Annotated in this window: 51 protein-coding genes (1 of these 51 running past the window's edge); 19 read left to right on the forward strand and 32 right to left on the reverse strand. The window is 37.0% G+C overall.

The genetic code is table 11. From position 1 onward, the window contains the following. Positions 1 to 503: 503 nt before the first annotated feature. Positions 504 to 1,637, forward strand: a complete 1,134-nt coding sequence (locus tag J3U73_RS09240; protein WP_267410256.1) for a serine hydrolase domain-containing protein — start codon at positions 504 to 506, stop codon at positions 1,635 to 1,637. A gap of 86 nt (positions 1,638 to 1,723) precedes the next feature. Here the strand turns inward: J3U73_RS09240 and J3U73_RS09245 are convergent, their stop codons facing one another. Together J3U73_RS09245 and J3U73_RS09250 are read right to left on the reverse strand one after the other, a co-directional pair. Continuing rightward, on the reverse strand, positions 1,724 to 4,573 hold the full coding sequence (locus J3U73_RS09245) for a DUF3427 domain-containing protein (protein ID WP_267410257.1): 2,850 nt from the start codon (positions 4,571 to 4,573) through the stop codon (positions 1,724 to 1,726). 88 nt (positions 4,574 to 4,661) lie between these two features. Continuing rightward, entirely contained in the window at positions 4,662 to 5,489 is an 828-nt protein-coding gene (locus J3U73_RS09250) for an exodeoxyribonuclease III (protein ID WP_220220503.1), read from the reverse strand. Positions 5,490 to 5,864: 375 nt separating this feature from the next. Between J3U73_RS09250 and J3U73_RS09255 the strand changes: the two genes are divergently transcribed. Further along, positions 5,865 to 6,875, forward strand: a complete 1,011-nt coding sequence (locus J3U73_RS09255; protein WP_220268926.1) for a D-2-hydroxyacid dehydrogenase — start codon at positions 5,865 to 5,867, stop codon at positions 6,873 to 6,875. Between the two features lie 145 nt (positions 6,876 to 7,020). Here the strand turns inward: J3U73_RS09255 and treC are convergent, their stop codons facing one another. The 5 genes from treC to J3U73_RS09280 all read right to left on the reverse strand — a co-directional run bounded on the left by treC (position 7,021) and on the right by J3U73_RS09280 (position 12,375). Next, the gene (treC, locus tag J3U73_RS09260) at positions 7,021 to 8,688 is read right to left on the reverse strand and encodes an alpha,alpha-phosphotrehalase (protein WP_267410259.1); all 1,668 of its coding nucleotides are present in this window, start codon (positions 8,686 to 8,688) and stop codon (positions 7,021 to 7,023) included. Between the two features lie 14 nt (positions 8,689 to 8,702). After that, on the reverse strand, positions 8,703 to 9,431 hold the full coding sequence (gene treR, locus J3U73_RS09265) for a trehalose operon repressor (RefSeq protein ID WP_267410260.1): 729 nt from the start codon (positions 9,429 to 9,431) through the stop codon (positions 8,703 to 8,705). 515 nt (positions 9,432 to 9,946) lie between these two features. Next, positions 9,947 to 10,711, reverse strand: a complete 765-nt coding sequence (gene proC / locus J3U73_RS09270; protein ID WP_267410261.1) for a pyrroline-5-carboxylate reductase — start codon at positions 10,709 to 10,711, stop codon at positions 9,947 to 9,949. A gap of 26 nt (positions 10,712 to 10,737) precedes the next feature. Further along, positions 10,738 to 11,601: an aldo/keto reductase gene (locus tag J3U73_RS09275; protein ID WP_416381435.1), complete on the reverse strand. Its 864-nt coding sequence runs from the start codon at positions 11,599 to 11,601 to the stop codon at positions 10,738 to 10,740. A 72-nt stretch (positions 11,602 to 11,673) separates the two neighbouring features. Beyond that, positions 11,674 to 12,375, reverse strand: a complete 702-nt coding sequence (locus tag J3U73_RS09280; RefSeq protein WP_267410262.1) for a YjjG family noncanonical pyrimidine nucleotidase — start codon at positions 12,373 to 12,375, stop codon at positions 11,674 to 11,676. A gap of 630 nt (positions 12,376 to 13,005) precedes the next feature. Here J3U73_RS09280 and nrdJ point away from each other — a divergent pair. Genes nrdJ through J3U73_RS09300 form a run of 4 tightly spaced genes read left to right on the forward strand, consistent with a single transcriptional unit; the run spans position 13,006 to position 16,741 of the window. After that, a complete protein-coding gene (gene nrdJ, locus J3U73_RS09285; protein ID WP_267410263.1) occupies positions 13,006 to 15,240 on the forward strand; it encodes a ribonucleoside-triphosphate reductase, adenosylcobalamin-dependent in 2,235 nt (744 codons plus the stop codon). A gap of 53 nt (positions 15,241 to 15,293) precedes the next feature. After that, positions 15,294 to 15,683 (forward strand): DUF4430 domain-containing protein, encoded by a 390-nt coding sequence (locus J3U73_RS09290; RefSeq protein ID WP_267410264.1) that lies wholly within the window; start codon positions 15,294 to 15,296, stop codon positions 15,681 to 15,683. 6 nt (positions 15,684 to 15,689) lie between these two features. After that, entirely contained in the window at positions 15,690 to 16,205 is a 516-nt protein-coding gene (locus J3U73_RS09295; protein WP_267410265.1) for an ECF transporter S component, read from the forward strand. Further along, positions 16,202 to 16,741, forward strand: a complete 540-nt coding sequence (locus tag J3U73_RS09300; protein ID WP_267410266.1) for a cob(I)yrinic acid a,c-diamide adenosyltransferase — start codon at positions 16,202 to 16,204, stop codon at positions 16,739 to 16,741. Before J3U73_RS09295 ends, J3U73_RS09300 begins: the two co-directional genes overlap by 4 nt. A gap of 84 nt (positions 16,742 to 16,825) precedes the next feature. Here the strand turns inward: J3U73_RS09300 and J3U73_RS09305 are convergent, their stop codons facing one another. Both J3U73_RS09305 and J3U73_RS09310 read right to left on the reverse strand, forming a co-directional pair. Continuing rightward, the gene (locus tag J3U73_RS09305; RefSeq protein ID WP_267410267.1) at positions 16,826 to 17,689 is read right to left on the reverse strand and encodes an NAD(P)-dependent oxidoreductase; all 864 of its coding nucleotides are present in this window, start codon (positions 17,687 to 17,689) and stop codon (positions 16,826 to 16,828) included. A 106-nt stretch (positions 17,690 to 17,795) separates the two neighbouring features. After that, positions 17,796 to 18,647: a helix-turn-helix domain-containing protein gene (locus tag J3U73_RS09310; RefSeq protein ID WP_267410268.1), complete on the reverse strand. Its 852-nt coding sequence runs from the start codon at positions 18,645 to 18,647 to the stop codon at positions 17,796 to 17,798. Between the two features lie 253 nt (positions 18,648 to 18,900). Here J3U73_RS09310 and J3U73_RS09315 point away from each other — a divergent pair, with 253 nt between their 5' ends. Further along, positions 18,901 to 20,646 carry a 1-deoxy-D-xylulose-5-phosphate synthase gene (locus tag J3U73_RS09315; RefSeq protein WP_267410269.1) on the forward strand — a complete coding sequence of 582 codons (1,746 nt, stop codon included), beginning with the start codon at positions 18,901 to 18,903 and terminating at the stop codon, positions 20,644 to 20,646. A gap of 27 nt (positions 20,647 to 20,673) precedes the next feature. After that, the gene (locus J3U73_RS09320; RefSeq protein WP_267410270.1) at positions 20,674 to 21,546 is read left to right on the forward strand and encodes an alpha/beta hydrolase; all 873 of its coding nucleotides are present in this window, start codon (positions 20,674 to 20,676) and stop codon (positions 21,544 to 21,546) included. Between the two features lie 11 nt (positions 21,547 to 21,557). On the opposite strand, the gene J3U73_RS09325 is transcribed toward J3U73_RS09320, so the two are convergent. The 3 genes from J3U73_RS09325 to J3U73_RS09335 form a co-directional block, all read right to left on the reverse strand. Continuing rightward, positions 21,558 to 21,911 carry a MerR family transcriptional regulator gene (locus tag J3U73_RS09325; protein WP_267385024.1) on the reverse strand — a complete coding sequence of 118 codons (354 nt, stop codon included), beginning with the start codon at positions 21,909 to 21,911 and terminating at the stop codon, positions 21,558 to 21,560. Positions 21,912 to 22,091: 180 nt separating this feature from the next. Further along, positions 22,092 to 22,466, reverse strand: a complete 375-nt coding sequence (locus J3U73_RS09330; protein ID WP_220235016.1) for a hypothetical protein — start codon at positions 22,464 to 22,466, stop codon at positions 22,092 to 22,094. Positions 22,467 to 23,149: 683 nt separating this feature from the next. Continuing rightward, positions 23,150 to 23,533: a DUF2255 family protein gene (locus tag J3U73_RS09335; RefSeq protein WP_220232569.1), complete on the reverse strand. Its 384-nt coding sequence runs from the start codon at positions 23,531 to 23,533 to the stop codon at positions 23,150 to 23,152. A gap of 169 nt (positions 23,534 to 23,702) precedes the next feature. Here J3U73_RS09335 and J3U73_RS09340 point away from each other — a divergent pair, with 169 nt between their 5' ends. From J3U73_RS09340 to J3U73_RS09350, 3 genes are all read left to right on the forward strand, one after another. Next, positions 23,703 to 24,578 carry a LysR family transcriptional regulator gene (locus J3U73_RS09340; RefSeq protein ID WP_267410271.1) on the forward strand — a complete coding sequence of 292 codons (876 nt, stop codon included), beginning with the start codon at positions 23,703 to 23,705 and terminating at the stop codon, positions 24,576 to 24,578. Between the two features lie 99 nt (positions 24,579 to 24,677). Beyond that, positions 24,678 to 25,373, forward strand: a complete 696-nt coding sequence (locus J3U73_RS09345) for a carboxymuconolactone decarboxylase family protein (protein ID WP_267410273.1) — start codon at positions 24,678 to 24,680, stop codon at positions 25,371 to 25,373. A 16-nt stretch (positions 25,374 to 25,389) separates the two neighbouring features. Next, positions 25,390 to 26,397, forward strand: a complete 1,008-nt coding sequence (locus J3U73_RS09350; RefSeq protein WP_267410274.1) for an aldo/keto reductase — start codon at positions 25,390 to 25,392, stop codon at positions 26,395 to 26,397. Between the two features lie 50 nt (positions 26,398 to 26,447). Here the strand turns inward: J3U73_RS09350 and J3U73_RS09355 are convergent, their stop codons facing one another. From J3U73_RS09355 to J3U73_RS09390, 8 genes are all read right to left on the reverse strand, one after another. Then, entirely contained in the window at positions 26,448 to 27,224 is a 777-nt protein-coding gene (locus tag J3U73_RS09355; protein WP_267410275.1) for an ABC transporter permease, read from the reverse strand. A gap of 2 nt (positions 27,225 to 27,226) precedes the next feature. Continuing rightward, positions 27,227 to 27,997: an ABC transporter permease gene (locus J3U73_RS09360; protein WP_267410276.1), complete on the reverse strand. Its 771-nt coding sequence runs from the start codon at positions 27,995 to 27,997 to the stop codon at positions 27,227 to 27,229. Next, entirely contained in the window at positions 27,987 to 28,937 is a 951-nt protein-coding gene (locus J3U73_RS09365; RefSeq protein WP_267410278.1) for an ABC transporter ATP-binding protein, read from the reverse strand. The genes J3U73_RS09360 and J3U73_RS09365 overlap by 11 nt, the downstream gene beginning before the upstream one ends. 209 nt (positions 28,938 to 29,146) lie before the next feature. Then, positions 29,147 to 29,824, reverse strand: a complete 678-nt coding sequence (locus tag J3U73_RS09370) for an SDR family oxidoreductase (RefSeq protein ID WP_267410279.1) — start codon at positions 29,822 to 29,824, stop codon at positions 29,147 to 29,149. Between the two features lie 346 nt (positions 29,825 to 30,170). Beyond that, positions 30,171 to 31,622, reverse strand: coding sequence for a glycoside hydrolase family 1 protein (locus J3U73_RS09375; RefSeq protein WP_220268893.1), 1,452 nt, complete (start codon positions 31,620 to 31,622; stop codon positions 30,171 to 30,173). Between the two features lie 17 nt (positions 31,623 to 31,639). Continuing rightward, positions 31,640 to 31,969 (reverse strand): PTS lactose/cellobiose transporter subunit IIA, encoded by a 330-nt coding sequence (locus tag J3U73_RS09380; RefSeq protein WP_220268891.1) that lies wholly within the window; start codon positions 31,967 to 31,969, stop codon positions 31,640 to 31,642. A gap of 8 nt (positions 31,970 to 31,977) precedes the next feature. Then, positions 31,978 to 33,216 (reverse strand): PTS sugar transporter subunit IIC, encoded by a 1,239-nt coding sequence (locus J3U73_RS09385; RefSeq protein WP_220268890.1) that lies wholly within the window; start codon positions 33,214 to 33,216, stop codon positions 31,978 to 31,980. 11 nt (positions 33,217 to 33,227) lie between these two features. Further along, positions 33,228 to 33,548, reverse strand: coding sequence for a PTS sugar transporter subunit IIB (locus J3U73_RS09390; RefSeq protein ID WP_267394005.1), 321 nt, complete (start codon positions 33,546 to 33,548; stop codon positions 33,228 to 33,230). Between the two features lie 198 nt (positions 33,549 to 33,746). Here J3U73_RS09390 and J3U73_RS09395 point away from each other — a divergent pair, with 198 nt between their 5' ends. Beyond that, positions 33,747 to 35,642 (forward strand): BglG family transcription antiterminator, encoded by a 1,896-nt coding sequence (locus J3U73_RS09395; RefSeq protein WP_267410280.1) that lies wholly within the window; start codon positions 33,747 to 33,749, stop codon positions 35,640 to 35,642. A 286-nt stretch (positions 35,643 to 35,928) separates the two neighbouring features. Beyond that, a complete protein-coding gene (locus J3U73_RS10920) occupies positions 35,929 to 36,015 on the forward strand; it encodes a putative holin-like toxin (protein WP_220269653.1) in 87 nt (28 codons plus the stop codon). A gap of 278 nt (positions 36,016 to 36,293) precedes the next feature. On the opposite strand, the gene J3U73_RS09400 is transcribed toward J3U73_RS10920, so the two are convergent. Continuing rightward, entirely contained in the window at positions 36,294 to 38,270 is a 1,977-nt protein-coding gene (locus tag J3U73_RS09400; RefSeq protein ID WP_267410281.1) for a glucose PTS transporter subunit IIA, read from the reverse strand. Between the two features lie 314 nt (positions 38,271 to 38,584). Further along, positions 38,585 to 39,493: a LysR family transcriptional regulator gene (locus tag J3U73_RS09405; RefSeq protein WP_267410282.1), complete on the reverse strand. Its 909-nt coding sequence runs from the start codon at positions 39,491 to 39,493 to the stop codon at positions 38,585 to 38,587. Between the two features lie 117 nt (positions 39,494 to 39,610). Between J3U73_RS09405 and J3U73_RS09410 the strand changes: the two genes are divergently transcribed. From J3U73_RS09410 to J3U73_RS09420, 3 genes are all read left to right on the forward strand, one after another. Beyond that, entirely contained in the window at positions 39,611 to 40,153 is a 543-nt protein-coding gene (locus J3U73_RS09410; protein ID WP_220268878.1) for a PAS domain-containing protein, read from the forward strand. A 552-nt stretch (positions 40,154 to 40,705) separates the two neighbouring features. After that, the gene (locus J3U73_RS09415) at positions 40,706 to 42,121 is read left to right on the forward strand and encodes a DASS family sodium-coupled anion symporter (RefSeq protein ID WP_267394012.1); all 1,416 of its coding nucleotides are present in this window, start codon (positions 40,706 to 40,708) and stop codon (positions 42,119 to 42,121) included. Positions 42,122 to 42,169: 48 nt separating this feature from the next. After that, the gene (locus tag J3U73_RS09420) at positions 42,170 to 44,002 is read left to right on the forward strand and encodes an FAD-dependent oxidoreductase (RefSeq protein WP_267394014.1); all 1,833 of its coding nucleotides are present in this window, start codon (positions 42,170 to 42,172) and stop codon (positions 44,000 to 44,002) included. Between the two features lie 140 nt (positions 44,003 to 44,142). Here J3U73_RS09420 and J3U73_RS09425 read toward each other — a convergent pair whose 3' ends face one another. Together J3U73_RS09425 and J3U73_RS09430 are read right to left on the reverse strand one after the other, a co-directional pair. Continuing rightward, entirely contained in the window at positions 44,143 to 45,051 is a 909-nt protein-coding gene (locus tag J3U73_RS09425) for a LysR family transcriptional regulator (RefSeq protein ID WP_267394017.1), read from the reverse strand. Positions 45,052 to 45,199: 148 nt separating this feature from the next. Beyond that, positions 45,200 to 46,099: a LysR family transcriptional regulator gene (locus J3U73_RS09430; protein WP_220268871.1), complete on the reverse strand. Its 900-nt coding sequence runs from the start codon at positions 46,097 to 46,099 to the stop codon at positions 45,200 to 45,202. A gap of 124 nt (positions 46,100 to 46,223) precedes the next feature. Between J3U73_RS09430 and J3U73_RS09435 the strand changes: the two genes are divergently transcribed. The 3 genes from J3U73_RS09435 to J3U73_RS09445 all read left to right on the forward strand — a co-directional run bounded on the left by J3U73_RS09435 (position 46,224) and on the right by J3U73_RS09445 (position 50,704). Continuing rightward, the gene (locus J3U73_RS09435; protein WP_220268869.1) at positions 46,224 to 46,982 is read left to right on the forward strand and encodes an SDR family oxidoreductase; all 759 of its coding nucleotides are present in this window, start codon (positions 46,224 to 46,226) and stop codon (positions 46,980 to 46,982) included. A 33-nt stretch (positions 46,983 to 47,015) separates the two neighbouring features. Continuing rightward, a complete protein-coding gene (locus J3U73_RS09440) occupies positions 47,016 to 48,827 on the forward strand; it encodes an FAD-dependent oxidoreductase (RefSeq protein WP_267410283.1) in 1,812 nt (603 codons plus the stop codon). 65 nt (positions 48,828 to 48,892) lie between these two features. After that, on the forward strand, positions 48,893 to 50,704 hold the full coding sequence (locus J3U73_RS09445) for an FAD-binding protein (protein WP_267410284.1): 1,812 nt from the start codon (positions 48,893 to 48,895) through the stop codon (positions 50,702 to 50,704). Between the two features lie 60 nt (positions 50,705 to 50,764). Here the strand turns inward: J3U73_RS09445 and J3U73_RS09450 are convergent, their stop codons facing one another. The 8 genes from J3U73_RS09450 to J3U73_RS09485 all read right to left on the reverse strand — a co-directional run. After that, positions 50,765 to 51,067 carry a MazG-like family protein gene (locus J3U73_RS09450; RefSeq protein WP_267410285.1) on the reverse strand — a complete coding sequence of 101 codons (303 nt, stop codon included), beginning with the start codon at positions 51,065 to 51,067 and terminating at the stop codon, positions 50,765 to 50,767. 94 nt (positions 51,068 to 51,161) lie between these two features. After that, the gene (locus J3U73_RS09455) at positions 51,162 to 51,341 is read right to left on the reverse strand and encodes a DUF2087 domain-containing protein (RefSeq protein ID WP_220268861.1); all 180 of its coding nucleotides are present in this window, start codon (positions 51,339 to 51,341) and stop codon (positions 51,162 to 51,164) included. 5 nt (positions 51,342 to 51,346) lie between these two features. After that, positions 51,347 to 52,936 carry an ATP-binding cassette domain-containing protein gene (locus J3U73_RS09460; RefSeq protein ID WP_267410286.1) on the reverse strand — a complete coding sequence of 530 codons (1,590 nt, stop codon included), beginning with the start codon at positions 52,934 to 52,936 and terminating at the stop codon, positions 51,347 to 51,349. A 306-nt stretch (positions 52,937 to 53,242) separates the two neighbouring features. Further along, positions 53,243 to 53,440, reverse strand: a complete 198-nt coding sequence (locus J3U73_RS09465; protein ID WP_220220469.1) for a hypothetical protein — start codon at positions 53,438 to 53,440, stop codon at positions 53,243 to 53,245. Positions 53,441 to 53,540: 100 nt separating this feature from the next. Continuing rightward, on the reverse strand, positions 53,541 to 54,155 hold the full coding sequence (locus J3U73_RS09470) for a Type 1 glutamine amidotransferase-like domain-containing protein (RefSeq protein WP_267410287.1): 615 nt from the start codon (positions 54,153 to 54,155) through the stop codon (positions 53,541 to 53,543). A 248-nt stretch (positions 54,156 to 54,403) separates the two neighbouring features. Continuing rightward, complete coding sequence (locus J3U73_RS09475) at positions 54,404 to 55,114, reverse strand: MurR/RpiR family transcriptional regulator (RefSeq protein WP_220220468.1); 711 nt, start codon at positions 55,112 to 55,114, stop codon at positions 54,404 to 54,406. A gap of 25 nt (positions 55,115 to 55,139) precedes the next feature. After that, positions 55,140 to 56,435, reverse strand: a complete 1,296-nt coding sequence (gene celB / locus J3U73_RS09480) for a PTS cellobiose transporter subunit IIC (RefSeq protein WP_267410289.1) — start codon at positions 56,433 to 56,435, stop codon at positions 55,140 to 55,142. 379 nt (positions 56,436 to 56,814) lie between these two features. Continuing rightward, on the reverse strand, positions 56,815 to 57,671 hold the 3' portion of the coding sequence (locus J3U73_RS09485) for an SLAP domain-containing protein (protein WP_267394029.1). It continues 382 nt past the right edge of the window; the window shows 857 of its 1,239 coding nt (coding positions 383-1,239); its start codon lies off the right edge, out of view; its stop codon occupies positions 56,815 to 56,817.

The following is a 57,671-nucleotide window of genomic DNA, read 5'->3' on the forward strand; positions in this document are numbered from 1 at the left end:
CTCGTAAACGCCGCTGTTTTATTTTGCCAGATCTTTGTCCTCTTGTCAAGAACTTTTTTCTGACCCCGCTGTTGCTTTTTTTACAGCAGCGTTTATTATCTTACTAAACTAGCTCTTCTTTGTCAACTAGTTTTTTCGGATTTTTTTCGCCCTCTTCCGCTTGGCTCTTGCCTTGCGCCCGACGACAGTTATTAATATTAGCAACTCTTTTTTACTTTTGCAAGTCTTTTTTGTAATTTATTTTTGATTCTAGTAATAAAGCCTTAATATTAGCGTTTTTTTAAGTATGTTTTGGCTAGCTTATTCAACTAATTAGTACTGGGTGTTACTTTAATTGCTGCTGCTTACTTAGTTAACCTCTGCTATTTTTAAAATTTACAGCGTTTCAATTGTTACTTCACGTTTACAAAGATTGTTAAAGAATCTTAACCTTTTAGCATTTCTTTGTTAATGATAACGATTTATAATACTTCTAATATCTTCAAAAGGGAGAAAATAATATTTTGAAACATAAATTTTTCACTCTTGCTACCGCTTTGATGCTTGGAGCCTCAGCTCCATTAGCAACTGGGGCAATCACAGTGCAGGCAGCAACTACAACCACGCAAAACAGTCAAACAGAAATGTATAATTTTGTTAGAAACACTTTCAAAGAGCACCACGTAAGAGGCGTCGTTACCGTCGTCAAAAACGGCGTTCCGCAAACAATTAGTTACGGTTACGCATGGTATGGCAAACGAATAGGCAATGGTAATCCCAAGGTCACTTATCCATCAGCTTCTTTACAAAAAGTAATAACCGCTGCAATCATTGTCCAGCTAATTAACGAAACCAAAAATACTGACAAGGCATTTAACCAAAACACTAAAATTTCACGTTGGTACCCTAACTTGAAAAATGCCAATAATATTTCTGTTGGCAACTTAATGACTCATACATCCGGTATCACAGCTGCTAAAACTGAAATAAACCGGGGAATTGTTTATTCAGAAGCAGACGCTCTTGATTGGGTCGTCAAAAATATCAATAATTCGCCTTCTGATAATGTTGGAACTTATCATTACAACAACAGCAATTTTATTTTGTTAACTGGAATTATTCGCCAAATTACCGGACTATCTTATGAACAAAACATCCAAACCAGAATAATTCAAAAATTAGGTCTTAAGAATACTTACCTTTACCAGAACATCCCTAAAGGAATAACAGATCCTATTTCTTATTATTCAAATGGCGGAAAAAATTATCAAAATGCCAATTACATCAAAGCAAGCCTCGCCTCACAAATACCAGGAGCTGGCAACTTATTTACTACACCAGATGAATACTACCGCATTCAAGTTGGGTTAAGCGACGGTTCAATTTTGGATAAAAGTGATTTTCACTATTTGACACACTTAAACAGCAAAATCACTGAGTATTGCGGAGGAATGTATCTCAAGCAAAACGAATCGCTAAAAAGCGCATACGGAAGTTTCTACGGTATGCACTTTGGCACGTGGGTACAATTGACTACCGATAATCAAAATGGCATCGTCATGTTTTTAAATCAAACTAATGATAATGAAAATGCCGAAAAAGATGTTGGTTACGAAATCCTTCAACATATTAAGCCAAATACATTTGTCTCACGTTAAATAATCTCTTTTTTGTTAAAAATTAAAACTCCTATTTGGTATCAACAAATACCAGATAGGAGTTTTTTAGTTGAATTGATAAATTTTTAGTCTGCAAATAATAATTCGTACATTTTAGCTTGTAGTGGTTTATTAAGCAGCAGGTTCATCCCCACAGTTGCTTTTTTCTTTGGTCCCAGCTGCTCTTCTTTAACCGTCTCTTTTTGAATATTAGCTTGGCCCAAATAGAAAAACTGCTTACCGATTGCATCGCTTTTTTTAACAAAAATGTGTAATTTCATGTCGGGCGTATTTAACAATCGCTTCACTTCATCAGAATCCAAGTGCCTTGGCGAGCGCGTATACCACCGCAAAGAACGCCCATCTTCAAGCGTATTATGGTACAAAGCACTTCGCTTTTTGGCAGAATCTTTCTTATAAGTAATGAAAATTGGGGTTTCATTTTTATCAACCCGGTAGCCATACATTGGGGCCGAAACATCCTTAGGCCAGTTCAATAGGCGGCAAGCATCTTTACGATCATATTGCTGATAAAGCGTAAATTGCTCTTGGTTATCATAGTCTTGGTTGAGCGCCAAGCCTGTTTTAACTGCATCCAAAAACAGCCGGTAAAAATCTTGACTATCATGTAGCGCTTGTTTCAATTCAGGTGTGAGCAGATAAGTAAACAAATCTGGGCGTTCGATTAAAGCGTGATTGCCATACTGCTCTTTTTTGGTCGTTTTACCCTGCTTAATGTCAAAAAAGCTTAATGTCAAAATATCTTCAACGGAGTTGAGCACTGCAGGATTAATATATGCATTATATGTAGCTAACGCTTCTTCAAATTCTGACTGAGTTACCTTGTCTTTTTCTAATAATAATTGTAATAAAACTAATTCATGCGGTCTCTTGCCATTAAGTAATTCTTTCGTAACAAAAAATAAAATAGCACTTTGTTCTTTATTCAAAGCAACCGATTCACCCATTTTTACTAGAAATTGGCCGTAGTGCTTTAAGGCATGATTATTAGCAAAAACCATTGGCGAGGTTGAACCATAATGATAAAAATCAAGCAAAAGCGGTGGTCGCCCAATTTTTTCCTTTAAATCCAAATATGACTGACGCAATTCTTTCATACTATCAAGTTTAATGCGATCTAGCGAAGCTAAGATCTTTGCCGAAGCCACGTGACTGAAGTTAATAGTTGAAACATCAATAAATCCTGGCAGTTTGCTTTCCTCACGTGCCTTGTCTAGATCTCGACTATTATCTTGATTTAAAGAAATTGGAATTAAATAATTGTTTTTATAATTACCAATAAAGTCAATGACAGTTACGTAGTCCTTGCCCGGATATTTACGCAATCCTCGGCCTAACTGTTGGATAAAAACAATACTAGACTGGGTATTGCGCAACATAATTATTTGATTCAGTGCCGGAATATCAATTCCCTCGTTAAAAAGATCAACAGTAACGATATATTCAATGTTTCCTTGCTCGAGCTGCTTAACTACCTGCATTCGCCGCTTTTCACTATCTTCATTAGTCAGGGCAATTGCCGGATGGTTTTTAGCCGTAAAAATCTGCGCTAATTCGCGGGCCTCTTCCTGCCTACTGCAAAAAATCAGGCCTTTAGCCTGCTTACCGCAATAACCATAATAATCAAGCTGCTTTAGTACGTAATCAACTCGCTTAGGCGCAAGGAGCCTACGCAAATTAGTCGTTTCATCAATGCTTTCCCCATCTACTTCATAGTCTTCTACCCCAACATAATGAAATGGTGCAAGCATCTTATTTTCTAATGCACCACGGAGCCGAATTTCATAAGCTAAATTATAATCAAATAACTGGTAAACATCTTGGTCATCCATTCGTTCTGGCGTAGCCGTCATTCCCAACCAAAACTGCGGCGTAAATTTAGCAAAGATCCGCTGATAGCTGGGAGCCGCTGCTCTGTGGGCCTCATCAATTAGAATATAATCAAATTCCGTTGCACTTAAATTAGCGAGCATTTCAGGCTGGCTTAAAGTTTGGACAGTGGCAAAAACATACTTTCGTTCAAGTTGGTGCTTGTGCCCTGTCAGTAGACCATAATCTTTGCGATCACCGCCAATTACCTGGTAAAAACTTTCTAATGCCTTCTTGGCAATTTGTTCGCGGTGTACCACATACAAAAACTTCTTAGGATGAAAATCCTTGACTGCAAAAGCTCCCAAATATGTCTTACCGGTACCGGTCGCCGAAACAATCAATCCTCGCTTTTGTCCCGAAGCAATTAAGCCCGTTAGCTCCTTTAGAGCCTCTTTTTGCATCTGATTCGGGGTTATCTTCTGTGCTTTTGCTGGGGTAAAGCGAGTCTGAATAGCATTTGGCTTAGGGCTAACCCAGTTAGCTTCGTATTCACATAACCAAGTAGTAGTTAATGGCTGGCTAGTTTCATCAAGTTGCACTAGTTGCTGCTTAATTTGCTCAGTTAAAGCCGCATTTTCTTTCGAACTGACTTTTAGCGCCCACTCATAATTACTAAGAAGAGCTGCTCGCGTGAAATTGGCGCTACCTATGACAAGAGTTTCCCAATTCTCATGATCAAAAAGATAGCCTTTTGCGTGAAAGCCCGTATTAGGGGCAATTTTAACCGTCAGATTAGTAATTTTCATTAATTCATGAAAAACGCGGGGATTATTAAAAGCTAAATAATCACCTGTAATTAAGGTCCCAGAAACATTTTTTCGTGCCAAATCCGCCAAAACGACTTTTAAGGGGACGAGCATATCCTGTGTGATAAATGCAACTGTCCATGTGAATGAGCGGCAACTGAGCAGTTCCTGCCGCAAGGTTAACCAAATGTTGTCGTTTTGATTATTCTGCAACAATTTAGGACTGAGAAGCTCATGGCCAGGGTATGATTGATCATAGAGACCATTAAGTATGGCATCTTGCAGTGGTTCATTCATTGATTTTTATGCCTCTAAATTTCTTATTTTTCTATCTATAATATAAAGAAAGAGAAATCCAGTCATTAGGATTTCTCTCAAATTTTATTTACAAGTCAATATCTAACAATATTGGACAGTGGTCTGCACGTACACCAGTATCCATCATTTCTGAGCGAGTCACCTTATCGGCAATTCGATTGCTTGTAATCCAATAATCGATTCTCCAGCCTGAGTTATTCGCCTTAGCCGTTCTAACTCTTTGCGCCCACCAAGAATAAACGCCTTCAACGTCACCATTGATTTTTCTAAAAGAATCAGTAAAACCGGCATTAAGAAGCTGGGTAAAATCTTCACGCTCTTCATCAGTAAAACCAGCAGAGTGATGATTTGTTTCGGGGTGCTTCAGGTCAATTTCTTCATGGGCACAGTTATAATCGCCACAAGCTAGCACCGGTTTTTGCTTATCCAGCTGCTTTAAATAAGCGATGTATTTTTCATCCCAAACTTGTCGTTCACTTAGACGTTTCAAACCGTTTCCTGAATTAGGCGTGTAAACTTGTGTAACAAAATAAGCGGGAAATTCTAGCGTAATGATTCTGCCTTCCTGGTCCATTGGTTCTGGTGCACCAATTTCAGGAAAAGTAACCGTCGGCTCTAAGTCCTTTTTATATAAGTACATCGTACCAGCATAGCCTTTACGAGCGGGCTCTTCTGATGAACGCCATACAATTTCATATTCCGGAAACTCGTTTGTTAACACTTCTAAATGCTTTTTTGTTGGTCCTGTTGACCGAAGTTTAGTTTCTTGAATTGCAATAATATCCGCGTTTTGCTCATGGATTTTTTCTAAAACTTTCCGTGTTTCTACAGCCCTAGAAGAAGTCCCCGTTAACGCAGCATTCAGTGAATCAATATTCCACGAAATTAAGATCATATTTTTCTCCTTTGTATCCATCTTATACATTATATAGTTTTTTAAAACGGACTCACAACTTCATTAACTTAATTTGGCAATTTTTAGTAAGCAGAACATAATTCTGCCAGCAGCCTAACCCGAAAAATCATTTTAAGCACATTTAAAAATATTTAAGTAATTATAAAATTGTTACAAATTTCACGACTTTAGGTAAAAAGCCAATAAATTATTTTCCTTTCTTAATTAACTGGTACTATGCAAATGTAAGCGGTTGTTACAAACTAAACGTTTTTTTAAAATGATCCATTTCACAATTTTGTATTTTTAATTCATCTGGTACAAGTGTATAATAGCACAAGAGATAGTAATAACGATTTATGGAGGTTAGATTTTATGACTAAAATTTATGCTTATGCGATTCGTAAAGACGAAGAGCCATATGTCCACGAGTGGAAAGACGCTCATCCAGATGTCGAAGTTGATTACACTGATCAACTTTTGACTCCAGAAACTGCTGAATTAGCTAACGGTGCTGATGGTGTTGTAACTTACCAACAATTAGACTATAAGGCAGATACCATTGAAGCTTTAGACAAGCTTGGTATTCACAACTGGTCAATTCGTAACGTTGGTATTGACAACATTGATTTGAAGAAAGCAAAAGAACTTGGCTTCAAGTTAACTAACGTACCAGTTTACTCACCAGATGCTATTGCTGAACACGCTGCTATTCAAGCTGCAAGGGTTTTGCGTCAAGATAAGGTAATGGACGAAAAGCTTGCTAAACATGACTTCCGCTGGGCACCTACAATTGGTCGTGAAGTTCGCGACCAAACTGTTGGTGTTATTGGTACCGGTCACATTGGCCAAGTATTTATGAGAATTATGGAAGGCTTTGGTGCTAAAGTTATCGCTTATGATATCTTCCAAAACCCTATTCTTAAGAAGAAGGGTTACTATGTTGATACTTTAGATGAACTCTACGCTCAATCTGATGTCATCTCGCTTCACGTACCTGATGTTCCTGAAAATGTCCACATGATCAATGATGACTCAATCAAGAAGATGAAAGACGACGTTGTTATTGTTAACGTTTCACGTGGTCCACTTGTTGACACTGATGCTGTCATTCGTGGCCTTGATTCGGGTAAAATCTTTGGCTTTGTAATGGACACTTACGAAGGTGAAGTTGGTATCTTCAACGAAGACTTTAGTAACAAAGAATTGCCTGACAAGCGCTTAGCCGATTTAATTGCCCGTCCAAACGTTTTGGTAACTCCACACACAGCTTTCTACACAACACATGCTGTTCGTAACATGGTTATCAATTCATTTGACAACAACTTAAAGTTAATTAAAGGTGAGAAACCTGATACTCCCGTTGATTTAGATAAAGAATTTTAATTTCATAAATTTATTTCCCTTCTTAAACACATTTAATGATTTGACTTTTAAAAAAGGTAGCATTTACTTACTTGATACCTCTTTTACTTAAAAAAGACGTCTAGGTTTTACTTAAAATCTAGGCGTCTTTTTATTATGCTAAAAATTACTTTGCCAGTTTAACGGCCAAAGTTTCATATGGTCGAAGACTAATTTTCTCCCCTAAAGTAGAGCTAGTCTTGGCATAATTACTGATCAAAATTTCGACTTGCTGATTTTTCAAGCCGTCTGGCAGCTCCACTTCATGTTTTTTACCATAAAAGTTACTGAGCACAACAATCTTTTGCGACTGGTGCTGTAAATAACGGACATAAGCAAAAACTTGTGAATCATCGTTTAAAAACATTTTGATATGTCCGTCCGAAATCAACTCCTCACTCTTACGCAAATGGATCAGTTTTTGGTAAAAATTGAAGATTTCACCATCTTTCAATTCTTGTGCAACGTTAATTTCACCTTGACCTGTTGGCATTAGCCACGGCTTGTGCTTGCTAAAGCCTGCATACCGATCATTAGACCAATGCATTGGTGTCCGCGAATTATCGCGAGATTTTGTTTTGACAATCTCAAAGGCTTCTTGCTCACTTATTCCGGCCCTTGTTAATTCGGTAAATGCATTAATACTTTCAATATCGACATAGTCTTTCATTGACGAATAAGTCGGGTTAACTGCCCCAATTTCTTCACCCATATAAATAAACGGCGTTCCACGCATTAAATGTAGGGCTGCAGCGAGCATCTCAGCAGATTTCACACGGTACTTACCCGTTGCCCCGAACCGATTAATGGCCATTGGCTGGTCATGATTATTCCAAAAGAGTGCGTTCCAGCCTCCTCCTTCGTCCATTTTTTCCTGCCAAGAAGTGAAAATTTGCTTTAACTGCCTAAAGTCAAATGGTTCTTTTGTCCATTTCTGACCATTTTGATAATCAACCTTTAAATGATGAAAATTAAAAACCATTGATAACTCATGTTCACTTGGTTTTGAGTATTTAATTGAATTTTTGATAGTTGTTGATGACATTTCACCAACAGTAATACTATTTTGATCCTGACCAAAGCTAGCTCGATTTAATTCCTTGAGGTATTGATGAACCACGGGTGTATCAGTATATAAAGCTTTTTCTTCAACCGGATTGGTCGAATCAACGAGAATTTCTGCTTTTCCGGTGACATTAATGACATCAAAACGGAACCCTTGTACACCCTTTTCCCGCCAAAAATTAATTACTTGGGCAGCTTCTTTTCTCACTTCAGGATTATGCCAATCTAAGTCAGCTTGGCTTGAATCATAAAGATGAAGATAATAATAATCTGTTTTACCAAACTTGCTCCAAGCCGGGCCACCGAATTTGCTTTGCCAATTGGTTGGCAAGCTGCCATCTTTTTTTGCTTTACGCAAATAAAAATAGTTCTGATACTTTTTGTCACCTGCCAGTGCCTTTTGAAACCATTCATTAGAAGTCGAGCAGTGATTAAGTACCATATCAAGCATAATACCAACGTTAATTTCTTTTAGCTTAACAACTAGTTCTTCAAAATCGGCCATTGTGCCAAATAGCGGATCAATTTTATAATAGTCTGTAACATCATAGCCATTATCATTTTGTGGTGACACAAAAAAGGGGTTAAACCAAATCATATCAACATTTAATTTTTTGATGTAATCAATCTTGGCAATAATGCCACGAAGGTCACCAATTCCATCATTATTTGAATCATAAAAAGACTTAGGATAGATTTGATAAATTACTTTTTTTCCCAGAACGGTCATACTTTTCTCCTAAATTATTGCGGCTTAATATTCTGCCTGCGTGCAAAATCAACGAATTTGAATTTTGCTGGGTTGTGAAAGGACAGGGTCAATTGAAACGGCGTTGTATCGCTTAAAAAACTGCGACTTGCTACCAAAACAACCATATCATTTTCAAGTGCTAGCTTTCGCCGAAGATTTTCAGTTGCCTTTTCAACCGTAATTGTCTTAGTTGCATAAGAAACTTCCAGCCCCAAGTCATTTTCAAGATATTGATAAATTGAATTTTGAGCTGCCGATAGCGGTAATTCAGTAATCGGCGGCGTAAATAAGAAATCACAATCCAAAACAGCTGGTTCTTTTGCTAATAAACGCAACCGCTCAAGATATATTCCCTCATTTTGCTGTTCTTGGGGAAATTTCTCTGCAAACAAGCTGGGCAGCATTTTGGTCTTAGTCAATTTCAAAACACTGGTTTCAGCGTTCATCCCCAATGACTTATTAAGTTCAGCAAAACTTTCAATCCCAGAAATAGGAAACGAATATCTGCCCAAATCTAATACCATTGAGCCTTTTCCCTGAATTTTTTGAATCATTCCTAAAGAATTAAGTTGCTCTAATGCCTTTCTCACAGTTTCGCGTGAAGTGCCGTAGAGTTTGGTCAACTGATTTTCACTTGGAAGGAAACTACCTACTTTAAATTGCTTATGCCGGATTTTTTCTGCAATATCCTGGGCAATTAAGGTCGCTTTTGAATCTGTCATTTTTAAATCCTTTCACTTTTATTCTATTATATCGAATGATGTCTGTACAAGAGCGGAATTAAATTAATTAATATTTATAAGCTCAATTAAAAGCACAAAAACAGCTATACTTTTTAGCTAAGCCAAGCATGTATATACAAGCATAAGACTTTATTTGAAAGATATTTTAAAAATAGCTTCAGAGGAGCTCTGACATTAAAAAACTGTCATGATATCGGTCTTCTATGTAAAAAATAAGGTGCAAGAGTCAATATTAGTTGTGATTCACATTTTTCCAGTAACATTGGTAACCACATAGAAGCACTAAGAGTGCTAAAAGAAGTTTATCTTTACAGAAAATAGTTGTAAATTGTGATTTAGAAATATTTTTTGCTTTTCTAAAAATAAAAAAAAGCTTTAAGAAAAGCTCAATAACAAATAAGAAAAACTGATAAATCTAGTTGATTTATCAGTTTTTGCTTACAAATATTGTTGTAATTTAAATTATAAACTGGCTTTTTCCAAGACATATTTTTTTAATTAGCTGAAGCATTAACTGCTTGAATCAAAGCATTTCTGAATCCTTCTTGTTCTAACTTAACTACACCTCTTATGGTAGACCCACCCGGAGTAGTTACTTCATCTTTTAATTCCTCAGGTAATTTCTTACTAGATAAAGCAAGCTTTGCGGTACCTACCAGCATTTGTTCCACAATTTGGTAGGATTCGGCCCGCTTAACGCCATTTTGGACAGCAGCGTCGCTTAAAGCCTCAATCATCATATTAACATATGCTGGTGTGCAACCTGCAACAGTCCCATAAATTCCTAATAAATCTGCAGGAACGACATAAACACTGCCCATTTGCTCAAACAGAGCTTTAACAGTGTCAATTACCTGTTTCTTTTCTCCGGGAACAAAACTCATCGCTGTAATCCCCTCACCAATTTGAACTGGCGTATTAGGAACAATTTTGACAAAAGAAGAATCATCCGGTAATTCCTGGTTGATTGTAGTAAGATCACCACCACCAGTTGACAAAATGATACCATGATACTTTTGCTCCAGTTCACGAAAAATTGATGTTATAACGGAGCCACCGACAGCCACAATCACTGCCTGGCAGTCGTTAAAAGCAGTATAGTCATCTACTAGGTGCAAATTCAGTTCAGCTGCAACCTTTTGTGCTGACCGATGACCACCGTCAAAAACATAAATTTCTTGACTGGTAGTTTTGCCTTGCAATAAGCCCAAAATAATTGCCTTACCGATTTTGCCAGTTCCAATAAATCCTACTTTCATCATTTATCACCTTAAAATTTATCTTATTAAAAATCAGTGTTATCAGGATCAGTAGCCATTTCTGCTACACCATGTAAATGATCTAAAGCTTGCATATCTTCTTCACTAATTGCGAAATCGAAAATAGCGGCGTTTTCTTTCATTCGATCACGATGAACGGATTTTGGCAATGGTACGAATTGATGTTGTAGCGACCAGCGCAACAAAACCTGTGCGGGAGTCTTATCATAATGCTTGGCAACCTCGATAACAGTTTTATTGCTAAACAAGGCACCTCGCCCTAAAGGACTATAAGCTTCGTTAAGAATCCCTAATTCTTTATTATATGAAGTTGTATCGTTTTGCATGTCGCTTGGATTAAGATAAATTTGATTAACCGCAGGACGAACGGATGCCACTTTTAAAAGTTCATCAAGATGTTCACGCTTAAAGTTGGATACGCCAATAGCACGAATTCTTCCTGCAATTTGAGCTTCCTCCATTGCACGCCAACTTCCAGCATTCATTTCTGCCCAATGGTCACGAATTGCAGCTGGATTAGGCCAATGAATTAAATATAAATCAATATAATCTACACCTAACTTTTCTAGACTATTATTAATTGCCTCAGTGGTTTTCTTATAACCATGCATGTCATTCCACAGTTTCGTAGTAATAAAAAGGTCATAACGGTTAACACCGCTTTCTCTAATTCCCTTACCAATACTTACCTCATTACCATAAGCTGCAGCAGTATCAATCAGACGATAACCTAAATTAATAGCATCCTTAACAACATTTTTTGCAACATCACCATCAGGCGTTTGCCAAGTACCAAGTCCAATAGCTGGAATCTTAACGCCGTTATTTAATTGATAAGTGTCGGAAATAGAATGAATATCAACAGTCATCATTTTCACCTCTTAATTCGTTATCTTTTAGTATATTAAAGTATATATCATTATTACATTAACAGATTTAAACTATTTTGGGAAATTGTTTTTTAAAAGCTTAACAAATTGTGGATAAGTTGTTACTTCATACAACGGATGCAAGTTCATGTTATTTTTTCGATGACGATGATTATACCAAATACTACTAAAGCCATAATTCTCTGCACCTAAAATATCGGACTGTAATCCATCGCCAAAAAAAACTGTATCGCTTGGACCAAACTTGGTCCGTGCAAAGAAATAGTCAAAAATATGGCTATCTGGCTTAGAATAGCCAGCTTCTTCAGAAGTAACAATTAAATTAAAATAGTCTTTAATTCCTGCCAGTTCGAGGCGATGTCTCTGCATAAAAGTTTCGCCATTAGTCAAAATTGTTAATTCAAAATGTTGTTTCTGGGCAAAACGTAAAGTGTCCTTTACTCCAGGCAAAAGCTTATATGCACGAGAAAAATAAGAACGATATTCATTCATAACAGCGAGACCATTAACTTCAATATTAAAAGTATTCTTCAAAAAGTTATGAAAAACCGCTTCACTTAATTCTTGATAAGTAATTGTACCATTTTCAAGTTCCCGCCAAAGTCCCTGATTATAAGAATGATATTGCCGTTGGATTTCATCTGTAAGTTCCCAATGATGTGCATTAAAAAGACTATGAAGAGCAAAATTCTCCGTATCGGCAAAATCAATTAATGTATCATCAACATCAAATATAATCTGTTTGAAATGCAAGTAACTTCACCCTTTCTAGTTATTTCCTAGGAAATAACACATACTAGCATGGAAAACTATTATACCAGTATTTTAGTTATAATGAGAAAATTATGTTTTTCTTAAAATTAAGCAAAAGGCTATCTTATCTTAAAAATGGCGCATATAATTCTTTCATATTTTGATTGGAGGAATAATTAAACATGCTTACTCTTTTATTGATTATTTTTCTAATATGGGCTTTTGTTAAACTGGGGATCGGAACGCTTAAAATTTTATTTTTTTTGCTGGCCTGCGGGCTTATATTTATTTTTTTCATTCACCTGTTGGTTCCGTTAATCATAACAGGGGCAGTAATTTTCATTGCAGTTGCACTCTTAGGTTTTTAAATAATAAATAAATAATTCACTAAGATTAGTTAAGCACGATAAGTAAATTCTAATACTTGTTGTGCTTTTTTGTGTACAGCTATTCCTATATGATTTTTTTTATTTCTAGCGAATCTTACTCCTACATTAATTCGGGTTTTTTGTTCGTGTTTTACAGTAGCATATCCGCTATCAAATACAAGATATTGTGGTATAGTTCTTTCTGTAGCCATACATAATGTATGTGTGGAACATTTGTTAGTTTTTAGGAGCTATTTTACACATGAAAAACACAACAATAAGCTTAGATCAGGCTTATATTGATCAAGTGAAACAAAATATTTCACCTCACTGGGGCGAATTAGGCTGGGTTACCTACAAGCGGACCTATGCTCGGTGGCTTCCACAAGAAAACCGGTCCGAAGAGTGGGATGAAACCGTCAAACGCGTGGTTGAAGGAAACATTAACCTTGACCCGCGCCTTGCAGACTCACCTTCTGAGAAAGTCATCACCGAATTAACTAATGAGGCCCGTGAATTATACCGGCTAGTTTACGGGCTTGCCGCCACTCCATCTGGACGTAATCTTTGGGTGTCTGGAACTGATTACCAAAAGCGCAACGGTGATTCATTGAACAATTGCTGGTTTATCGCAATCCGACCACAAAAATATGGTGACAGTCATATTGTTCCTGCTTACTTATCTAAGGATCAACAAGCTGTTTCAATGCCTTTTTCTTTTACTTTCGATCAACTTATGAAAGGTGGCGGTGTTGGTTTTTCTGTCGTAAAAGAAAATATTGCCAAAATTCCACCAGTTGATCAAAAAGTTGATTTAACGGTTGTAATCGATAAGACGAGCACTTCTTACAAAGACTCAGTTAAGTTGGGTGCAACTGACAAAGCAACTTGGAAAAAGCAAAATGACGGTGCTACCGATTACGTTTACTACAAGCTGCCCGATACTCGCGAAGGCTGGGTTTTAGCCAATGCACGTCTAATCGATATGCACTTTAACCAAACCAATCCTGAAAACAAGCAAAAGCTAGTTTTGGATATCAGTGATATTCGACCTTATGGCGCCAAGATTCATGGTTTTGGCGGAACAGCTTCAGGACCAATGCCACTAGTAGAAATGGTTTTTGAAATTAATCAAATTATTAATGATCGGGTTGGCGGTCACCTAACTTCCGTTGATGGCACCGATATCTGCAATTTAATCGGTAAAACCGTTGTTGCTGGCAATGTCAGAAGATCAGCAGAATTGGCGCTTGGTTCAAATGATGACCAGGACTTCATCACAATGAAACAGGATAAAGATAAGCTCTATCATCATCGCTGGGCTTCTAATAATAGTGTCGCAATCAACGCTGAATTTAATGATTATGAGCCTATCGCCAATGGTATTCGGGAGAATGGTGAGCCGGGAATTGTTAACCTTGATTTATCGCGCAATTACGGCCGTATAATTGATGGCTATCAAAAAGACATTGATGGCGAAGTCGAGGGAACCAATCCGTGTGGTGAGATCTCGCTTGGAAATGGCGAGCCATGCAACCTATTTGAAGTTTTCCCTTATATCGCTGAAAAACAAGGCTGGAATCTTCAAGATGTCTTCAAGCTGGCCGCACGCTACACCAAGCGCGTAACCTTTAGTGCCTACGACTGGGAGATTTCTCGCCAGATTATTTATAAAAACCGGCGTATCGGTGTTTCCATGTCAGGAATTCAAGATTGGCTCTTAAATGATCTAGGCCACCGGGTTGTTACCGGCTTTAAGGATGAGGTCGATCAAGAAACTGGTGAAAAAATCAAGGTGCCGATCTACGATCCTAAAGGAATCAAAATGGTTACTTCTGCATATCAAGCCGTTGTTGATGCAGACAATGAGTATAGCAAGGCGCTGCACTGCGAGCCATCAATTAAGCATACTACTGTTAAGCCATCAGGAACTGTAGCTAAACTTGCAGGGGCATCTGAAGGAATGCACTTCCACTATGCTGGCTATTTAATTCAGCGAATTCGTTTCCAAGCTTCCGATCCATTATTAAAAGCATTAGCAGCTTGCGGCTATTATTCTGAACCCGATATTTATTCACCAAACACTACTTGTGTTGAATTTCCATTACGGGCAGCCCATGCGGATAGTGAAAACTTTGCTTCTGCCGGGACGGTTTCAATCGAAGAGCAATTTGCCACCCAAGCGTTTTTACAAACATACTGGTCCGACAATGCTGTTAGTTGTACCGTCACGTTCCAAAAAGAGGAGGGCGATAAGATTAATTCGCTGTTTAAGCAATACCGTCATGTAATTAAGTCAACTTCTTTATTGCCTTATTATGGTGGTTCATTAGAACAAGCACCAAAAGAGCCAATTGATAAGGAAACTTATGAAAAGCGCAAAGCTCAGATTTCAGGCGATGTTGCTAGTGTCTTTACCAAACAACATGACGATCAAAAAGACTTAGAACTTGTTGATCAAGAAGATTGTGAAAACGGCGCTTGCCCAGTTAAATAGTCAAAATTACAAATTATTACGTTATCAGAAAAATATTACGAGGAGTTTTTATCATGAAAAAAAATAAATTAGCAGTCATTACCGGTTTAGCAACAATTTTCACTTTTACCTTTGCAGGTTATGAAACTACACAAACACCTACTACGGTTAGTGCAGCAAGCAAAATTCACGTTACCTACACTCTTAAAGTAAATAATAAGAATTATAAAAAGCGGACGGTTAAATTAGCTAAGCATTCAACAGTTATGCAAGGACTTAGGAAACTATGGCACGTAAAGAGCACTAACGGCTTTATTACTTCGATTGCCGGCAAGAGTCAAAATAAAGCAAAACACATTTACTGGACATATACCATTAACGGTAAATTCGCTAACAAGGGCGCAACTGAGCAAAGAGTGGGTAATAAAGACAAGGTTAAATTCACTCTAGCTAAGGTGAACTAATTAATTATGCACAACTCAACCAAAAAAATAGCACTTCTTGCAATCTTAACCGCAATGTGCGTGACGCTTAGAATTTTTAAAATTATTCCTGTACCTAATGTTCAACCAGTTACTGCAATTTTAATGATCGTTACGCTAAATTTGGGCTTTACTTTTGGTTTTGCTTTGGCCATTTTAACGATGGTCGTTTCTAACATCTATCTGGGATTTGGTATTTGGACCGTTTCGCAGATTCTTGCCTATGGCGGTTGCGTTTTAACCGTGGCGTTATTTGCAAAATTTACGCCATTAAAAAAGCACTTTATTTTGCAACTAATACTTGTCACGTTTTTAGGCTGGGAATATGGTTGTTTTGTTGATTTCGGGATGTCCATTTTTGGCGGTTTCCAGGCCTTCCTAGCTTATTGGGCCGGCAGCCTGACCTTTGATACTTACCATGCCATTGGTAATTTAGTTTTTTATCCTATTTTATACAAACCCCTTAACATTGCACTTGATCATTACCAAAAGAGGCTATCATGACTATCAAAATTTACACCAAGGTTGGCGATCATGGTTTTACCAAACAAGTTACGGGCAAAATGGTGCCCAAATATGACCTACAAATTGTTGCCGTAGGTGACATTGATGAACTTGATTCGTATCTCGGCGTTGTAGCCGCAAGTTTATCCGCTAATTGCCAAAAGTTATTGGTGCCAGTGCAAAATTTGCAACGTGATCTATACGAGCTTGAAAGTGACATTGTTGTCAAACGGCATGAGCAGATTACTAACGCTAAAGTTACCGCGCTTGAAAAGCGAATCGATGAGCTTAACCAGCAAATTCCAAAAACAACCCATTTTATTTTACCCGGCGGATCACTAACAGCATCACACTTACATTATGCTCGCACAATTGCCAGACGAGCTGAGCGAGCAATGGTTAAATTGGACGCTGAAGAGCAAAAATTGGCTCCTGCTTGCTTAAAATACATTAACCGATTATCTGACTATCTTTTTATTTTGGCTCGTTACGCGAACGTTTTGGACGGTGTAGCAGAAGTTAAAAGCAAACTATAAGTTAGTAGTCATTAAAAAAACGACTGATACTGATAAGAACCCCCATTAGTATCGGTCGTTTTTTAGTTTGCAATTTTAACGCAGCTAATTCCACCAAAGTTTAATTAAGCCCTGCGTTCCTAAATCGCCTAGTCCTTTTTCATCAACCAGTTTAGCGTAAAGCTCAGCCGCTTTTTCGGTTGCCGGCAATTCAAGTTTCATTTCCTTAGCCGTATCTAGCGCAATTCTGAGATCTTTTAAAAAGTGCTTGCTAAAAAAGCCTGGAGTGTAATCACCCTTTAAAACCCGGGGACCATAATTACTTAAACTCCAGTTTGCCGCACTACCAGCACCCACAGTTTCTAGCACGGCATTAAGATCAAGTCCAGCCTTCTTGGCATAAACCAGCATCTCTGTCATTCCAGTCATTGTACCTGCAATCATAATTTGATTAGCCATCTTTGTATTTTGTCCTGAACCAGCTGGGCCAAAATAATGAACTGACTTGCCAAAGTCTTTAAAAAGATCTGCCAAATCATCATAGGCTGCCTTATCACCACCGACCATAATCGTCAGCGTACCATTTTTAGCACCCAAATCACCACCAGATACAGGTGCATCCAAAACTTTAGCGCCAAGCTTTTCACCTTCAGTAAAAATGCGCTGAGCAAGTGCCGGTTTTGATGTAGTCATGTCAACCAAGTACTTATCTTTAACGTTTGCAGTTAAAATCCCATTTTCGCCAAAGTAAACTTGCTCGACATCTTTAGGAAAGCCGACGATTGAAAAGATCACTTCGGCTTGTTCAACTACCGCTTTGGGACTTTCACACCAAGTCGCACCCTTAGCAACCAAGTTATCCGTTTTACTTTTTGTTCGGTTGTAAACCCAGAGCTCATGACCAGCTTGCAATAAATTGAGGCAAATCGCATTTCCCATTACTCCGGTTCCAATAAAACCAACTTTCATTAAGAATCACTCCTTTATAACCAATGGTTTCCATATATAAACCTATCATAGCACCAGTTTTTTTATTTGCTAGCAAGCCAATAGATTTTTATATTAGCCAGCACTCCTAGTCGCAGTATTGGCGGAAAAAAGATTCCACTTCATTGCCATACTCAGGCATCCCTATTAAGGTAAAGTTTTTAATTGCCCATTCACACTTTTCCAAATATTTATCTTGATGGTCAAAATGATACTTCACCATATTTTCAAGCAACACTAAAATATTTTTATAGAAAAACAGCTCTGGCCTTGTTGCCACCTTAGCTGCTGCTTCAATCAACCAGCCGGTATCCTCATATCGCTTGGCTTTAATTAAATCAATCAACAAATTGCCAATTATGCCTAATAATTCTGTTTGATGCCGCGACTTATCCGACTTTTGCAATTTAGCAATAACTTTTTTGCTAAAGAGCAGGTTGCTGTCAAGGTCATAAAATGGCATCAAATTGATATAAACTCGTAATTTCGTTTCGTCAAAATCAGTAAAATCAAACAGCCATTCTTGTAATCGTGCACGTTTTTCTGCACTTAATTTTTCTGGCTGATTATTAATTTCCACCTCGACTGCATCAAGGTAAAGCAGCCATTTGTCTTGATTGGCCATTGTACTATCTTCAACATATTGCCTAATTTCTTTCAGCTTGGCCTGATCATTTTGATACCATGCTTGGTTAATTGCATGATCAACAAATTTAAATTCATCAAATTGTTGCCGTTCACTATCATCCAGCCTTTGAAAGAAATCCCACAAGCCAATTTGGTTTGCGCGCAAGACTGCAATCAAGTCTTCGGCGGTAATGCGATGCTTATTTTGTTCAACTTTTGAATAATACGAAGGGCTGACAATGCCAGCCGCCCATTCTTTTTGCGTCTTGCCATTTTCAAGTCTGTACTGTTTTAATAAAGCGCCAATTGTCATTTTGCTATCCCATTATTTTAGTTCCAAACATTATTCTTAATAATGATTATAATACTAAAAACTGGTTAAAAAATTTCCAATTAATATTTGACTTAACCTTAGCTCTAAGTATTACAATTTTAATGATTAATCGCTTTATTGCGGGTATCCAGATCGTAAATCAATCTACGAACTTTCTTCATCCCAAATAAAGTATTTTATAATTAAAGCAGTCAACAATCATCTATTTAATTGTGCAGGGAGGCACTTTTTCATGAATAAGCATGAAGATTTTTTATTAAATAAAATTTCTGGTCCCCAAGACCTTAAAAAATTAAGTATCGTAGAAATGGAACAATTAGCCACAGAAATTAGGACACTAATTTTGGAAAAAGACGCATATGAAGGCGGACACCTCGGCCCTGACTTAGGAATTGTTGAAGCAACCATCGCCTATCACTACGTATTTAATGCGCCAAAAGACAAGATCGTCTGGGATGTTTCCCACCAAACTTATCCCCATAAAATGCTAACAGGACGAGCAAAAGCTTGGCTTGATCCTGATCATTATGAAGACGTTACGCCATATACTAATCCTGATGAAAGTCCCTATGATTATTACTCAATCGGCCACACCTCGACCTCAATTGCCCTGGCAACCGGAATGGCCAAGGCACGTGATTTACTAGGCGGACATGAAAATATCATGGCTTTAATTGGTGACGGGTCAATGACTGGCGGCCTAGCTTTTGAAGGTCTTAATAATGCCGCAATTGAGCAACATAACCTAGTTGTCGTCGTTAATGATAATCAGTGGTCAATTGATAAAAATGTTGGTGGACTGGTTACGGCACTGCAGAAATTGCGTGATTCTAATGGCGAAGCGGCAGAAAATCCTTTCAAGGCAATGGGCTTTGATTACCGTTACGTTGCAGATGGTAATGACCTTCAAGCAATGATTAACGCTTTTAAAGCGGTCAAAGATGTCGATCACCCAATCTTGCTGCATATCAACACGCTTAAGGGTAAAGGCTATAAGCCTGCCATTCAAGATGAAGAGGCCCACCATTGGGTTAGTCCCTTTAATTTAGCTACTGATCAACCGACAGCCGCAGCTTCATCTGCACCAACCCCTAATTCGATTGCACTAGATGTCATCAAGGAGCAAATCAAGGCTGGCCAAAAAATCATGGCAATTAATGCTGCCATTCCCGGCGTCTTTGATCTTGACCACTTTAAGCAAGAGTACCCGGCAAACTATACCGATGTTGGCATTGCCGAGCAGGAATCAGTTGCATTTGCTGCTGGTTTTGCTAAAGAAGGCGGCATTCCAGTTTTAATGGAAAATTCCACCTTCTTACAGCGCGCTTTTGACCAGCTTTCTCATGACGTTGCAGCCAACGACCTGCCAGTAGTCATGCTTGTTGCTGGTGGCCGAATTTCAAATGGTTCTAAGACTCACCTTGGCATTTTTGATCAAGTAATGGTTGCCAACTTGCCCAACTGGCTTTACTTAGCTCCAACGACTTTAAAAGAAGAACAAGCAATGCTTGAATGGGCAATCAAGCAAAGAAAGCATCCAGTTGCCATTAAATTACCCGCTAACGTTCCTGTCAGTGATGACCAAGAAGTTGCCACTGATTATAGCGAATTAAAATACCGCATCAATCCTGGGCAAAAGGTTGCAATTCTTGCCCTAGGCGACTTCTACAGCCTCGGAAAACAAGTTGCTACCGCGCTAAATGCAACGTTAGTCAATCCTATTTCCGCCAATATTTTAGATCAGGCAGCTTTAGACGAACTAGCAGCTAACCACAAAGTCATTGTTACCTTGGAAGATAACACCTTAGACGGCGGTTTTGGTCAAAAAGTAGCTTCTTATCTTGGTCAAAAAGATGTCAAAGTCCTTAATTACGGGCAAAAACGGGTTTATACCGATCAAACTCCTGTTGAGCAAATCTACCAGGATAATCATTTGACGGTTAAGCAAATTACAGCTGATATTAAAAATATACTTTAGACTCTCAAAGTCTACTAAGGATTAAAAATGACGAAAAAAAGCAAGGCAGTTCTGAGTGGCTTGTTAGCAATTCTTGTGTTACTAGCTTGCTGGTGGCTCTTCTTTAATAAGGCAGAGCAAAAGCAAAATCCAGCTAAAACAATTGCTACTCCCACCATCTTTGTTCATGGTTGGGGCAGCAGCTATCATGCAGAAGAAAGCATGGCAAATTATGCCCGCGCTTGTAACGCGACTAACTCAATTATAAGAGCTGACGTTAGTCAAGACGGCAAAGTTACGTTTGATAAAACCATCAGTACTAATGCTAAAAATCCCATCATTGAGGTCAACTTACTTAATAATAAAAGTATTTTCCCAGATGAAACCGATCAGGCTCGTGCTTTAACTAAAAGTAGTAATTACATTAAAGACGTAGTAGTAGCGCTGCAGAAGAAATACCATTTTAATAAAATCAATTTAGTCGGTCATTCCATGGGCAACCTGCAAATTGCCTATTATTTAAAAAATAATGCAGCTAATTCCAAAATGCCGCAATTGAATAAACAAGTTTCTATTGCAGGCCATTATAACGGCTATCTCGGCGAACTCGGCGCACCCAAGCATACTATTTTAACTAAAAATGGTAAGCCAGAAAAAATGGATACTGGCTACAAAGGACTACTGCCTTTAAGAAGGACTTTCCCGCAAAATGCCCGCGTACTAAATATCTACGGTAATACTGGTAACGGAACAGATGGTTCAGTTGACAATAACTCCTCCCGCTCTTACCGTTACTTAGTTAGTAAACGCGCACGATCTTACCAAGAACACGAATTTCACGGGCAAAACGCTCAACACAGCAAGCTGCATGAAAACAAGCAGGTAGCTCAGTTACTGGTTAAATTTTTATGGGCAAAATAAAAAATAACACTTTACTTAATTTTGCCCTGATCGTACAAAGTGATTTTAGTTTTTAAGCGCGTAATTGTTTGCTGGATGTTGTGATTTTCTTGTTCAAGCTTTTCTAATTCTTTAACTAAAATTGCGCGCCGGGTTTTTCTAGTATCCGTGCCCTTTTGAACTAATTTAGTATATTCGAGTAAGTCATTAACGGGAATTCTCACTTGACGCATGCATCTGATAAAGCCAATCCAGTTTATATCAGCTTCGCTATAATTTCTAATGCCGTCTTTGCGCTCTATTGGCGGAATTAAGCCAACTTTTTCATAATAGCGCAGGGTAACTGGAGTTACGTTAGTTTTTTGCGCTGCTTCTGCTATTTTCATCCTGTTAATCTCCCAATTTTTTACTTTAAACAAAGTATAATTTGACTTAACAATAAGTCTTTTACGCGGCCCAAAAGACAAAAGCACCTATCCAGTTTATATTTATACTTCTAATGCCGTCTTTGCGCTCTATTAGCGAAATTAAGCTAGCCTTTTTATAGAGTATGCCTCTAAAATTAATTATTTTCTTTTACTTTTTAATAAGTCTAAAACAATTATTATTACCTGCTGAACAAGCCAAAGTAATAATGAATAAATAGATATAACACCCAGTAAGATATTTTTCCCATCTAAGTAATATAAAACTATAAAGACGAAGAACATCGCTAAATAAATACGCTCTGAATAAACTACAACTTTGTGATCAACTAAGTAATCCGTTTCAGAAGAAGTTGATTTTTGGTTTTTACTTGTGGGCCATAATGCCACTGCTAATGTTAGTAGTGCTATTATTATTTCCCTTGGACTACGCCAAGGAGAAAAATCTTTTATCGCAATTATTAATAATATAATGCCTATTGAAATAGGAAAAATTTTACTAAGTTTTATCTTCATAATTCACACCTTATAAAATTTAATCATTTTTGCCTAAACTTTATAAGTAATCCATCAAAAACTTATTGCACATCTGTCAACATCATTAATTTCCAAAATGCGATTTCATTCACTGAAAAAAATAATAATTGATGTACCACGTAACCAATCTTTCATAATATTGCTTACTAATTTAGATGTATATACCTATCCTTTTATGCCTTTAGTATACAATAAAAAAGAAAAAGGAATTAAAGATTGGCGTATTCGACAATTCTTAGTCAAAATAGTCCCTTTTTTTGCATAAATTTTTGTAATTGCTCGCTATACTCGCTCATTCCAATCAAGTTAAGAAATTAATTATGGTTTGATTAGCCAGCATTCGCTTTAGACCATACTTTAGACCATATATCATTGTTAGTTTACTTTTTAGACGTAGCTTTGCTGGTAGTAATTTAGTTTTAATTGTTATCGGAATTAATCTCATGTCAGATATTACCGGCTTTCATTTAGGTAGGCTCGAAATGCCTCTAATTAATGATACCGAAGAACTTGCTGAAGCCGAAGGCTTTGAAAAATAGCATTAATGATATCATTTATTTGGTTGCACAGTTGATCGGATCCGGCTTACTACTATTCCAATTTAGGACCTTAAACTTCCTAGTAGTTGGAGCTTTTCGCTTACTAATATCTTCTAGACTAGCTTAATCTTGCTTTGGCGTAATACATATTGCTGCTTTAATTGCCGCCGGAGAAGTCATCCCTTCTAATGGGCTCTGACCCTCATACTTTTGATGATATGCCTGATTTATTCGCTGATCCATTTCAGTATTGTTGCTAACAGCGGTAAAGTTAACTTGATAAGTTTGATTGCCAGCTGTGATTTGACCTGCACCTTGCTTTACGGCTGCTTGATACCACTTAGAATCTTGTCCGTGATATGCCCTAATATAAATTCTACCTGCAATAATCACAAACCAAATCGTTACCGGCGTGGCGTGAGTTTTGCCATCTTCATAAAAAGGCTCAATTTTAATCGCCTCGTCATGAGTAAAATTATCTAGGACCGCTTTTGACCATTCATTCATTTGAAAGACTCCTTTCAATACTAGTTAAAAGATGATGATATCTTAATTGTAGATACTTACTTTACCGATGTGAAATACTCATTAATGATTACTAAACATAACCAGTTTGCATTAAAAAATAGTCAAAAATCACTAACTAAAAACAGATAAACATATAAAGAGAAAGAAAATGGAATTACGAGTTTTAAATTACTTCGTTGCGGTTGCACAAGAAGGCAATATGACACACGCAGCACAAAAACTGTTAATCTCCCAACCCGCATTGTCTAGACAAATTGCGGATCTAGAAGATGAATTAGGCGTTAAGTTATTTAGCCGCAAGTCACGGCGATTGACGCTTACTCCTGCTGGACAATACCTGCTAGAGCAAGCTAAAGAAATCTTGGCTTTAACTGCCAAGACTAAAAGCAATCTAGAATCATCTTCTTTTATTAGTGGCGACTTAACCATTGCTGCTGGCGAAAGTATTGGTATGCAGCGCATCATGAATGTTGTGAGTGCGATTATTAAAGAGCACCCAACCGTTAAAATTCACCTTTTAAGCGGCGACTATAGTTATGCTGAACGTAAACTAACCAACGGCACAGTTGATTTTGCGGTTATTATTGGGGATGCACCCACACCAAATTACGCCTCTTTAACTTTGCCTGAAAAAGACACTTGGGGCGTATTAATGAATACTAGCGACGCGCTAGTCAAACAAGAAATGATTACGCCACAGGACTTAGTTGGTCGGTCAGTTTTAAATTCACAGCAGGCGGTCAATTTTCATACTTTTCAAAATTGGCTGGGCAATTACAAAGAAAAGGTCAACTTTATTGGTACTTATAACCTAAACTTCAATGGCACTTTGCTGGTCAAAAATAATGCTGCACTGATGCTAACCCTGGATAACCTAGTTAACACTTCACCCGGCTCTGGCGTCACTTTTAGAAAGCTTGCGCCCCAATTGCAATACCCAATTAAAGTCGTCTGGAAACGCGAGGTCAGTCTATCACCTGTAGCGGAACTATTTTTAAAATTGCTAAAGGAATCAATCTTTTAACCGTTATAATTACTTAAAATTATCTTTAATCATGCACGATAAGCATTTTACACTATTAATAATTCACACTAGAATTTAGTTAATAAAGGAGAAAATACTGTGAATAAACCACTTATCGAAGAATTTAACCAATTAGTTACCCCTTTTTTTAATGATGTTAACAATCATTGTGCAAAGCACTTACAAAAAGATCGCTTTTTAATTCCAATAATTGCTAGTATTACCCAGGGAATAATTAAGCAGCTGCCTGATCAAGTTGAGCAAGCACTAAATAAGCATGTTGAGCCTGAAACAATTACCGAAGTAATTTACCAATTAGTACCTGTTATCGGCACATTAAAAGTTGAGCAGGCATTATCTTGTATTCAAAAAGTTTTTGCTCAGCATCAAGTTCAGCTGTCTCTAACTGAAACTGCAACCGATCAAGATTTTGGCGCTAGAGTGCAAAGTAGGCTTTACGGTACAGAAATCAAGAACTTACTAAAAGATTTGCCCGATGAAGCCGGTCAATTTATTCCACATGCGTTAACGCAGCACTTTTTTAATGATTTTTATAGCCGGAAGACTTTGCCGGTTCGCGATCGTGAGCGCTATGAATTACTAGCTCTTATTACATTAAATGTTGAATTTCAGATCAGGGCTCATGCACGCGGAAGTTTAAAGGCTGGCAATACCGAAAGCGAATTAATTTGGTCAGTAATCCAGCTTTTGCCTTACGTTGGTTTTCCCTTTGTTATCAATAGTGTGCAAGTAATTCATCAAGCTGCAAGTCAATTAGCCGAAGAAAATTCGTAAGAAAAGAGGAATTATGATGAAATATACTAAATTAGGTCACACCGGTTTAGACGTGTCGCGAATTTGTTTAGGTACAATGGGATTCGGACGTCCAGAAGCTGGCATGTTTCCTTGGGCAATTAATGAACAAAAAAGCGAGGAAGTAGTCGCACAAGCATTAGACTTAGGAATTAATTTTTTTGATACTGCTAATATTTACTCCCATGGCGACAGTGAAAAATATCTTGGCGCGGCCTTAAAAAAATTAGCCCCACGCGACCAAGTAGTCGTTGCTACCAAAGTTTTTTATACACCAACTGATGAGCCTAACCAGCATGGCTTATCACGCAAGGCCATCATGACGCAAATTGATCAAAGCCTAACACGTCTAGGGATGGATTATATTGATCTTTATATTATTCACCGCTGGGACTACCAAACGCCAATTGAAGAAACAATGGAGGCTTTACATGATCTTGTTAAAGCAGGAAAAGTGCGTTATCTCGGCGCTTCAGCTATGTTTGCTTGGCAATTCGAACAAGCGCAAAATATAGCTGAAAAACATAACTGGACCAAATTTATTTCCATGCAGAACCACTACAACCTCTTGTATCGTGAAGATGAACGCGAAATGATTCCATATTGCCAAGACCAAGATATCGCATTAACCCCATATAGTCCACTTGCTTCTGGCCGTCTAACTAGGCAATGGAGTGGTGATACTTTGCGCTACAAGACTGATAAGCCAGCGCAAGAAAAATATGATGCGGACAAAGAAAAAGATATGCCAATTATCAAGCGTGTGGGTGAACTTGCCGCTAAGTACAATGTGCCACAAGCACAGATTGCCTTAGCCTGGCTGCTTCACAAACCTCAAGTGGCTGCTCCAATTATCGGTGCAACTAATCCTAATCACCTTAAATCCTCTGTCGATGCCGTTAATTTGGACTTATCTACTGAAGATTTACATTACCTTGAACAACTGTACACGCCTCATCGTGTTGTTGGACCATTGACCCCTGCAGACCAAAACTTTACTCGTTAAAAATTAAAAAGCCTTTGACTGAAAAATCAAAGGCTTTTTTCTTACTTAAATTAGCTACCAGTACTTTGGTATCTCTGCAAAAAGAGTCGCCATAATTGGTAAATAAGTAAAAAGAATAAAATACAAACTGCCGGAATAATTCCCAGCCAAATCCATTCATGCTCTTGAGCAATTTTTTCTTGCGGAATTGAGGCTACCCAGCCTAGTGGCAACACAAAAGTTAAAACCAATCTAAATCCTTCCGCATAGATTGATAACGGGTACTTGCTCATCTCAAAAAAGTCAAACGTGGTTTCAGCCAAGTCGGCTAAGCCATTAGACCAAAGTGAGACAATATTGCCCAGAATTGCTAAGCTTAAGAAAATTAAAGAAGTAAACACTGAAATAAAAATAAACATCACCGTTATGTACCAGGGATTATGTAACCGAATATCAACCAGCACTAACAATAAAAGTGCAACCAGTAAATCACCCCACGCGTCTTCATCTACACGCTCATTGACTAGCTGGAAAAGCGGGCTAACCGGTTTAATTAGAATCGTATCAAGCTTACCTTGATGAAGATAGTCGGAAATATTAAGCGCATTAATAAAAAAGCAGCGAAAGATTGCAAATGCTAGCGTCGCCAAGGCATAAGTAAGCAGTAATTGCTCAAAACTATAGCCCTTGATTCGTGGTACTAAATTGAAAATAAACCTCAGAGCAACAATATTAAGTACATTCTGAATAATCATGCCAGCAATCGCAAAGTAAAAATCAAGATCATAAACAGCAAGAGATTTTAAATTAACTTTTAAATAGGCAAAAAACAATTTTAGATATCTCATTTTTAGCCTCCTTGAACTACTGTTTTAGTAACTGCATGTTTAAAAAGGTACTTATACACGAAGCTAAATAGTAATAAATATAAAATTTGGATCAGCACTACTTGGCTAAAAAATGACCAAGATGGTGTTTCGGCCAACATTCCGACTGCACCAAACGAATACTGAAACGGCAAATAAGAAGACAGCGTTTTTAAAGCATCTGGATAGAAGTTAGCTGGAAAAACATTTCCGGCAAGAACAAGCAAAACTGCTTCTTTAAAGGTAGAAATTCCCCAAATACTGTATGTATAAAAAGAGAATGTTCCCAGAATTAGTTCTAACTCAAAATATAAAAAGTACGCTAAGCAGCCAGCTACTACGACCATTAATATCGCTGATAAAGAGACTTGGAAGTTTAAGAGCCAAAAATAAAGTACTAAAATGACTAAGCCAATTACTAAAAACTTAGCAATAGAATAACCTAAACTTTCCCAGAGTAACTGAGTTCGAACAGCCAGTGGCTTTAGCAAATCAAGCGCAATATCACCCGAACGTACCTTATCGTTAAGCGTATAGCTAGATTTAGGAAACAAAATCGTTAATAACTGCATTAATAACAGATAACTAACTGTCTGCCGAAAAACTGCGTTTGGCCGTCCTATTAAAACAGCTTTCCACAAAAAATACTGGACAATAAATGAAATTAGCGCTGAAAAAAGCCAAAAAACTAAGGCAGATTTCGATGCAAAACCATTTTTGATACCTATTTTCATTAAGGTCAATCTATATTTCATGGGCATTACCCCCTGCAATACGACTGAGCAAGTATTCAAGCTTATTATTTTTAACTTCAATATTCTCAATTGGAACACTGGCAGTTAATTGGCTCAGAATTTCTTTAATATTTTTTTGTTCAATGTCAGCTAGTTGAAAGTCACCGTTTGTAAGCTGCATTAATTGGGGCCACGTTTGGCGTAAATCAGCATAGTTACTACTGCTACTAGTAAAAGTAATCGTCGCTGGTACTGCTAAATTGGCAATTTTTGCGCTGTCAAGATTGAGCACCAAATCACCCGCATTCATAATCATGATTCGGGAGCATGTCTGCTCCACTTCAATTAGATCATGCGAGGTGAAAATAATTGTTTTATTTGTTAACCTTTTTAAAAAAGCAATCAGACTGTTTTTAGTTAAAACATCTAGACCGATTGTTGGTTCATCAAGAATAATTAGTTCAGGATCATGAATTAAGGCCGCAATAAATTCTGCTTTCATTCGTTGACCTAAACTAAGCGTACGCACTGGCTGACTTAGAAAGTCCTCAGCACCAAGCGTTTTAGTTAATTGGTTCAGCCTGCTATGAAAGTCTTTGTGATCTACCTGGTAAAGTTCCCGGTTTAATAGCAAGGTATCCATTACCGGCAAGTCCCAGCGTAACTGACTTCTTTGCCCAAACACTACACCAATCTTACGGGCATTTATTTGTCGATTATCAACTGGATTCACACCAAAAGTTGTAATTTTACCTTCATTAGGCTGCAAAATTCCTAAGATCATTTTGATTAAGGTGGATTTGCCTGAACCATTTAGGCCGACAAGACCCACATGATCACCTTGATTAATTTGCAAAGAAACATTTTTAACCGCAGCAATAGTTTGTTTCGTTCGGTGAAAAAAGTCGACGGAAGTTACTTTCTGATATTGTTTTGTTAAATTTTCCGTTTTAATTATCATTATGTCTCCACTCAATAAGATTAAACTATCAGTTTCATCCCCACAACGAAATTGACACAACCTATAATGAGCCAGTCACAAAAGTCTTAATTAATTATATCATTTATTTTTAATATTAGCATTTTTATTTAGGCTAACAGAATTAATGCAACATAAAAAGACAAGATTCATCAAATCTTGTCTTCTTAGCTAAATTGAAATTAACTTGTTTAGTTGAATTGCTCAATTGCCCGCACAATCGGTGTATCACCATTAGCTAAATCAAATTGCTGCTTATGCAATCTAGAACTTTCAATAATAGAAGCAACCGTTTCGGCAACATCTGCTCTAGTAATGCTTATATCATCTATTGACTGCGTCAATTGTGAAGCTATCTGAATTTTTCCAGTAGCAGGTTGATTAATTAATCTTGCTGGCCGCAGAATCGTGTAATCCAAAGAACTGTGCAAAAGCCACTCATCAGCATAGTACTTGGCTGCGTAATAATAGCTTTCTGGAGCTCTAGGTGGAACATTATCTGACCAAAAGCCCCGGTCATTGGCCTTAATTGAACTAATCATGATGAACCGACTAACATTTGTCTTTTCAGCAGCATTAATTGCCTTAACCGCACCATCAAGGTCAATCATCATCGTTGCATCCGCACCAGTTTTTCCACCTGAGCCAGCAGCAAATACGACCACGTCAACTCCTTGCATTACCTGTTCAAGTTGTGCTTGTGCTTTTGTCAAATCAACATACGCAGTCATAATATTTTGTTGTTGATATCCTTCTTGTTGGCTAGCTGAGCGCAAGCCCGCAATTACCTGACAGTTTTCCTTTGCTTGTAAAATTTGTACCAACTGCCGACCAATCTGACCGTGTGCTCCAATTACCAAAATTTTCATGGTTTATCTCCCGTTCAATACTAATCTATATTTTCTTTATTTAATCATGGTGACAACTTTTAGGCAATTTAGGCCTGCAAATAAAACGGACAAGTCTCTAATTACCAGTCCTCTTTATTGCTCGCAAACAATTAATTTCATACTTAATTTTGGTCGCTTCTTTTACTATTGGTAGTGCAGAAAAAAGGCCACACCCCGATTGAATATCGGAATACGGCCTTAGCGAATATGAAATAATGTTAACGTCCAATTCTAGAGGTTAACTTCATTCACATAACTAGGACTGGTCTTTTTAATTAATTCGTAACTATGCTAACTGCCTTTAAAGCAGCTACATACAGCCAAATCATTTTGATTTTTTTGGCTCAAACAAAGTCATGCCACGAGTTTCAATTACTTTTTTATACCAATAAAAAGAGTCTTTAGGAATTAATTCACCTGATCCTTTACCATAGTTATCATAATCAACAAAAATAAAGCCATAACGTTTAGTCATTTCTGCCGTGCCAGCACTGATAATATCAAATGGAGCCCATGAACAATAGGCAAAAATATTCGCACCATCTTCAATTGCTTTCAGTACAGCTTTTAAATGTTTCTCAGTATAATCTATCCGATAAGAGTCGTGAACTTTTTTCTCAGCAGTTAAAACATCGTTATAACCAAAACCATTTTCTCCAATCATCATTGGTAAATGGTACCTATCCCAATAAGTTGAAAGCCTTACATACAAACCAGTTGGATTAATTGCCCACCCCCAGTCGTTAGCCTTAAGATAAGGATTTGCCTCCACTTGCTCTGGATCCATTGAATCCTTAGTAGCATCCACAACATTTGAATAATAGTAACTAATACACAAAAAATCAGCTGTATTGTTTTTGATTACCTGTAAATCATCATCCTCAATTTTCAAATTGATATTATTATCTTTAAAATAATTCAAAATGAATTGGGGGTATTTTCCACGAATTGCAACATCACCGAAATAATACTGTAACCGATTTTTTTTAAATGTTCGTAAAGTATCAGCTGGTGACGGAGTTAACGGATCAGAAAGAGAATCTGCAAGCATTACTCCCATTTTCAGGCTAGAATCAAGCTGATGAGCATATTCTGTTACTTGTGCAGATGCTATAAACTGGTGATGAACAGCCTGATATTTAGCTTGCCGATAGTTTTTTACTTTATCTTGCAAAATTCCTAAAGATGCAAAAGCTTCTAAATGAATTAAGTTAATCTGATTGATAACAATCCAATATTTTACCTGTTTATGATACCGTTGGAGAATAACTTTGCTGTAATGAACAAATAGATCAATTAGCTTTCGATTATACCAACCCCCATACTTTTGGACCAAATTAAGCGGTAGCTCATAATGATTGATTGTTACAATTGGCTCTATTCCCTTTTTATGCATATAATTAAACAAATTATCATAGAATTGTAGACCTTTTTCATTTGGCTTATCCTCATCACCATTGGGAAAAATGCGGGTCCATGCAACTGAAAGTCGCAAAGTTTGGCAATTCATTTGAGCCAAAGCATCAATATACTCTTGATAGCGCTCATAAAAATGAACACCCTGCCGCTTAGGATAATAATAGTCACCGTTAATATAGTTGCTTAAAGTTTTTGAATCCATATTATTAAAATGTAGTTCTGTTTTTGGTACATTTGGTAAATATGGTTGAATGTCAGCTGTACTAAGTCCTTTACCATCTTGCTTAAACGCACCTTCTGCTTGATTAGCAGCTATTGCTCCACCAAACATAAATGAATCTGGAAATGTTTCTCTCATTATTAATCCTCCTTATTTTAAATGGATATTAACTTTAGTATTTCAATCATTTTTTGATCACAATTTATCTCACTTGATATTGTCATTAATGTATCTTGTGCATGAGCAAAAAGTGGAGAATAGTCGTACTTAATTCCTTTAGCTTCACTTTGAATAATATTAGTTTGCGCATTATGAGCCTTAACTAATTGTTCGGTTGCCTGTTTTAATTGTTCAGCTGCTTGTTTAAAATTTGTTTTTTTAGCACTATTAAAAGCTTCGTCTGCTAAATTCCTTGCATTTCCCGCATGCATAATAATTTGCATTGAAACTGATATCAACTCATCTGTTTTGCTTTTTTCTTTCATTTCTTCACCTAATTGTTTTGCTTACCTTCCTGTTTGACCAATTGCCGATCATATACTCTAAAAAATGGATACCAAGTTAATAAATAAATAATAAACAAGACCACATACCAAATCACTGCTCGTAAGTCTTCAGTAATCATAACTGAGGAAAATGGTGCAGGAATTTGGCCAATCTGTATCATCTTTGCTGGAATATTTAACCAATGTAGTCGCATAACAATCCATATAACTAATGGACCTGTAATAGCATTAATCCACATTGGAATCATTAAAATCGGTGTCATTACAACCGGAGTAGAAAACATAATTGGTTCATTTATATTAAAAATAGATGGAATCAGGCAAATTCTTCCAATTGCCTTTAACCTAGTTGATTTTGCAAATAACATCAAAATATTAAGGGTTAAAGTTGCCCCCATTCCACCCATTGTAATTAAAGCCGTAGTGAACATTACTTCACTTGTAGCAATATTTGTAGCGGGTTTGCCTGCAGCAACGGCTGCAATATTAGCTGTAATTCCCGCCATAAAGATTGGTGTGGAAACAGCATTAAATGACCAGGAAGAAATACCTAATGTGTATAAAAACGTTGGGATGAGACTCAAAAGCAAAAATCCTGGTAATGTTTGACCAAAATTTTGTAATGGACTAAAAATTAGATTAATTAATTCAAATGGATCTAATTTATTAACAAAAACAATAGTCGAAAAAAGTGCAACATTAATTAAAATAGGGATAATCGTATTAATCCAGCCCACAACGAAATCAGGAATACTAGATTCTTCTAATAAATGAAGTTTGCTCCATAAGTGAAAAACAAGTGCAACTAATAAGCCAGTTAGCATTCCTACTAATAAACCGGTTGCACCAAAACGATTAAATTCAGCTATAAATAATCCCTTTTTGTTAATTACAGGATTAACCGTAATAAAAAAGACTGCTATTGCTGTTAGTCCAGCCATTTGCAAGTATTGTGGATGCTTGAGGTTTTCCATAGCTTCACTAGCAATCAAATATGCAACGATTATTCCTAACATACCAAAAGTAAAATTTGATAGATTTGACAGGTCGGGAAGAACTGGTATATATGACCGAAAAACGTTGTAAAGAAAAATCAATGAACCAGCTAAAATAAAAGGAATAATTTTTTGCATCGATTCTGCAATAGTTGCAATCCAGGGCTTCGTAACAAATTTTTTCATTACAGGAGCGGCTTTGTTAGTCAACCAATCAATTACTTGATTCATGATTATTTCTCCTATTCTTTAAACAAATCATTTTGAATAAATTCAATTAGACCTTTTCCATCAATCATGCCATATATATCGTCAGGGATTACTTCGACTGGTACTTGGTATGGTTTAGCCTGCTTACGAAATTCCTTCAATTTTTGTGAATAATGTGGACCGATTAGCAAACCATCAATGGAAGGTAAAAATGAAGATACTTCTGTTTCACTTCTTGCTTCAATTTGATAATCTTTTTTCATCTTTTTAGCTGCTTTACGCGCACTAGTTGCTAAAAAGCCACTAGACATACCCATTCCGCAGACTAGTAAAATTCTTTTTGTTTCAGACATCTTAAGCCTCCTAGGTTTTAAATTTTAAGAACAAGTTTATTATTGCTAGCTATATTCAAAATTTCCTCTTACTTTTTTCCTATATGCTGGAAACATTTTATTTCCTAACAAGTAGAAAAAAACGAGTTGAATGAACTCGTTGTATCGATAAAATTAGGTTGTATAGTGAAACACACCGATTTCCAAAGGAGGTTAAGCGTGCAAGATAAATTAAGTGAATTGATTAAAATTCTTTTAAAAAATGAAGATACTGTTATTAGCAGCACGTTGGCGGCAGAGCTTCAGGTTTCAGCAAGAACAATTAGAAATTATGTTCATGAGATTAATGGTTTAGGAGATAATGACGTAATCAAAGCAAATAATAATGGCTACTATATTAGCAATAAACTTGCTGCCACAGAGTTATTGCGAATTCAGCAACAAGTAGGGACACATATTCCTCAAAATAGCAGTGAAAGATTTACTTATATTGTTCAAAAATTATTGAGAAATAATTCCTTGGATTCCTTTAGCTTAGCTAATGAATTATATATCTCCTACGGTACTTTAAAGCGAACTATCCTATACAGTAATAAAAAACTCGAGCGCTGGAAAATAAAAATAAGTTCTGCTCATGATCAACTTTCTTTATTAGGCAATGAAAGTAGTAAAAGACAACTTTTTAGTTATCTGATTTACCGAGAAAACACGGGGAATTTACTAAACAGTAATTACTTAAAAGAATCTTTTGGTCAGGAAGCAACATCCAAAATACAAACAATGATTAATCAAATCATTGATCATTATAATTTACGACTTAATGAATTCTCTTATAATAATTTACTACTGCACTTATTAATTTTGGTCTCAAGATTAGCAATTGGTAAAACAATCAATCAACCAGTAACCACATCTGATTCAAAAGTTGGTCCATACACCAAAGATTTAGCTAAGCTAATTGAAAAAAATTTTTCTGCTAATATAACTTCTTCTGAAATCCAAGAAATCGATATTTTGTTTAAATCCAATGCTAACTTGTACTCTGAACTTGTTGATCAAAAATATTTTGCACCAACCTTTAGAGAAAAAGTGCAGACTATTATTAATAAAGTCGAAAGTATGTATCTTGTTAATCTCCATTCTCAGACATTTATTCGTCCATTTTCAATTCATCTTTATAATCTAATTTACCGATTAAAGCATCATTCTGTGCTACACAATCCCATCAAAATCGATATTAGTAATAACTTTCCTTTAATTTACGACATTGCTACTTATGTTGCTTTTCAAATTAACGAATTGTGGCATTTTAAAATAGCAGAAGACGAAATTGCCTTTATTGCGCTCCATATTGGTGCAGAAATCGAACGGCAAAAGCAAGCGCCCGAAAAATTAAAAGCTGCAATAATTATTCCCACCTACCTAAATATAGGTGAACAAGTATTTGATTTTTTCCGTCGTAATTTTTCAAAGGATATTTCAATCGTTAAGCAATCAGACCAAATTTTTGATAATGATAATTTATCCACTTATGATTTAGTCTTTTTAATTATGATTTCAAATGAAAAGAATCAACTTAATAGTCGCTATATTCAATTAGATCCTTTTCAATTAAACGAACAAAAAGGGAAGATTCAAGCTGCTATTGGACAAGCAACTTTACATCGTAAGAAAGAACTATTTAAAGAGAATGCAACTAACTTTTTTACTAATGACTTATTCTGGAATCTTAATCAAAATACAACAAAGAAGAAATTAACTAAGGACATTTGTAATAAAATGAAGTCTTTAGGAATCATTGCCCCTAATTTTTACCAAGAAATTTTACAAAGAGAAGCGATGGGTTCAACTGCTTTTAAACAAATTGCTATTGTTCATCCCATGGATTATAATGCAAAACAAACTAAAGTGGCAGTTGCCCTATCGCAAACAGGTATCAAATGGGACAATAAAGTAGTAAATATTATTTTTATTATCTCAATTTCAAAAGAATATAAAGACGAATTTCGCAATATTTATGAAAATCTCATGGCCTTTCTATCAGATAAACAGACCTTTAAGAAAGTACTATCAGCGCAAACAATTGAGGAATTTTATATGAACTTATTATCTTAGCCACTTGCTTTAAACAAACTAAATTTAAAAACCTAAATAACTATTATTTTTATGTATATTCCTGCAATATTATATCTAAATAATTTAACTGCTTATTTTTCTTGTTCAATTGAAGTAAAAACCTCGTAATTAAGCTTTTTTACTCAAAACAACTGATTTGCTAAAATGTAATATTTGTTATAATTAAGTTTGAATTGATGGCAAATTGTTTTGAGGGCGGTTGGCTGTTTCACTTGAAAGGAGAGGGTGCCTATGGTACGAAATCTTTTAGAAAGGTGTACAGTCAATGAGCGTATACCATGCACTAGAATTAGAGCTGGCATTTGCCACGTTTATTATTGTCTTGTTGACGTATATCGACAAACGCAAATAAACAAAAAGACCGTCCCAACAATAACTTTGGCGAGTTATGGGACAGGTCTTTTTGATTAACCAATAACTTTTAGTCAACCGCCTTTAAAGCGGCTGCTTGAAATTCAGATAAGAGGTCTTGCCTTTGCAAGACTTCTTTTTCTTTATAACTATATTTTAGCATGGGTAAATCAATTTTGCACAAGAAGTTAATCAAGTTCTTGATTAATTTATTTGAGTTAGTCTTTTTTTCCATATGGTTTATCAAATTAATTAAGCTTTTCTACTTAAAATAATTGCTTATAGATTAGCTAGATTTTTCTTTTTCGGTGCCTGTTTTGGACTAGTTGCATCGCCTTCTTGGTAACCAAAGAAGTAGGTTAGTAAAAAGGCAGCAATAATTGTCACGATTGAAGCAATCCAGAAGTTAAGCAGATTGTTCGGATTGCCTTGCCCTGCTTTAGCAACAAATGATGGAAAACCAATCAAACTACCAGTAAAGCCATACATATCAACTTTTAGTAGGCCATTGACTAAGCCACCGATTGCTGCCCCGATGCTAGAAGTGATAAAGACGCGACCATATTTTAGGTTGACCCCATACATCGCTGGTTCAGTGATACCAACTGCTGCTGAAATAGCTGCACTAAGTGATAAACCTTTTAATTCAGGATTATGCTTAGTCTTAAACCAAACGGCTAAGGCACCAGCACCCTGCGCAATCATCGTTACCGAAACGATTCCGTTCAAAACACTGTGTCCGGTAGATGCAATGTCATTGGCAATAATTGGGATGACCGCCCAATGCAGACCAAAGATAACCAGAACTTGGTAGAATGCACCAATAATCAAACCAGACAATGCGGTGTTAACAGTTAATAACCATTGCAGAACTGTTGCAATTCCTTCAGAAATAAAGGAAATCACTGGCCCTACGATAATTAAAACCGTCATCCCAACTAAGAAAATTTCAACCAAAGGGGTAAAAATCTGCCGTAATGTAACTGGCATCCATTTTTTAATCCACGGTTCAATTTTGGCAGCCATCCAAGCCGCAAAAATCATCGGAAAGATTGAATAGGTGTATTGCGGAATATGAATTGGAATACCGAAGAAGTTAGCATTAATCCCTACACCAGCAAGGAAATAACTAAACTTGCCACTAGCATAAATTTTTACTAAATCAGGATAAATTAGGAAACCACCAATAATAGCAACAATAACTGGATTAGAGCCTAATTTTTGGGCTGCAGTAAAGCCAACGATTAAAGGCAAAAAGTAAAAGGCTGCATCCCCCATCGCATTAATAATGGTATATGTTGGCGAATTCGTCGACATGTGGCAAAAATTGGTTAAGATATTAAGAATACCTTTTAACATACCACTGGCAGCTAACAACCCAATTACCGGCATCATTGATCCCGTAATAACCCCGATTAATTGGAAGAAGGCATTCTTGATTTTGCCACCAAAACTCAAGTTTTGTTTAGCAGCTGAATTGTCAACGGTGCCGGTTTGTTCTTGGACCGCAAAATCTGGCCCTAGCAGCTTAATCACTTCGTCATAAACATCGTCAACAGTTTGCCCAATCACAACTTGGTACTGGTTATTAGCACGGGCTACGTCTAAGACTCCACTTATTTGACTAACTTCATCGTCATTAGGAATGCTGTCGTCTTTTAAAGTAAAGCGCAACCTTGTAAAACAATGAATAACGCTCTTAACATTATCTGCACCGCCTACTGCATCAACGATTGCTTTAGCCGTTGTTTGGTATTTTGATTCCTTAGAATTTTTCGTCGCTTGATTTGCTTCTTTCAGGGTAACTACTGCGGCACAATCTCCTGCAGAAACTTGCCCCTTTTTAAGCTCAATATCAGCTAAAATTGTTGCCGTATTGGTTACCGCAACAATTACCGTGTTTTCCTTACCAGCTGCACTAATTGCATCTAAGTCCATTTCCCCTAAGCTCTGACCAGCCTCAACTTGGTCATTTGCTTTGACGCTAATCGTAAATGGCTTGCCGTCAAGTTCAACTGTATCAATACCCAGATGGATTAGTACCTCCATGCCTTCAGCTGTTTTGAAACCTATTGCATGCTTAGTCTCAGCAACCATCACTACCTGACCACTCACAGGGGAAACAATTTCTCCCGAACTAGGCTTTAACGCGAAGCCTTCACCCAGTGTCTTTTGCGCAAAAACTGGATCACTAACATCGCTGAGATTAATAACCTCGCCAGCAGTTGGTGCCAGCAATTTAATCTTCTTATTCATCTTTCAACCTCTTTTGCTTATCTTGCCTATTACGATAATGATATCGCTTTCTTATAAATTATATAGCTTGTATAGACAAGTGTCAATTAGTTATTTGTGACTATTGCAAGCTCAATATTTTCATTATCTTTTTTCTTCTGCTTAATAAAGATGGTTGAATAGACAATCTATTTCGTTGCTAACGATAAATAAGAGGCAAGTATCTTCTAGCTAATTAAAGTTCTGCTAAGCAAATCATAGCCAAAAAGTTTCACATGAAACCAACAAAAAAGGCCCTATTGATAGATCATCTTAGTTTAGTTGCACTTTGTTTTCTATTGGCAAGATTTTTGCATGCGCTGCTTCTCGAAATCTTGAATAAACCTGATAAATTGATGCGATAGCCTTTGATCATTATTTTTTTGCATAATCATTATTAAATCAACTGTCGGCTCCCATTCTAGCGGCACATATGTCAAACTGGCATCAAGCTCGGCGTAGATACAATACAGTCCTACTGCAATTCCCTGACCACTTTTAATAAGGATATTAAGAGACGGTAAATCGCTCGCATAAGTAACATTTAGTTGATCATTTAGCTGAATCAGGCGATTCTGCAAATTAATTAAGTCAACCGCCGCCCAATTACCATCTAAAAACAACATTCTTTCGCCCTGAAAGTCGTCTAATTTTAATGAGGACCGTTTACTAAGAGGATTAGCTTTAGGTACAATTGCTTGAAAAGTTTCCGACTCAATCTGATAGCTTTTAATACTACTTAAATCCGCACTCTCTTTACTAGTAGTGATCATTACGTCTAATTCACCTGCCAATAGACGCTGCTTTAACTCGTTATGGGTTAGATTTTCTAAAACAAATTTTACTTCCGGGTGAATTTTTTTAAATTGTTTAATCCAAATCGGCAGATACAAATCATTAAAAAGAGAATACGAATAACCAAGAGTTATCTGTGAGCTATCAGCCGCATTCTCTTTCTGAATATCTTGCACCGCGGAATAATAACTATTAATAAGAGGTCTAATTTTCTGGCAAAACGCTCGGCCGTTTGGCGTAACATGTACAGACCGCTTATTACGATTAAACAATTTTACTCCTAGCTCGTCCTCAATTGCATTGATATCGTTAGTAACCGTTGGCTGCGTTACGTGCATCATTTTAGCGGTTTGCGTAAAATTCTGTGTTTCAACTAGATTTATAAATGTTACTAATCGTTTAATATCCATCGTATTTTCCTTATAAGTAATTCCTATTATTAATAACTGATATTAATTTCACTTATAAGTATAAATAAAATATACTTTTGGTGTAATTGAATTTGGAAAAATTATGGAGGATTAAAAATGGTTGAACATACGGAAGAGTCCACTAGTAGTTGGGTTACTGAGACTTCTAAAAAAGTTAATGCTGCTAAAGGTTCAGATTACGTTGAACTAGATCAAGGCTTAATGACGGTTGACCAAATTGATGCGGTTTTTAACTGCTTGCCACTTGAACTGATTACAATCGATAAAGATGATCGCTACGTATACTGCAATAATGAAATTCCAAAGAAGATGCTTTTATCACCCCGCTGGCCAGAAAAATTAGGACAAACTTTGGCTCAAGTTCATCAAAGTTCTTCTCTGCCCCATGTTCAAGCAATCATGGATTATGCCAAAACGGGCAAGACCTATGAGCTAGTAAAGCCGAGTGAAAATGAATACATGGTTGCTTCGTTCAAGGATATGAAGGATAAAAATGACCAATACGCTGGCGTAACAGAATGGATTGTTGATTTATTACCGATTATTAACTGGTACCTAGATCAAACTGGCCAAAAATTGGTGCCTGATGAAACTAAGAAAATGGTAGATGCTAGTTCAGGTGCCTCTAAACATGCTTAATTAATAAAAACCACCATAATAAATAATGATATAACATCAAAATTAAATAATTTAATAAAATGTAGTTAGGGACTAGCCTCCAATATTCTGTGGGAGCTAGTCCCTTTATCATTTAGAAAAATATTCCTGATATTTTCTCTTTATTCTAATCGTATCTACATGAATCTCATGGTTATCATTCATGAGGCAGATCTAAAATTAAAGTTAACTCATGAAAATTGGCTAATATTGACAGTCACGATTATTTCTCTTTATGAATCATAAAAAGCTTCTATTTCTATTATAGATATATGTCATATATAATTTTTCTGTGGTAATTGTTTTAAAACATTGTAGCAACAGAAAGGATTTAATATGTAAATTTTTAATGTATTAAAGATAATTATTGATGTCATTAATTCAACTAGTAATATTGGTCAGATTCTGCCAAAAAGAGAGCTGCTTTTTCTGTCTCAGCTCTATCAATTCAAAGACTTCAATTTTGCAACAAATTACAAAATTTAGACACTTGAATAGTGATTTCAGAAAACTAATGATTGTAAAGGTGAAAAAATGTTAGATAAATTTCAATGGAAGAAATGGATTTTGCCACTAGGAGCTGGTATTATTTTGTGGCTTTTAACCCCAGTTAGGCCAACAGAAATTAATGTCCAGGCTTGGCAACTGTTTGCAATTTTTATTGCAACAATTATTGCTTGTGTGACCAAGCCATTGCCAATGATGGCAACGACAATTATTGCGGTAGTCATCGCCACGCTTACCGGCATTCTCAAAATGAACGAAGTAACCGCAGGCTTTGGTAATCCTACACCGTGGATGGTCGTAATGTGCATGTTTCTGGCTACTGGTCTTATTAAATCAGGGCTAGGAAAAAGAATTGCCTATCTTTTTGTAAAAGCTTTTGGAAAAAGGACCTTGGGTTTGGCCTATGCTCTATCCTTGGTTGAAACAATTTTGGCAATTGGCATGCCAAGCGATAACGCCCGTGTTAACGGTATTATGTACCCAATAATTGATAACCTCTCAAAAGAAATGGGTTCAGATCCTAAAAAAGGAACTGAACGTGATATAGGATCTTATTTAGTTTTTAATGAATATGAAATTAATATCGTAACTTCAACGATATTTCTGACTGGTCTTCCTGGCAACTTAGTTGCCCTCGGAATTGCAAAAACTCAAAATATTTCCTTTTCTTGGATGCAATGGTTTCTTGCCGCAATCGTTCCTGGCATAATTTCATTACTTGTTGTTCCATTCGTTTTGTACAAAATCTATCCGCCTAAAATCAAGAAAACGCCTAATGCTCATGCTTGGGCAGACGGAAGGCTAAAAGAATTAGGCAAGATGACCCCGGCGGAAAAGATTATGAGCTTTGACTTTCTTCTTGGCATTACTCTGTGGTTAGTTGGACCTACAATTGGTATTGATGCAACACAAGTTAGTTTCATTGCCGTTGCTGTTTTGTTAATTTTCGGGGTTATCAACGTTAAAGATCTTCTCAACCAAAGCTTTGCTTGGAACCTTTTGACATGGTTATCCATCATCATGTTGATGTCGCAAAAATTGATGGCGCTAGGATTTTTCCCATGGTTCTCAAAAACTTTGGGGAATACGCTTCATGGAATGAACTGGATCTTGGTTTTAGTGATTTTATACCTGGCTTATTTCTACCTGCACTATCTGTTTCCTAGCGTATTAACACAAATTTCTGCACTTTATGCTGGTTTCTTATCAATTGCCGTCGGTGCAGGGGTACCGCCAGTACTTGCTGCAATAATGCTAGGCTTTGACGGATCATTATATTTGTCAACTTCAAGCTATTCTGCAGGCCCTGCTGCTATGCTTTCCTCTACTGGCTATGTTTCAAACAAAGATTGGTGGACCCTAAGTGCGATTATCGGGGTTGTACTCAACGTCATTTGGCTGGGCGGTGGCCTACTTTGGACTAAAGTAATCGGTATGTGGTAAGCAAGAGCAAAAATTATCAAGTAAAAAATATTTAAAGGAGATACAAACATGGCAAAAGAACATAAATTTCAATGGGATGCTGTTTATGATGTAGTTGTTGTTGGTTTTGGCGGTGCTGGAGCAACCGCTGCACGGTTTGCTGCAGATAAAGGAGCAAAGGTACTCCTAGTTGACAGTGCCCCAGAAGGACATGAGGGTGGCAATACCCGCTATGCTGGTCAATTAGTTGGGGCAGGAACCGATTATGATGCATTAAAAAAGTATCATGAAAGTTTAGCTGCTCCACTTAAGCCCGATAAAGAGCCTTTTGAGAATCTAATTAGAGGCATGGCAAATATGGGAGAGTATTTTGAAAAGTATTTGGGTGTAAAAGCAGTAAGTAGAAAAGAGCTTATTGCTAAAAAGCCTTCCACCCTTCATGTAACTGAATACCCTGAATTGCCTGGTGCCGATTCCTATGACCATTATCTAGTTCATGAAGGAACCGGTGACTCTGCACTATGGAAACTATTACGCCAAAAAGTTTTAGATCGGTTGGATAAAATTGATGTGTGGTACAGTAGTCCAGCTAAGCACCTCATTCAGGATGGTTTCTCTAAAGTTGTACTAGGTGTCCAGATTGAACGTGATCAAGTTTTACGCAACATTAAAGCCAACAGTGGTATTGTTTTATCAACTGGTGGCTTTGAAAATAATAAAGAAATGATTCAAATTTTCCTTCAATCACCTTATTTATCCCCTATTGGCTCACTTTACAATAAAGGTGATGGTATCAAATTACTTGAAGAAGTTAACGCACAATTATGGAATATGCGTTCATTTGAATCTCTTGGTCAATTCCATGGTCTATCACTTCGGCAAAAAGAAGGCGTTCGCTCTACTTACACCAACAGAGGATATGCTTTCTGGTCAGAAATTTATAAAGGCAGCTCAATTGTTGTCGGTGATGATGGTACACGCTACTTTGACGAATCCCAAAGAAACCGTCATGGACATATTTATAATCACGGTGACTGGGTCGTTCCACTAAATCAAAACCATCCTTACATGATTTTTGATCAAAGAAAATATGACGAACTAGCTAATGAACCTGAAGGTGACTGGAAAGTCCCACATTACCTGGATCATGCAATTAAATGCAATACCATTGTGGACTTGGCAAAAACTATTAATAAAAAGCCTGAAATTCTCACAAATACTATTGAAGAATTCAATTTCATGGCTCAGCAAGGCAAAGATTATGCATATCACCGTGATCCGCAAACGCTACGTAAATTTAGTAAAAAAGGCCCTTACTATGCCATTGCTTTACGTCAAAACATACTTAATACTCAAGGTGGTGGTCGACGTGATGGTCATGCTCAAGTTCTTGACCCAAGCAATGAACCGATTCCGCACTTATATGAAGCAGGTGAGTTGGGTTCCCCATTTGTCAATAAATACACAGGTGGTGGAAATATCGCAGATTGCCTGATTTCTGGCAAAATTGCTGGTGAAAATGCTGCAGCTGATAAGAATGATTTACCTGAAAGCTTTGAAAATATATTTACTGCCGGCATTAACAGCAACTTCAATCCTACAAGTGATGAAGCTGAATGCCACTATGAAACTGGTAAAAATCAGTACCTGGGCTTCAGCAGCAAAGGTATGGGCGACGGCGTTGTTGTTCGCACTACCATAGATGAACAAGGTAAAATTAAAAAAGTTGAGATTCTAAAGCAGTCTGAAAGTGATGACTATGGTCAAAAAGCGGTTAAAGAGCTACCAGAAAAGATAGTTGAACAAAATAGTTATGAAGTAGATGCCGTATCTGGTGCATCACAAACAAGTCGAGCTATCAAAGAAGCTGTTAAGGATTCACTAGATAAAGCTAAGAGGTAATATATTTATTTTTTATCCAGATAAAATTAACCCTTCAGATTACCCAACCTGAAGGGTTTTTATGCAAGGCTTACTCATGACGTATTCAGACAAGGGGTTTATTCCTGCCTGATAAAAAGCATTTTTTCGTATTACAAAATTTAATAATTTAATATGGTTTCATTTTTTTGTAAATCCTTCTGAATAGACTTAATGAATTTTTTAACCACTTGTCTGTTGTTTCCCTTTTTAATAACTGCACCATAGGTTACTCCCAAGTCTGCTTTCAAGGGAATGTGTACTACTTCTTCACTTTGTTTTTTATAAACGAAATCCAACCCCATTGTGATCCCCTGTAAAGCACCTGCCAGAATAGAGGCACTCATTCTGTTATTAGTATAAGTGACATGCATATTTGTATTTGCATTAATTAACTTGCTTTGTAAATCAATCATCTCAACTCCCGTCCAGTTGTTATCAACAAATATCATATTTTGCTCTGAAAAATCATTAAGTGCTAATTCCTGTTTGCCAGCTAACGGATTATTGTTAGGCACGATAGCAAAGAATTTGCCTTCAGTTAACGGATAGAATTTCGTATGTTTAAGATCCTTGGCATCTCCCTTACTGGTTAAAAATACATCAATATTTTCGCTTTCCAAGTATTGTTTTAACTTATTATGATCTAAAATTGTTACATTAAACCTTACTTTAGGGTATGTTAAATTGAATTTTCTTATCCATCTAGGTAAAACCTCTATATTATACGGAGTTACCATACAGCCAATATTAATAACGCTTGCTTTTTCTTTTTCATCATCCTGAATGCTCTGCAATGCCACATAATATTTATTAATTAATGGTTTAATCTGATTATAAAAAATCATTCCCTTTTTGGTTGGGACTACATTTCTTTTATTACGAATAAATAGTTGCTGGCCTATTTCATCTTCGATCGCCTTAATTATATAGCTAACACTTGGCTGAGTGAGGTTTAAAGCATGTGCTGTTCGGGTAAAATTCTGTGTTTCAACTACATTTACAAAAATTCTTAGTTTACTAATATCCATAACCTTTGTCCTTTATCAAAAATGCATTTATTTTTATTATAGACAAAAAACTTTGATAAATATTAATCCTAAAAGTGAAATCTTGGCAGTTTTCATGAGATATAATGTTTTATGCCAAACATCTATTTGTATAAGGTTACAGACACACTTAAAAACTTTTGCTAATTTTTTTAAAACTACTATGAATTAGTTCAATAAACTTATTCAGAGCTTCGCTATTACCCTCTTTCATATATGCAATGCCATAATATATAGTTTTCGAATAATTCAAACTTACCGCATGCACAAAGTGCAATCTGTCATTGTATATATGCTTAGGTAAGAAGCAAATTCCCAACCCTGATTGAACCATAATCATTGCCGACTGGATATTATTTGCCCTTATAAATCTTGATTCTTTGCAAACCTTAATAGCTTCATTTTGTAATTTGATTAGCTCAGGACCACTGTTGCTATCATCCATTAAGATTAAAGGATAGCCATCCAATTTTGCCAGTTTGATATTTCTCCCTTCAATATCAAAGTCACTAGGAATTAATGCCTTAAAATTGCCCCGGCCAATTGGTGTGAAATCAATATTATTATCATCAGCTATATCATCCTTAGTAGTAAATATTAGATCAATGTTGCCATCTTTTAAACCTCTATGAAGTTCATTATGCTGAACGTTTTGAATATAGACATGAATTTTCTTATTTTTTTCTTTAAATTCATGAATTAATTCTGGAATACGCTTTATTTCATATGGCGTTCCCGTATACCCGATTCTGAGACTATCAAAGTGTTGCTGATATGAATTTCTGACTTGAGTAACTGCATTATCATAAGCAATCAAAATCGTACTTACTTGTTCAGCGAATAGCCGACCATCCGTAGTAAATTTAACTTGTTTATTATTTCTTATTATCAACTTTACCTTTAGTTCTCTTTCTAAAGAGTCAATTATCTTAGAAACTGCTGGCTGCGTTATACCTATTAATTTAGCTGTCTTCGTAAAATTAAGTGTCTTGGATAAATCAACAAAAACTCGTAAATGTTCAATTTTCATAAGTTATCATCCTTTTATTCCATTTCGTTATTTATTATAACTTTGTGTTCTTTTACTTTAAGCGCTTTCTTTAATAATATATAGCATATAAACCATATACAATCAATAACTGGAGGTTATTATAATGAATAAAAGACTTGAAGGAAAAGTAGCTATAATTTCGGGCGGTACTTGTGGTATTGGCTTGGCAATTGCTAAAGAATTCGTCAAGGAAGGTGCTAGGGTAGTTATCGGTGCACGTTTCAAAGATGAAGAATGTTTAGAATTTCTAAATGAAAATCCTGCAGATGCAGATTATATGAAACTTCAGGTTAAAGATGAAGATAACTGGATAAAAGTTGTTAAAGACACAGTCGCTAAATACGGGCATTTAGATATTGTTGTAAATGATGCCGGGATTGGCGATAAAGAAGGTTTTGGCCCGCAAACTATTGATAGAGAATCAAAAGAAAATTGGGACGAAATTATCGGTGTCAACTTAACTGGTACTTTTTTAGGCATCAAGCATGGGATGGCTGAAATGGAGAAAGAGGGACGTGGTGGTTCAATAATTAATATTTCATCAATTGAAGGTTTTGTTGGTTATTCCACTGCAGCTGCCTATAATGCATCTAAGGGTGGTGTCAGATTAATGACTAAATCAGCTGCTCTTGACGCTGGTACTTTAAAGAATAATGTCAGAGTTAATTCAGTTCATCCTGGTTACGTTAAAACCAGAATTTTACCGAAAGATATTTGGAATCAAATCACTCCTACAATTCCAGCTGGTCGTATAGGCGAACCCAAGGACATTGCTGGAATCTGTGTATTTCTTGGTTCAGATGAATCTTCTTATGCTACAGGTGCAGAATTTGTAATTGATGGTGGCGTGATTGCGCAGTAATATTAAGAATGCATTTAGAAAGGAGCATAAATTATGACACAATATAGTGCTGAAGCAAAAGGATTTCACGGCGTAATTAAAGCTGTGGTTGATATTAACAAAAATAATGGCGAAATTAACCAAATTTGGGCAGAAAACGTAACCCCGAATACGGTTGGTGCAGCCGGAATTGATAATTGGCTAAAAGAGGCTAACAACCAAAAATCAGTTGAGGTTGATGCTATTTCCGGTGCTTCCATTTCCACAGGTGCATTGCGAAAAGCTGCAATTGAAGCCGTACAAAAATCTGGCGCGATTGCAATTAAAAACAGCATGGATACTGTCAGTGGTGCTTCTCAAGCAGACTCGCACACAAAAGAAAAAGATAGCGGAGTTCGTAAACCCGCAAACTATCCATTAATCAAAGAAAAAATGTTTGATTATGATGTAGATGACTACGCCGGTGAATACGACCTGATTGTTGTTGGCTCAGGTGGAGCAGGTCTGTCTGCTGCTGCAACCGCTGCTGAAAACAATGCTTCTGTTATGATCATTGAAAAGCAAGGTATCGCCGGTGGCACCACTAACTATTCCGGCGGTGTCATTCAAGCAGCTGGAACTGATTTACAAAAAGAAACCACTAAGTTCCAAACTGACTGTCCCGAAAATCATGAAAAAGAATATATGAAGGCCGGTGAAGGTCGCGTTTATCAAGAATTAGTTCATGATTTTACGCAAAATTCACCCAAGAACATTGACTGGCTAGCAAAAATGGGTATTAAGTGGAACAATGTTTATGGTCATACGGAAATCCCATATGCTAAAGATTATTTTGCCGATCGTATCCACGTTTACGAAGGTGGCGGCATGAGCGGTAATGGCATCATTTTGACACAGCATCTTCTGAAATACGCTTTAAATCTCGGGGCAAAAATCACTTATAATACTGCAGCAGTGGGCTTAATTAACACTGATGATAGTCAGCGCAAAGTTTGCGGTGTCGTTATCGAGGGCAAAGACCGCCAGCTTAAATACTTGAAAGCTCGTCAAGGCGTCATTTTGGCTACAGCTTCAATTGACCAGAACTTGGCTCTGGCTAAAGACCTGAGCCCACAGCATTACGAAGACGTTAAAGCTCATCATTGCTGGTCTGTTTCTACAGACCGTGGTGACGGCATCGTGATGGGCATGTCTGTTGGTGCAGCAGTTACTGGCTTTGGTGGCACAATTGACTTTGATGCCCGCACAGGAAATGGTACTGATGATCGAGTTCCCACCATCCCTTCAATTTTTGTCAATGGTAATGGTTTAAGATTCGTCAACGAGGATGCTACTTATGCTTATGAATTCAGAGCTATTTTTAACCAAGAAAAGTTGTTGGATAAACCAACTTATCAAATTTTTGGTAAAAGTTCTATATCGGGTAGCTCCAGTCCGTGGAATGAAGAATCTCTGGCAAATGATGTAAAAAACGGATTGGTAATTAAAGCGGATACTATCGCCGACTTAGCACAAAAAATTAATATTCCGGTAGAAAACCTTGTTAATAGTGTTAATACTTGGAATAAAAATGCCGCAGAGGGTACAGACCCAGAATACGAAAGAACTGTTGGCGTTGAGCCGTTTTCCGGCCCATACTTTGCTTATCGCAATACGCCGGGCAACCTTGGCGCAATTGGTGGCTTAAAAATCAACCAAAAGTGCAACGTACTTGATGTATATAACCAGCCAATTAATGGACTCTACGCTGCGGGACTCAATGCTGGCGGCTGGATTGGTTCATACTATCCAGGCTCTGGTACAGCAATCGGCGGTATTGTTCATCAGGGACGCCGTGCAGCAAAGTCGATTTTAGGGTTAGAATAAAAATTCAGGCAAAAGGTGTCCCTATTTGGGGATGCTTTTTATATTTACAAAAAAGGAAACTAAAAATGTTAACTTCGCAAATTAAAAATTTTAAGTGGCAAGATGAATATGACGTTATTGTAATTGGCTTTGGCGGAGCCGGTGCTACGGCCGCAAGATTTGCCGCAGATAAAAATTGCCGTGTTCTATTAACCGATGTTGCTCCAGCAGGGCATGAAGGTGGCAACACACGCTATTGCGGCCAAATGATTGCCGGTACAAAAAACAGGGATTCATATAAAAAATATTATTCGCAGATGACTGCACCCTTTGAGCTCGATGAAAAAGTCATTGACACTTTTGTTGACGGCGTTGCCAACATGCAGGATTATTTAGTGAAATACTTAAGCGCTAAACCTTTTAGTTTCTTAGACCATAAATCAAGCCCGGTTGTGCAGTCGGTTATCAATGATTTCCCTGATTATCCGGATTACCCAGGAGCTTCTGAATATGATATGTATACGGTTCATGATGGTAAGCAAATCGAAGACGGTGCTTTATGGAAAGCTGTTAGAAATGAAGTGCTGAAACGTCTTGACCGCATTACTGTTTGGTATGATTCCCCCGCTGTTCATTTACTGCAAAATTCCAGCGGAAGAGTTGTGGGGGCTGTGATTAAAAGAAAAAAACATGATATTTATGTTCATGCTAAAAAAGGCGTAGTTCTTACTGCTGGTGGATTTGAAAATGACCCCAAGCGCATTCAAGACTTTTTAGGAGTTCCAAAGATGGTGCCAATGGGTACGCTCTATAATAAAGGCGATGCAATTAAGTTGAGCACCGAAGCTGGCGCTGATCAGTGGCATACGGGCATCTTTAACGGCGGTGGCCTTTACCACGGCTTGACTTATGCCGTTACTGACGGTGAACGTGGCATCTTGTCTTTCACATGGCCGCAACTTTATACTGGCAGTATTTTTGTGGTGGGTAATGATGGTACGCGTTACTTCCCTGAGGACCAGCACTCTAAGGCAGGCTATCTCTTTATTCATGGTTTTGGCAGACACCCATACCTGACTACACAGTCCTGGATAATTTTTGACGAAAAGCAAAGAAAGCAATTAGAGCAGATCCAGGATCCTGCCTTGCAAAATGCGCTAAAGACGGCAATCAGTGCTGCTTCTGTTTCTCAACTAGCTGATAAGTTGAAATTTGACGTTGCTACCTTTAAGCAGACAGTCCGTGATTTTAATGAACTTGCAAAGTTAGGTAAAGATTACCCGTTCGGCAGGAAAGGCGAAACTATGACTTCGCTTGATGATGGCAAAATTTATGCAATCAGGTTGCAACCAGCGGCACTAAATACTCAAGGCGGCCCGCGCAGAAATGAAAAAGCCGAAATTCTGCGATCAGATGGTTCAGCCATTAAAGGGCTGTATGGTGCTGGCGAAGCCGGAAGCATCATCACTAATCAATATCAAGCTGGTCAAGATGTCGCAGAACTGCTTATTTTTGGTAAAATTGCCGGTGAAAATGTTGCGCGCGAAGACAACGATCTTGTCAGCAGCATTTCACCTCTAGCAAAAGAATTTTTAATGAGTGACGAAAAGCCGGTTGATTATCACGCCAATGCTAATCAATATCTTGGTAAAAGCGACCAAGGCATGGGCAATGAGTTTGTTGTTAAAGTTACCGTGAATGACAATAAAAGCAAGATTGAGAAGATTGAAGTGGTTAAACAAAGTGAGACTAAAGAAATAGGTCAAAAAATCATTCGTCCTTTGCTCAACAATATAGTGAAGGCAAACTCAACTGATGTCGATGCAGTTTCAGGTGCTTCGTTAACTTCCAATGCCATTAAAAGTGCCGTAAATGATGCACTTGCTAAGATTAAGTAATCTTTTAGATATAAAAATGACAGCCTGTATTATGATACTGACTGTCATTTTTACTTGTAATCACTTTTTCAAGCTCTTAGTCCCATTTTTATCATAAACGCGTTTTTCATTAATCTTCATCTTTGCAACAATATCCGTCCCTAAATCGCTGCCTAGCATTTCGGCAATGCCCATAAGAAAAATAGCGACATCGGCCAATTCTTCTCTGATATTATCTCTGTCTTGTTTCAGCCAGGCTTGAAAAAGTTCATTGACCTCTCCATACAATAAAAGCAGCTCAAACTTGATGTCAGTGGTATTAAAGCCATGCTTTTTCTTGTTTTCTATTACCCGTTTTTGTAATTTTTCCGTATCAAGAATCACGATTTACTCCTTTTTTGCAAATTAACCCAATTAAACCGGCCATCATCAGTTTGGTTTAAAAAAGGTACTTAATTAAATCACGTCTTCGTGTGACCTAGTCATCAAGGTACTTCATCAAAATTAAATTAACTTCCTGCTCCGAATACTGTTTTCCCGATTGAAACTTAGAAGCTAAGTATTCTAAAATTACTAATCTATTTTTAGCCTTGCTTGGCCAAACTTTAACCACCCCGTTAGCATCCAAATATCGTTCAAGTACTTCATCTTTTTCCACATTCATCACCTCTTATTCAGTTTGATAATTTGATCAAACATCGCTTTTTCTTCCTCAGAGATTTTATGGGCTACTTCAATTACGGCCAAGTTTGGCTGCTTTAGCAAAGTCTTGTGAATTTCAAGAGATAACTCAGGGTCAAGGGCACTGGTAGCCTCATCCGCTAGAAGAATTGGTCGCTCAGACAGCAATGCACGAGCAATCTCAATTCGTTGAATTTGACCGCCCGATAAGTTGACGCCCTTTTCGCCCACTTGATAGTTCCAACCTTTCTCTGAAATTAAATCAGTAAGTCCTGCTGATTTTACCGCATATGCTAGTTCATTGTCTGTAGCCTCGCGTCCTAAAGAAATGTTAAATTTGATAGTATCGTCAAAAATAAACGGCTTTTGGTTAACGTAACTGAAGTTATCGTGCGCCATATTCCAGTTTCCTGTCACGTTTTTTTGATTAATATATACATTTCCTTTATCCGGCTTGATTTTGCCTAGCATCAGGTTTAATACTGTCGTTTTCCCCCAGCCACTTGGAGCCATCAACAGGATTTTTTCATTAGGAGCAATCGTTAAAGACAGATCTGTCAAAATTTGGTGGCCATTTTGACTATATGATGCATCTTCGACTTGTAATCCAGTAAAAGTACCTCCACTTACCTGTTGTGCTTTACTACTTGAAAAACGCAGTGCTTTTTCAACCTTGTCCCACATCGGTTTAGTTGACTTGATTTGATTAAGCTGTTGAAAAATATTCACAATTGGATTAATAAATTCATTTGATAACTGGACTATCATGACCAACGTACCAGCACCAATTTGTCCTTGAAACATCAAGACTGCACCAACAAGAAACGGCAGTATGAAACTAAAAATATCAGCAAAAGTCATGATGACTTCTCCTGCCGATGCTTGAGTAAAGTTTAGTGACATCAAAGCTTTTTCCATCTTTTTCGCACTACTAACAACCTTTAAAACCGTTGGCTTCTGCGCATCATATAAGTCAACCGTTTGTGCTCCATTCAAACCATCGTTAACGCTCTGCGTGTACGAAGCATTCTTTGCTTCCCAGACTTCAGATTTATCTTGAATTTTTTTGGTGAAAGCTCTTTGAACTAAGCCGGGGACCAAAGTTGCTACCATAAAAACCATTGTTAATACCCACGAATTGATTATTCCTACAGCTAAAGAGAGCAAAAAAGCAATCAATTCCGAGATAATCATGAGCTCATTAGACGTCTTTGCCGTCTCAATTTGCTTAAGGTCATTAGTCATGAAACTTAAGCCGTCTTTTTGTGAATCACTGCGCTGATCGATTAAGTATCCTATCGTTTTTTCTTTCAAATAAATATTGATATCTTTAATAATCTCGCACTTCACGTAACGGTATGCAAAGTTGGACAGCATAATCATGACAATTGCCAATGAGCCTATACCAGCGATTTTTACCAAACTGTAAATGTTTCCCTGATGATTTTGCGCTGCATTCAGCATGATCTTAGTCACATAAGCAATGACTACATTTCCTAGTGCACTAATAACCGCAAAAAGCATATATATAATTAGCTTCCATTTTGGTGCAAACTTTAAAGAAGTTTCCATATTGTCCCAACCTTTCTGAGTTATTATTAGAGTGCTTGTAGACTCTACAGTTTTTTAATAATATTCACATTTTAAAATAAACAAATTTTAGCATTATCTAATCAATAAAACAAATAGCTTTGTCATATAAGTATATTAAATTACATAAAAAATCACGCACAAGTAATATTTGCCCAATTCAAGCTTTTTCGCCCAGGAAAAAGGTCTAAATAACACAGATTTTTAATAGACAAAAAAGGAGTCAATACCATGACCCCCCTTAAAATATAATTAATACATTAATTTAATATTAACATATTAAGTTGGCTATGTCAGCTCCATAATAATCTCCGCCCCAAAAGGAGTAGCCAAAAAAACTGCAAATACTACTAATATGGCACCTAAGACTGTTAAAGATGCTTTTAAAAGTAAAACATTTTTTGTGTTTGAAAAGTCCCGCTTAAAAGCCATAACGATCAGTGCAATTCCAATGACAAGAGACAAAATCATTATCCAAAAGCCCATAACGCACCTCCATGCCTCACTTAAAGTCTTTTACTTCTAAAATTAGTTTAGGACTATTTATGCAATCTGTGCACGAACTTAGCAGAAAGTTAGGTTAAACTTAAACTATTTGATAGGTTTCACCATCACTAATAATTGCCTGAGAATTATTAATCGGCACTAAATTAATTTGATTTTGATAGGTAGCAATAACTTTTTCATCTGCTTCAACAAACGGCTCTTCCTCAAAGTGTGGCAGCGTATAAAAATCAGTTTGTGCTAAAGCAGAGTAATCGGTTAAATCAGGAGCTACACTTGTATCGTCCATCAAACTATTATATTCAATGTTAGGTGCCATAATAATCGCCCCGGCTGATTCGCCAATGTAGGGTATCCCAGCATTGATTTTCTCATTAATTACCGGCAATAACTGCTTGCGCTTTAATTCTTGTAATAAATAAAACGTATTGCCGCCGCTAATATAAATTATTTGCGCAGCCTTTATTTTGGCAATTACTGCAGCTTGGCTTTCACTAGCAACATCTAATTCGTCAACTTGATAGCCCATTGCCACTAAAGCTGCTCGTCCTTCATCAATATAGTCAGTATAATCCTCAACATTACCCGCAGTTGGGATAAAGACAATTTCTCGGTCGGTAATTGCTTTGCTCTTAATAAAATCTTGAAATTGTGCGGTTACGCCGGCAAAGTATGATGCTAAAAAAACTTTTTCCATGTTATCCCCTTTAGAAGTTAAATCTAACTTTTACTATTTTATTTTTAAGTAGACGGCTTATTAACTGCAATTTAATAGCTAATTAAGTCAATATTTTTATTACTATATCATTGATTAGTAGCTCTGTCACTCCCGTCTCTAATCAAAATATGACTGTTGAAGAATATCATTGCGCTGAAAAAATAGCACTCGCTAAAATAAAAAGCCGACAAATCAGAATGATTCATCAGCTTAGTTAATTTCATTAGTTATCCAGCAAGGGCCCGTGATAGCCGCTCAAGTAGGTAGACAACCGGAACCTGCGTAGTTAAATTAATTGTCCGATCAATAATTTTGAACTCTAAATGATAGGAAAAATTAAGATCCGAAAGATTGGCAATCGTATTATCCTCATCATTAGTAATGCTAACAATCTTAGCACCCTGTTCGCGAAAATGCTTGACTTGGTCAATTGTCGGCTGTCCTTCACCACTGACAGATAGGACAATAACCGTTTTATTTTGATAAGAGTCACGACTAAGTTCGATAGGATAATATGGGTCACCGATTGCAAAGGCATTACGGCCATTGTTAACAAATTGGCGTGCGCCATAATCACATAGATCTCCAGAAGTGCCAATTCCGAAAAAGATAAAGTCCTTAGTTTCACGGGCAAATTGCTTAAACTGCTCAATTTTTTCTTCATAATCCGGCAAAAAGTTCGCTGAAAAATAATATTGTGCTTGATACGTAATGTCGTCGACAACCTTATTTCGACTTAACTCTTCCCTAATTTGGCTTTGCAATTCATAGTAATGCTTGTATCCTAAGGCTGTCAGAGTGCGCACAACAGAAGCTGGTGCAACGTGTAAAATCTGTGCCAGCTCGCGTAAGGTAATAGTTATTACCTGTTCTTTGTTAGCCACGATGTAATTGTAAATCTGTGACTGCGTGGCCGTCAGCTTCTTATTTTTGCGCACCTTTACACCTTCAGCTCAATCTTAATTAATCGGTCGCTTTTTGTTCAACTTTTAATTTAGCGCGATCCATGCTCTTAAAGAAACCATAGTAAATTGTTGTATCCATGACAATGTTAAACAATTGCATTATACCACCGGAGATGTGACCCGTTGCCAAAATTCCTGATAAAAATGGTGGCGTTGTCCATGGCGGATAAATACCGATTGTCTTAGCTACCCAGCCCATTTTCATAGCAAAATATGTCGCAATTATATTGGCCATTGGTGCCAAAATAAATGGAATAATAATGCGGTAGTTTAAAACAATTGGTACCCCGAAAATAACTGGTTCATTAATGTTGAAAAAGGCTGGAGCAATTGATAGTTTTCCTAATGCCTTCATTTCCTGGTCTTTGGCAACAAAAGTCATCAAAATGACAAAGCCCAAAGTAGCACCACAACCACCGATATGAACAAAGTTATCAAAAAAGGTTTTCGTAATAATGTTAGGTAATGGTTGGTGAGCCTTCATTGCAGCAGCATTAGCAGCAAGTGCCGCATACATAATTGGATCAATGATACCGGAAATTGCGTTGGCACCATGGATACCGAAGAACCACAAGATACAAATGACTAGTTCAATAACTAAGGCACCGCCAAGAGTATTGGTTACCTTGCTCATTGGGTCTTGCAAGAAGAAGGTAATAACGTTAGGGATGCTTTTCATTGGCGTCGCTTCAACACCAATTCTAATTAGCCAAACTACGAATAAGGAAATTGCCCCCGGAAACAGAGCTGCAAAAGAATTGCTGACTGCTGGCGGAACCGTATCTGGCATTTTGAAAACCAGGTTTTTATGCATCAACCAAACATATAGGTCGGTTACAAATAACCCTACTAACAAGGCAGTAAACAGACCTGATGAGTCAAACTGTTTCAACGGGATCAGCAATCCGCCATCTTTACCGACCTGAAGTGGAATGGTCAAAATAAAGGCAGCAATCGCCACAATCATCGCCGAAAAAGGATCAATGTCGCGGTAGCTTTTAGCTAAGCTATAAGAAATCCCAGCAACAGCAATTAAGCCCATAATATTAAACGATGCGTTAGTAACATACTGCACAACATTCGCCCAGTTAGGACCAAAAATATGTGCCATAAAGTCCAGATAGCCTTTGACAGGGAACTGCCCCACAATCATAAAAAGAGAACCAATTATAATCATTGGCACTGCGGCAGTCATCCCGTCACGTAAGGCAACCATGTGCCTAGCACTCGAAATGCGGTTAAAAAAGGGAATTACTTTCTCATTCAGAAAATTCTCCTTATTGTTTTCAGCCATTTTTATCTACTCCTACAAATTATTTTGTGACTGCTAATATTTGCAATCGCTTACATTAAATAATAGCATTTTGTTTCAAAAAGTCAATTAATTTATGAAACATGTTTTAATAGACAAAAAGACATTAAAATAGCATTCTATTTGGGTTCGTTCAGAAGGTAAATAAGTAATATACTTTTTAGATGTTTAACTCTTAAAAAATCTTGTTAGATTTCAATAATTTCCTTTCGATATTAAAAAATAATTTTTGTAACAAGTTAATATAATCTCGAGATTACATTTAATATAGCACTCTTTTTCCATTTGTGCAAACACATGTTCGAAAAAGGAGTAAAAAAATAAGATTACCAAATCTTATTTTTGAACTTTCTAGCCAAAACTAGTACATAGCTGGCTGAGCAGTTGAAATAGCTTTTTCTTCGTTTGCTTCTAATAATCTTTGCTGGGCTCGACTTAAAAGCCAAGCCGCTTGTTTAACTTCAATAATACTTGCTGCCTGTGAAGAGTTAATGGCTTTAGCTTTTTTAAGATAATAATTGTATGTTGAGGTAAAGCCTTCATAGTTATCATTTTTATAATTATCTGTATCTTTAATTACATTTTCTTGATTAATTAGGGACTGAAGAACTTGCCTGTCTGATTTATTGGCTACTTTACTATCTTCTTCAGCGCCATAAACTGTATTAATCGGTGTTAATAGTGGACCTGATATGTATTTTGTATCATCGGCCTTGATATATGCAGGCTGATTTAAAGGGGTGTCGTTTGGACTCATTGTAGAAACATCCATTAATCTATAAAATAGTTCGGCTTTCCGATCTTGTGCTACCCAAAGATAAATAGCCTCAATTATAGGGACATTTATATTTTTATTGAAACTTCTAACGTTATCGCTAGATTTAGGATTGAGAATGCTTGTAATGGTATAAGCATTACTTTTTCTTATAAAGCCTACGTACGTGTAACTAGTTCGTGTGGCTAATCTTTGTCGGGGTTTGTCTTTAACAAGTCTGGTCGCAAATCCACCGCCATCTATATTTACTATATGATAATAATTTTGTAGGTTATTACCACCATAGTCAGAATAAATGTAGTCTACTTTATAGGTTTTACCATCTTTGAGAATCACTTTACTGTCTCCAGTTCCAGTAAAAACCGATTTCTCTGTTGGTCCCATATTTGAGATTTTAACTGTTGCTTCAGAGATATATAGTGGCTTACCAGCAATTTGTTTAA

Origin of the sequence: Lactobacillus sp. B4005, assembly GCF_026536045.1 — a bacterium.
Classification (GTDB): Bacteria; Bacillota; Bacilli; order Lactobacillales; family Lactobacillaceae; genus Lactobacillus; species Lactobacillus panisapium.

Coding starts and splice junctions, on each gene's coding strand:
- J3U73_RS09245 (WP_267410257.1), bottom strand. CDS start 4,573: ATGAATGAACCACTGCAAGATGCCATACTTAATGGTCTCTATGATCAA.
- J3U73_RS09250 (WP_220220503.1), bottom strand. CDS start 5,489: ATGATCTTAATTTCGTGGAATATTGATTCACTGAATGCTGCGTTAACG.
- J3U73_RS09255 (WP_220268926.1), top strand. CDS start 5,865: ATGACTAAAATTTATGCTTATGCGATTCGTAAAGACGAAGAGCCATAT.
- treC (WP_267410259.1), bottom strand. CDS start 8,688: ATGACCGTTCTGGGAAAAAAAGTAATTTATCAAATCTATCCTAAGTCT.
- treR (WP_267410260.1), bottom strand. CDS start 9,431: ATGACAGATTCAAAAGCGACCTTAATTGCCCAGGATATTGCAGAAAAA.
- proC (WP_267410261.1), bottom strand. CDS start 10,711: ATGAAAGTAGGATTTATTGGAACTGGCAAAATCGGTAAGGCAATTATT.
- J3U73_RS09275 (WP_416381435.1), bottom strand. CDS start 11,601: ATGACTGTTGATATTCATTCTATTTCCGACACTTATCAATTAAATAAC.
- nrdJ (WP_267410263.1), top strand. CDS start 13,006: ATGAAAAACACAACAATAAGCTTAGATCAGGCTTATATTGATCAAGTG.
- J3U73_RS09290 (WP_267410264.1), top strand. CDS start 15,294: ATGAAAAAAAATAAATTAGCAGTCATTACCGGTTTAGCAACAATTTTC.
- J3U73_RS09295 (WP_267410265.1), top strand. CDS start 15,690: ATGCACAACTCAACCAAAAAAATAGCACTTCTTGCAATCTTAACCGCA.
- J3U73_RS09300 (WP_267410266.1), top strand. CDS start 16,202: ATGACTATCAAAATTTACACCAAGGTTGGCGATCATGGTTTTACCAAA.
- J3U73_RS09305 (WP_267410267.1), bottom strand. CDS start 17,689: ATGAAAGTTGGTTTTATTGGAACCGGAGTAATGGGAAATGCGATTTGC.
- J3U73_RS09310 (WP_267410268.1), bottom strand. CDS start 18,647: ATGACAATTGGCGCTTTATTAAAACAGTACAGACTTGAAAATGGCAAG.
- J3U73_RS09315 (WP_267410269.1), top strand. CDS start 18,901: ATGAATAAGCATGAAGATTTTTTATTAAATAAAATTTCTGGTCCCCAA.
- J3U73_RS09320 (WP_267410270.1), top strand. CDS start 20,674: ATGACGAAAAAAAGCAAGGCAGTTCTGAGTGGCTTGTTAGCAATTCTT.
- J3U73_RS09325 (WP_267385024.1), bottom strand. CDS start 21,911: ATGAAAATAGCAGAAGCAGCGCAAAAAACTAACGTAACTCCAGTTACC.
- J3U73_RS09330 (WP_220235016.1), bottom strand. CDS start 22,466: ATGAAGATAAAACTTAGTAAAATTTTTCCTATTTCAATAGGCATTATA.
- J3U73_RS09335 (WP_220232569.1), bottom strand. CDS start 23,533: ATGAATGAATGGTCAAAAGCGGTCCTAGATAATTTTACTCATGACGAG.
- J3U73_RS09340 (WP_267410271.1), top strand. CDS start 23,703: ATGGAATTACGAGTTTTAAATTACTTCGTTGCGGTTGCACAAGAAGGC.
- J3U73_RS09350 (WP_267410274.1), top strand. CDS start 25,390: ATGAAATATACTAAATTAGGTCACACCGGTTTAGACGTGTCGCGAATT.
- J3U73_RS09355 (WP_267410275.1), bottom strand. CDS start 27,224: ATGAGATATCTAAAATTGTTTTTTGCCTATTTAAAAGTTAATTTAAAA.
- J3U73_RS09360 (WP_267410276.1), bottom strand. CDS start 27,997: ATGAAATATAGATTGACCTTAATGAAAATAGGTATCAAAAATGGTTTT.
- J3U73_RS09365 (WP_267410278.1), bottom strand. CDS start 28,937: ATGATAATTAAAACGGAAAATTTAACAAAACAATATCAGAAAGTAACT.
- J3U73_RS09370 (WP_267410279.1), bottom strand. CDS start 29,824: ATGAAAATTTTGGTAATTGGAGCACACGGTCAGATTGGTCGGCAGTTG.
- J3U73_RS09375 (WP_220268893.1), bottom strand. CDS start 31,622: ATGAGAGAAACATTTCCAGATTCATTTATGTTTGGTGGAGCAATAGCT.
- J3U73_RS09380 (WP_220268891.1), bottom strand. CDS start 31,969: ATGAAAGAAAAAAGCAAAACAGATGAGTTGATATCAGTTTCAATGCAA.
- J3U73_RS09385 (WP_220268890.1), bottom strand. CDS start 33,216: ATGAATCAAGTAATTGATTGGTTGACTAACAAAGCCGCTCCTGTAATG.
- J3U73_RS09390 (WP_267394005.1), bottom strand. CDS start 33,548: ATGTCTGAAACAAAAAGAATTTTACTAGTCTGCGGAATGGGTATGTCT.
- J3U73_RS10920 (WP_220269653.1), top strand. CDS start 35,929: ATGAGCGTATACCATGCACTAGAATTAGAGCTGGCATTTGCCACGTTT.
- J3U73_RS09400 (WP_267410281.1), bottom strand. CDS start 38,270: ATGAATAAGAAGATTAAATTGCTGGCACCAACTGCTGGCGAGGTTATT.
- J3U73_RS09405 (WP_267410282.1), bottom strand. CDS start 39,493: ATGGATATTAAACGATTAGTAACATTTATAAATCTAGTTGAAACACAG.
- J3U73_RS09410 (WP_220268878.1), top strand. CDS start 39,611: ATGGTTGAACATACGGAAGAGTCCACTAGTAGTTGGGTTACTGAGACT.
- J3U73_RS09415 (WP_267394012.1), top strand. CDS start 40,706: ATGTTAGATAAATTTCAATGGAAGAAATGGATTTTGCCACTAGGAGCT.
- J3U73_RS09420 (WP_267394014.1), top strand. CDS start 42,170: ATGGCAAAAGAACATAAATTTCAATGGGATGCTGTTTATGATGTAGTT.
- J3U73_RS09425 (WP_267394017.1), bottom strand. CDS start 45,051: ATGGATATTAGTAAACTAAGAATTTTTGTAAATGTAGTTGAAACACAG.
- J3U73_RS09430 (WP_220268871.1), bottom strand. CDS start 46,099: ATGAAAATTGAACATTTACGAGTTTTTGTTGATTTATCCAAGACACTT.
- J3U73_RS09435 (WP_220268869.1), top strand. CDS start 46,224: ATGAATAAAAGACTTGAAGGAAAAGTAGCTATAATTTCGGGCGGTACT.
- J3U73_RS09440 (WP_267410283.1), top strand. CDS start 47,016: ATGACACAATATAGTGCTGAAGCAAAAGGATTTCACGGCGTAATTAAA.
- J3U73_RS09445 (WP_267410284.1), top strand. CDS start 48,893: ATGTTAACTTCGCAAATTAAAAATTTTAAGTGGCAAGATGAATATGAC.
- J3U73_RS09460 (WP_267410286.1), bottom strand. CDS start 52,936: ATGGAAACTTCTTTAAAGTTTGCACCAAAATGGAAGCTAATTATATAT.
- J3U73_RS09465 (WP_220220469.1), bottom strand. CDS start 53,440: ATGGGCTTTTGGATAATGATTTTGTCTCTTGTCATTGGAATTGCACTG.
- J3U73_RS09470 (WP_267410287.1), bottom strand. CDS start 54,155: ATGGAAAAAGTTTTTTTAGCATCATACTTTGCCGGCGTAACCGCACAA.
- celB (WP_267410289.1), bottom strand. CDS start 56,435: ATGGCTGAAAACAATAAGGAGAATTTTCTGAATGAGAAAGTAATTCCC.